51 protein-coding genes (1 of these 51 only partly in view) are annotated in these 57,336 nt (G+C 61.0%); 23 read left to right on the top strand and 28 right to left on the bottom strand.

Going from position 1 to position 57,336, the window contains the following annotated elements:
* Nucleotides 1-83: 83 nt before the first annotated feature.
* The 6 genes from HU743_RS13880 to HU743_RS13905 all read right to left on the bottom strand — a co-directional run bounded on the left by HU743_RS13880 (nt 84) and on the right by HU743_RS13905 (nt 5,588).
* Nucleotides 84-347 (bottom strand): hypothetical protein, encoded by a 264-nt coding sequence (locus HU743_RS13880; RefSeq protein WP_186649201.1) that lies wholly within the window; start codon nt 345-347, stop codon nt 84-86.
* 387 nt (nt 348-734) lie between these two features.
* On the bottom strand, nt 735-1,898 hold the full coding sequence (locus HU743_RS13885; protein ID WP_186649202.1) for a gamma-butyrobetaine dioxygenase: 1,164 nt from the start codon (nt 1,896-1,898) through the stop codon (nt 735-737).
* Nucleotides 1,899-1,923: 25 nt separating this feature from the next.
* Nucleotides 1,924-2,400: a thioesterase family protein gene (locus HU743_RS13890; protein ID WP_186649204.1), complete on the bottom strand. Its 477-nt coding sequence runs from the start codon at nt 2,398-2,400 to the stop codon at nt 1,924-1,926.
* 177 nt (nt 2,401-2,577) lie between these two features.
* Nucleotides 2,578-3,543, bottom strand: a complete 966-nt coding sequence (locus HU743_RS13895) for an L-carnitine dehydrogenase (RefSeq protein WP_186649206.1) — start codon at nt 3,541-3,543, stop codon at nt 2,578-2,580.
* A gap of 138 nt (nt 3,544-3,681) precedes the next feature.
* A complete protein-coding gene (locus HU743_RS13900) occupies nt 3,682-4,569 on the bottom strand; it encodes a 3-keto-5-aminohexanoate cleavage protein (protein WP_186649208.1) in 888 nt (295 codons plus the stop codon).
* 74 nt (nt 4,570-4,643) lie between these two features.
* Nucleotides 4,644-5,588: a choline ABC transporter substrate-binding protein gene (locus HU743_RS13905; protein WP_186649210.1), complete on the bottom strand. Its 945-nt coding sequence runs from the start codon at nt 5,586-5,588 to the stop codon at nt 4,644-4,646.
* 190 nt (nt 5,589-5,778) lie between these two features.
* Here HU743_RS13905 and HU743_RS13910 point away from each other — a divergent pair, with 190 nt between their 5' ends.
* Nucleotides 5,779-6,723, top strand: coding sequence for a GlxA family transcriptional regulator (locus tag HU743_RS13910; RefSeq protein ID WP_186549250.1), 945 nt, complete (start codon nt 5,779-5,781; stop codon nt 6,721-6,723).
* 143 nt (nt 6,724-6,866) lie between these two features.
* Here HU743_RS13910 and HU743_RS13915 read toward each other — a convergent pair whose 3' ends face one another.
* From HU743_RS13915 to HU743_RS13930, 4 genes are all read right to left on the bottom strand, one after another.
* Nucleotides 6,867-7,283 carry a DUF3010 family protein gene (locus HU743_RS13915; protein WP_016772815.1) on the bottom strand — a complete coding sequence of 139 codons (417 nt, stop codon included), beginning with the start codon at nt 7,281-7,283 and terminating at the stop codon, nt 6,867-6,869.
* Nucleotides 7,284-7,311: 28 nt separating this feature from the next.
* Nucleotides 7,312-7,635 (bottom strand): helix-turn-helix transcriptional regulator, encoded by a 324-nt coding sequence (locus HU743_RS13920; protein ID WP_186649212.1) that lies wholly within the window; start codon nt 7,633-7,635, stop codon nt 7,312-7,314.
* Complete coding sequence (locus tag HU743_RS13925) at nt 7,619-7,873, bottom strand: type II toxin-antitoxin system RelE/ParE family toxin (protein ID WP_186649214.1); 255 nt, start codon at nt 7,871-7,873, stop codon at nt 7,619-7,621. Before HU743_RS13925 ends, HU743_RS13920 begins: the two co-directional genes overlap by 17 nt.
* Before the next feature lie 162 nt (nt 7,874-8,035).
* Nucleotides 8,036-8,437 (bottom strand): lysozyme inhibitor LprI family protein, encoded by a 402-nt coding sequence (locus tag HU743_RS13930; protein ID WP_186549246.1) that lies wholly within the window; start codon nt 8,435-8,437, stop codon nt 8,036-8,038.
* A gap of 231 nt (nt 8,438-8,668) precedes the next feature.
* Between HU743_RS13930 and HU743_RS13935 the strand changes: the two genes are divergently transcribed.
* From HU743_RS13935 to HU743_RS13960, 6 genes are all read left to right on the top strand, one after another.
* Nucleotides 8,669-9,646 carry a dipeptidase gene (locus HU743_RS13935; RefSeq protein ID WP_027610650.1) on the top strand — a complete coding sequence of 326 codons (978 nt, stop codon included), beginning with the start codon at nt 8,669-8,671 and terminating at the stop codon, nt 9,644-9,646.
* Nucleotides 9,647-9,724: 78 nt separating this feature from the next.
* On the top strand, nt 9,725-10,255 hold the full coding sequence (locus HU743_RS13940; protein WP_186549244.1) for a 4-vinyl reductase: 531 nt from the start codon (nt 9,725-9,727) through the stop codon (nt 10,253-10,255).
* A 15-nt stretch (nt 10,256-10,270) separates the two neighbouring features.
* The gene (gene dgcA, locus HU743_RS13945; protein ID WP_186649216.1) at nt 10,271-12,331 is read left to right on the top strand and encodes a dimethylglycine demethylation protein DgcA; all 2,061 of its coding nucleotides are present in this window, start codon (nt 10,271-10,273) and stop codon (nt 12,329-12,331) included.
* Between the two features lie 113 nt (nt 12,332-12,444).
* Nucleotides 12,445-14,394: a dimethylglycine demethylation protein DgcB gene (dgcB, locus tag HU743_RS13950; protein WP_186649219.1), complete on the top strand. Its 1,950-nt coding sequence runs from the start codon at nt 12,445-12,447 to the stop codon at nt 14,392-14,394.
* A complete protein-coding gene (locus HU743_RS13955) occupies nt 14,394-15,614 on the top strand; it encodes an electron transfer flavoprotein subunit alpha/FixB family protein (RefSeq protein ID WP_186649221.1) in 1,221 nt (406 codons plus the stop codon). The genes dgcB and HU743_RS13955 overlap by 1 nt, the downstream gene beginning before the upstream one ends.
* 9 nt (nt 15,615-15,623) lie before the next feature.
* Nucleotides 15,624-16,394 carry an electron transfer flavoprotein subunit beta gene (locus tag HU743_RS13960; protein WP_186649223.1) on the top strand — a complete coding sequence of 257 codons (771 nt, stop codon included), beginning with the start codon at nt 15,624-15,626 and terminating at the stop codon, nt 16,392-16,394.
* Nucleotides 16,395-17,273: 879 nt separating this feature from the next.
* Here HU743_RS13960 and gbcA read toward each other — a convergent pair.
* The gene (gbcA, locus tag HU743_RS13965) at nt 17,274-18,569 is read right to left on the bottom strand and encodes a glycine-betaine demethylase subunit GbcA (RefSeq protein ID WP_016772823.1); all 1,296 of its coding nucleotides are present in this window, start codon (nt 18,567-18,569) and stop codon (nt 17,274-17,276) included.
* 296 nt (nt 18,570-18,865) lie between these two features.
* Here gbcA and gbcB point away from each other — a divergent pair, with 296 nt between their 5' ends.
* Nucleotides 18,866-19,966: a glycine-betaine demethylase subunit GbcB gene (gene gbcB, locus HU743_RS13970; RefSeq protein WP_186549232.1), complete on the top strand. Its 1,101-nt coding sequence runs from the start codon at nt 18,866-18,868 to the stop codon at nt 19,964-19,966.
* A 79-nt stretch (nt 19,967-20,045) separates the two neighbouring features.
* On the opposite strand, the gene HU743_RS13975 is transcribed toward gbcB, so the two are convergent.
* The gene (locus tag HU743_RS13975) at nt 20,046-20,579 is read right to left on the bottom strand and encodes a transposase (protein WP_186649225.1); all 534 of its coding nucleotides are present in this window, start codon (nt 20,577-20,579) and stop codon (nt 20,046-20,048) included.
* A 324-nt stretch (nt 20,580-20,903) separates the two neighbouring features.
* Entirely contained in the window at nt 20,904-21,944 is a 1,041-nt protein-coding gene (locus HU743_RS13980; RefSeq protein WP_016772826.1) for a low specificity L-threonine aldolase, read from the bottom strand.
* Nucleotides 21,945-22,071: 127 nt separating this feature from the next.
* Here HU743_RS13980 and HU743_RS13985 point away from each other — a divergent pair, with 127 nt between their 5' ends.
* From HU743_RS13985 to fdhA, 8 genes are all read left to right on the top strand, one after another.
* A complete protein-coding gene (locus HU743_RS13985; protein ID WP_186649227.1) occupies nt 22,072-22,782 on the top strand; it encodes a TraX family protein in 711 nt (236 codons plus the stop codon).
* 314 nt (nt 22,783-23,096) lie between these two features.
* Nucleotides 23,097-24,350, top strand: coding sequence for a serine hydroxymethyltransferase (locus HU743_RS13990; RefSeq protein WP_186622726.1), 1,254 nt, complete (start codon nt 23,097-23,099; stop codon nt 24,348-24,350).
* A gap of 20 nt (nt 24,351-24,370) precedes the next feature.
* A complete protein-coding gene (locus tag HU743_RS13995) occupies nt 24,371-25,621 on the top strand; it encodes a sarcosine oxidase subunit beta (protein WP_016772829.1) in 1,251 nt (416 codons plus the stop codon).
* A 14-nt stretch (nt 25,622-25,635) separates the two neighbouring features.
* Complete coding sequence (locus tag HU743_RS14000) at nt 25,636-25,965, top strand: sarcosine oxidase subunit delta (protein WP_186549224.1); 330 nt, start codon at nt 25,636-25,638, stop codon at nt 25,963-25,965.
* Entirely contained in the window at nt 25,962-28,979 is a 3,018-nt protein-coding gene (locus HU743_RS14005) for a sarcosine oxidase subunit alpha (protein WP_186649229.1), read from the top strand. Before HU743_RS14000 ends, HU743_RS14005 begins: the two co-directional genes overlap by 4 nt.
* 129 nt (nt 28,980-29,108) lie before the next feature.
* Nucleotides 29,109-29,741 (top strand): sarcosine oxidase subunit gamma family protein, encoded by a 633-nt coding sequence (gene soxG, locus HU743_RS14010; RefSeq protein WP_186622723.1) that lies wholly within the window; start codon nt 29,109-29,111, stop codon nt 29,739-29,741.
* Nucleotides 29,742-29,951: 210 nt separating this feature from the next.
* Nucleotides 29,952-30,809: a formyltetrahydrofolate deformylase gene (purU, locus tag HU743_RS14015; RefSeq protein ID WP_007959808.1), complete on the top strand. Its 858-nt coding sequence runs from the start codon at nt 29,952-29,954 to the stop codon at nt 30,807-30,809.
* A 200-nt stretch (nt 30,810-31,009) separates the two neighbouring features.
* Nucleotides 31,010-32,209: a formaldehyde dehydrogenase, glutathione-independent gene (gene fdhA, locus HU743_RS14020; RefSeq protein WP_186549217.1), complete on the top strand. Its 1,200-nt coding sequence runs from the start codon at nt 31,010-31,012 to the stop codon at nt 32,207-32,209.
* A 58-nt stretch (nt 32,210-32,267) separates the two neighbouring features.
* Here the strand turns inward: fdhA and HU743_RS14025 are convergent, their stop codons facing one another.
* A complete protein-coding gene (locus tag HU743_RS14025; RefSeq protein ID WP_071173848.1) occupies nt 32,268-32,648 on the bottom strand; it encodes a hypothetical protein in 381 nt (126 codons plus the stop codon).
* 235 nt (nt 32,649-32,883) lie between these two features.
* Between HU743_RS14025 and HU743_RS14030 the strand changes: the two genes are divergently transcribed.
* Nucleotides 32,884-33,441, top strand: a complete 558-nt coding sequence (locus HU743_RS14030) for a DUF2780 domain-containing protein (protein ID WP_186649231.1) — start codon at nt 32,884-32,886, stop codon at nt 33,439-33,441.
* 1 nt (nt 33,442) lies between these two features.
* Here HU743_RS14030 and HU743_RS14035 read toward each other — a convergent pair whose 3' ends face one another.
* Complete coding sequence (locus HU743_RS14035) at nt 33,443-34,330, bottom strand: acyltransferase (protein ID WP_186649377.1); 888 nt, start codon at nt 34,328-34,330, stop codon at nt 33,443-33,445.
* Between the two features lie 333 nt (nt 34,331-34,663).
* Between HU743_RS14035 and HU743_RS14040 the strand changes: the two genes are divergently transcribed.
* The 4 genes from HU743_RS14040 (at nt 34,664) to creD (ending at nt 38,947) form a co-directional block, all read left to right on the top strand.
* Nucleotides 34,664-35,170 (top strand): ATP-dependent zinc protease, encoded by a 507-nt coding sequence (locus HU743_RS14040; RefSeq protein ID WP_186549203.1) that lies wholly within the window; start codon nt 34,664-34,666, stop codon nt 35,168-35,170.
* A gap of 69 nt (nt 35,171-35,239) precedes the next feature.
* Nucleotides 35,240-35,920, top strand: coding sequence for a two-component system response regulator CreB (gene creB / locus HU743_RS14045; RefSeq protein ID WP_186649233.1), 681 nt, complete (start codon nt 35,240-35,242; stop codon nt 35,918-35,920).
* Nucleotides 35,920-37,338, top strand: coding sequence for a two-component system sensor histidine kinase CreC (creC, locus tag HU743_RS14050; RefSeq protein WP_186649236.1), 1,419 nt, complete (start codon nt 35,920-35,922; stop codon nt 37,336-37,338). Before creB ends, creC begins: the two co-directional genes overlap by 1 nt.
* Before the next feature lie 238 nt (nt 37,339-37,576).
* The gene (gene creD, locus HU743_RS14055; protein ID WP_186649239.1) at nt 37,577-38,947 is read left to right on the top strand and encodes a cell envelope integrity protein CreD; all 1,371 of its coding nucleotides are present in this window, start codon (nt 37,577-37,579) and stop codon (nt 38,945-38,947) included.
* Nucleotides 38,948-39,146: 199 nt separating this feature from the next.
* Here creD and HU743_RS14060 read toward each other — a convergent pair whose 3' ends face one another.
* The 8 genes from HU743_RS14060 to HU743_RS14095 all read right to left on the bottom strand — a co-directional run bounded on the left by HU743_RS14060 (nt 39,147) and on the right by HU743_RS14095 (nt 48,294).
* Entirely contained in the window at nt 39,147-39,776 is a 630-nt protein-coding gene (locus tag HU743_RS14060; RefSeq protein WP_186649242.1) for a glutathione S-transferase, read from the bottom strand.
* Between the two features lie 152 nt (nt 39,777-39,928).
* Entirely contained in the window at nt 39,929-40,108 is a 180-nt protein-coding gene (locus HU743_RS14065) for a hypothetical protein (protein WP_186631511.1), read from the bottom strand.
* The gene (locus tag HU743_RS14070; RefSeq protein ID WP_186649245.1) at nt 40,105-41,235 is read right to left on the bottom strand and encodes a PepSY domain-containing protein; all 1,131 of its coding nucleotides are present in this window, start codon (nt 41,233-41,235) and stop codon (nt 40,105-40,107) included. Before HU743_RS14070 ends, HU743_RS14065 begins: the two co-directional genes overlap by 4 nt.
* Nucleotides 41,236-41,309: 74 nt before the next feature.
* Nucleotides 41,310-43,736: a TonB-dependent siderophore receptor gene (locus tag HU743_RS14075; protein WP_186649248.1), complete on the bottom strand. Its 2,427-nt coding sequence runs from the start codon at nt 43,734-43,736 to the stop codon at nt 41,310-41,312.
* A 264-nt stretch (nt 43,737-44,000) separates the two neighbouring features.
* Nucleotides 44,001-44,972 carry a FecR family protein gene (locus tag HU743_RS14080; RefSeq protein WP_186649251.1) on the bottom strand — a complete coding sequence of 324 codons (972 nt, stop codon included), beginning with the start codon at nt 44,970-44,972 and terminating at the stop codon, nt 44,001-44,003.
* The gene (locus HU743_RS14085) at nt 44,969-45,445 is read right to left on the bottom strand and encodes an RNA polymerase sigma factor (RefSeq protein WP_189684247.1); all 477 of its coding nucleotides are present in this window, start codon (nt 45,443-45,445) and stop codon (nt 44,969-44,971) included. The genes HU743_RS14080 and HU743_RS14085 overlap by 4 nt, the downstream gene beginning before the upstream one ends.
* Before the next feature lie 204 nt (nt 45,446-45,649).
* Nucleotides 45,650-46,357: a 3'-5' exonuclease gene (locus HU743_RS14090; RefSeq protein ID WP_186649254.1), complete on the bottom strand. Its 708-nt coding sequence runs from the start codon at nt 46,355-46,357 to the stop codon at nt 45,650-45,652.
* Complete coding sequence (locus HU743_RS14095) at nt 46,354-48,294, bottom strand: DUF294 nucleotidyltransferase-like domain-containing protein (protein ID WP_186621063.1); 1,941 nt, start codon at nt 48,292-48,294, stop codon at nt 46,354-46,356. Before HU743_RS14095 ends, HU743_RS14090 begins: the two co-directional genes overlap by 4 nt.
* 251 nt (nt 48,295-48,545) lie before the next feature.
* Between HU743_RS14095 and HU743_RS14100 the strand changes: the two genes are divergently transcribed.
* The gene (locus HU743_RS14100; RefSeq protein WP_186549179.1) at nt 48,546-48,992 is read left to right on the top strand and encodes a response regulator; all 447 of its coding nucleotides are present in this window, start codon (nt 48,546-48,548) and stop codon (nt 48,990-48,992) included.
* A 255-nt stretch (nt 48,993-49,247) separates the two neighbouring features.
* Here the strand turns inward: HU743_RS14100 and HU743_RS14105 are convergent, their stop codons facing one another.
* Nucleotides 49,248-51,425: a malate synthase G gene (locus HU743_RS14105; RefSeq protein WP_186649256.1), complete on the bottom strand. Its 2,178-nt coding sequence runs from the start codon at nt 51,423-51,425 to the stop codon at nt 49,248-49,250.
* A 666-nt stretch (nt 51,426-52,091) separates the two neighbouring features.
* Here HU743_RS14105 and HU743_RS14110 point away from each other — a divergent pair.
* Nucleotides 52,092-52,610 carry a glycine cleavage system protein R gene (locus HU743_RS14110; protein WP_186649259.1) on the top strand — a complete coding sequence of 173 codons (519 nt, stop codon included), beginning with the start codon at nt 52,092-52,094 and terminating at the stop codon, nt 52,608-52,610.
* A 223-nt stretch (nt 52,611-52,833) separates the two neighbouring features.
* Here the strand turns inward: HU743_RS14110 and rarD are convergent, their stop codons facing one another.
* The 4 genes from rarD to HU743_RS14130 all read right to left on the bottom strand — a co-directional run.
* A complete protein-coding gene (rarD, locus tag HU743_RS14115) occupies nt 52,834-53,721 on the bottom strand; it encodes an EamA family transporter RarD (protein WP_186549172.1) in 888 nt (295 codons plus the stop codon).
* Nucleotides 53,722-53,926: 205 nt separating this feature from the next.
* Nucleotides 53,927-54,901, bottom strand: coding sequence for a serine/threonine protein kinase (locus HU743_RS14120; RefSeq protein ID WP_186649271.1), 975 nt, complete (start codon nt 54,899-54,901; stop codon nt 53,927-53,929).
* 166 nt (nt 54,902-55,067) lie between these two features.
* Nucleotides 55,068-56,969: a PhoX family phosphatase gene (locus HU743_RS14125; RefSeq protein WP_186649273.1), complete on the bottom strand. Its 1,902-nt coding sequence runs from the start codon at nt 56,967-56,969 to the stop codon at nt 55,068-55,070.
* A 70-nt stretch (nt 56,970-57,039) separates the two neighbouring features.
* On the bottom strand, nt 57,040-57,336 hold the 3' portion of the coding sequence (locus HU743_RS14130) for a TOBE domain-containing protein (RefSeq protein WP_186649276.1). It continues 468 nt past the right edge of the window; only the last 297 of its 765 coding nucleotides appear in the window; its start codon lies beyond the right edge, outside the window; it ends in the stop codon at nt 57,040-57,042.

Here is a 57,336-nt window from a genome sequence, read left to right on the forward strand (position 1 = left end):
CATTGTTCCAGATAAAATCGCATTCGCAGGTTTCACGAGCGCCTCGCGCTCGAGCGGGAGCAAGCTCCCTCGCCACAGTTGCGTCAGGTGCGGTGGGACTGTTGGTAATCCGCCAGGGCCGGCAGCAATTGCTTGTCGATCGCCTGGCGCACCGCCGGCTGGATACTGGCGCCGCTGGTGTACATGTCCTTGACCATCTTGCGCAGTTCAAACGCGCGAACATTATCCAGACCACGCACAGCGCACTCACAGGCCTGATCGGCCGTGGTGCCGCTCGGCACCTGAATGCCCAAGGCCTTGAGCTGGCCCAGCAGATCTTCCTGGTCAATCAAATCGGCGTACATCATCACGCAAATCCTTCTGTGGCAACGGAGGTCTTGGATCGATTCTGGTAGCCACGGCCGGGCGCGGCAAGGGCGATTTGTCGCAGTGACTATGACGACTATGAACAGGTCGTTTTCGGCTAACTGAGCCGCTTGGCGAGTGGGCACACTGACTCCAGCTCGCTTCACGAAGGTTTGGTCACCCTCGCCTGGGCAGCTCCTCGACAGTACCCTCCTCAGCTCCGATCCTGTCACGGCTTGATCGGGGTTTTTTTTGCCTGTGAATCAGCCAGAGATTTGTTGTTCCCGCTGACGCTTTCGCGAGCAGGCTCGCTCCCACTTTGGAATGCGTTCCCCTGTGGGAGCGAGCCTGACTCCGGGCGGCGTTCCGACGAAGAACGCTGACGCGGTCTAACGTTGCAACACCAGAATCCGCGACAACAACTCATCCCGGTCGACATAGCAGCCCTGAAAATGCCGCGCGCCGGTCGCCGGATCGAACGCATTGCGCGCATGCAACGTGCGGCGATTGTCAAAGCACCACAGCTCGCCCGGATTGAGCCGCTGCATCAGACGAAACCGCGGCTCGCGCGTCATCGCCATAAACCGCCGATAGGCTCTATAGAGCAACGGCATCTGCTCCACCGAGGTATTGAACGCGCCGCGCAGAAAGTTCGCCATGCGAATCTCCGCGACCCGGCCCAGCGCATCCAGCGCAATGATCGGCGCCAGACAGCGGTAGTCGCTGTGCCGATCCTTGTTGCGAAATTCCACGGGGATTTCACAGAGCGCCTGAAACGAGGCTGGGTCTTCACTGCGCAACGCATCGGCAATCGCAAAACCGTCGACGAAAATACTTTCGCCACCTTCGGCATCGTTCATCAGGCAATGCAGAAATTGCAGCCCCGGTTGCAACTCGCGAGTCGGCAAATCCGTGTGCAAGGGCAGGTTGAAAGCGGTATAGGCATTGCTGTCGGCATCGGCTTTGGATTGCACGTTGAACAGCACGCCGAAATTGCTTTCGCGGATGAACGAGATGCGTTGGGCGATGAGTTTCAGCGAGCCGGGTGCGGTGGGCACGCCGCGCACCTGGGTCAGGCCGATGTCACGCACGGCAATCAGCCATTGCAGCAAAGCCGCCGGGTCTTCCATCAACGCCGTGTACTCGAACACCGGCAACTGCAAATCGCTGCGCCATAAATGGCTTTGCGGTTGGCCGGCCAGGCGTTCGGCGCGCGATTGATCGTCATAGGCATGCGCCCGCAGCCAGCCTGGGTCGAAACGGCTACGGTGCCCATCGTGCCAGTCGAGGCACAGGCAGCCCTCGGCATCGATGTGCGCGGCAGTCGGTTGCAGATCGTCGGGCGCATCGACAATTTCGAAGACCTGCTCGCGGGTGACGCTGTAGACGCACTGTTGGCACGGGCAGTTGTCCCGTAGCCAGACATGGTGAAACGGGCTGATGCGCCCGTCCGCCCATTCGACGGCAACGTGATCGGCCAGGGTCTGCACGCTACCGAGCGCGCTGATCAACGGATAAGTACGAAAATCGGCAACAACGGCGGCGGTGTTCATGGCGGCTCCTTGGCGATGGGCGGATTTACCGGGCGGGTGGCAGGGCGATGACGCGACCGAGGTAAGCGGGGGCGGGCAGGTCGGTTTGATCAGCGACGATAGCTTGCAGGCGGTGCAGCGTGTCTGGGCTGAACGGCGCCGAGCGCGGTCCGGCGAGGTCGACATGCAGAAGCATTTGCTCGTTGCCAGCCAGTTCCTGCTCGTCCCCGACCTTGTACAGGCTGTGATAGAGATGCAGGCGTTTGCTGTCGTGACCGATGATCTGCGTACGCACTTCGACCTCGGTGTCGAGCTTCACTTCATGCAGGTAGTTGAGGTGCAGTTCGAGGGTGAACAGCGAATGGCCGCTGGCTTCGCGGTTGTTGCTGTCCATGCCGAGGCGATCCATCAAGGCGTCGGTGGCGTAGCTGAAAATCAGCAGGTAGAAGGCGTCGCGCAGGTGGCCGTTGTAGTCGACCCAGTCGGGGATGATTCTGGTCTGGTAGGTGGTGAGGTGAGGCATGGCTGAACTCCATAAATCGCTGGCGGAACACACTTGTGGCGAGGGAGCTTGCTCCCGCTGGGCTGCGTAGCAGTCCCAAATCCTCTGAGCGCATGCGTCCGTCAGACTGCGTTCGCTGGTTTTACGACCGCTTCGCGGCCGAGCGGGAGCAAGCTCCCTCGCCACAGGGAGCTGCATTTATTCGCTGAAACTCATCCCATGCTTTTCCTTGGTGGTCTTCACCGCCTCAAGCACCGCCAGCAGGCAATCATCACGATAGCGTTCCAGCGCCGAAATGCTGTGCCGACCGAGCTGATCAGTGGTGCCATCGACCACATCATCGATCAGCTTGTCGGTCAGCTCCGGTGCCGGCAGATACGTCCACGGCAACTGCAACGCCGGGCCGAACTGCGACATGAAGTGGCGCATGCCGGCATCGCCGCCCGCCAGGGTGTAAGTCAGGAATGTGCCCATGAACGACCAGCGCAAACCGGCGCCAAAGCGGATCGCATCGTCGATCTCGCCAGTGGTCGCCACGCCGTCATTGACCAAGTGCAGCGCCTCGCGCCACAGCGCTTCAAGCAAGCGGTCGGCAATAAATCCGGGCACTTCCTTGCGCACATGCAGCGGGCGCATGCCGAGGGATTCATAGACTTGCATGGCCGCCTGGATCGCCTCGGGCGCGGTGTGCTTGCCGCCGACCACTTCCACCAGCGGCAACAGGTAGACCGGGTTGAACGGGTGCCCGACCACGCAGCGGTCCGGGTGTGTCGAACTCTCGTAGAACTCGCTGGGCAGCAGGCCCGAGGTGCTCGATCCGATCAGCGCGTCAGGTTTGGCCGCTGCGCTGATTTTGCTGTGCAGGTCCAGTTTCAGCTCCAGCCGCTCCGGGGCGCTTTCCTGAATGAAATCGGCATCACGCACGCATTCCTCGATGGTCGCGACAAAGCGTAGGCGATCCAGTGAGGCGCCCGGCGCCAGACCGTTTTTCTCCAGCGCACCCCAGGCATTCGCGACGCGTTTGCGCAGCGCCGCTTCGGCTCCCGGCGCCGGGTCCCAGGCGACCACATCCAGGCCACGGGCGAGGGCACGAGCGACCCAGCCGCTGCCGATGACACCGCTGCCGAGGGCGGCGAAGGTTTTGATTTCAGTGATAAAGCGCATGATGGATTTCCTGAAATTGGCTCGAAATCTGTAGGAGTGAGCCTGCTCGCGATAGCGGTTGTTCATCCGCTGGAGATGCTTCGGATGTACTGACGCCATCGCGAGCAGGCTCACTCCTACAAGGGAAATGGGTGTTCATTAGCCGCGCTGGGTCAGGCCCATTTTCTGGCGACCTTCTGCGGGCGTGAGTACGCGGGCACCCAGTCGGCTGAGGATTTGCGCGGCGCGTTCAACCAACTGCCCATTGGTCGCCAGTACGCCTTTGTCCAGCCACAGGTTGTCTTCAAGGCCGACCCGCACGTTGCCGCCCAGCAGCACCGCTTGCGCGGCCATCGGCATCTGCATGCGACCGATGCCGAAACCGGCCCAGACCGCGTCGGCCGGCAGGTTGTCGACCATGGCTTTCATGGTGGTGGTGTCGGCCGGCGCACCCCACGGGATGCCCAGGCATAGCTGGAACAGCGGGTTGTCGAGCAAGCCCTCCTTGATCAGCTGCTTGGCGAACCACAGGTGACCGGTGTCGAAAATTTCCAGTTCGGCCTTCACGCCCAACTCGGTGATGCGTTTGGCCCCAGCGCGCAGTTGCGCTGGCGTGGAGACGTAAATGGTGTCGCCGTCGCCAAAGTTCAGCGTGCCGCAATCGAGGGTGCAGATTTCCGGCAGCAGTTCTTCCACGTGGGCCAGACGAGTCAGCGGGCCGACCAGATCGGTGTTTGGGCCGAACTCCATCGGGTTCTCCCCGGCGCCGATTTCCAGGTCGCCGCCCATGCCGGCGGTGAGGTTGACGATGATGTCGACGTCGGCTTCGCGGATGCGCTCCATCACTTCGCGGTACAACGCCACGTCACGGCTGAACTTGCCGGTCTGCGGGTCGCGCACATGGCAGTGCACAACGGTGGCGCCGGCCCTGGCCGCTTCCACGGCGGCCGCGGCGATCTGTTTCGGGGTGACCGGCACGTGTGGACTTTTGGCGGTCGTGTCGCCAGCACCGGTAAGTGCGCAGGTGATGATGACGTCGTGGTTCATGGTGCGTTTCCTTCAGGCGTGATGGGTCTGTTCGCAGCCCGTGGCGGGGCTGCGAAGCGTCGATTTCTCGTGAGTTACTTGCTGGTCAGTTGCAGATTTTCAGCGGCCGGTTTGCCATCGAAAGTCGTTACACCTTCGAGCCAGCGCTGCTTGTCTTCGGGGTGATCCTTGAGCCACTGCTTCGCCGACTCGAAGGCATCCTTGTGATCAAGCAACGGCTGCATCATTCGGCTCTCGGATTCGGCGGTGAAGGTCAGGTTGCTCAGCAGGCGACCGATGTTCGGGCATTGCTCGGCGTACTTCGGTGCAGTGACCGTCCACACCGTGGCCATGCCTTCGTTCGGGCCAAGCGCATCTTCGCTGCCGGTCAGATAGGTCATCTGCACGTTGACGTTCATCGGGTGCGGCGCCCAGCCGAAGAACACCACGGCTTCCTTGCGGCGCACCGCGCGATCGACGGCGGCGAGCATGCCGGCCTCGCTCGACTCGACGAGCTGAAATTTGCCCAGACCGAACTGGTTCTTGGCGATCATCGCCTTGATCTGCGTGTTGGCGCCCGAGCCAGGCTCGATGCCGTAGATCTTGCCGCCCAGTTCCTTCTCGAATTTGGCGATGTCGGCGAAAGTTTTCAGGCCCTTGTCGGCCAGATAGGTCGGCACGGCGAGGGTGGCGCGAGCATCCTTGAGGTTTGGTGCATCGAGTACCTTGACTTGATTGGCCTCGACGAACGGAGTGATGGTCTGCGTCATCAGCGGGTTCCAGTAACCGAGGAACAGGTCCAGGCGCTGATCGCGAATCCCGGCGAAGATGATCTGCTGGGAGGCGCTGGTCTGTTTGGTGCTGTAGCCGAGGCCGTCGAGCAGGACCTGGGTCATGGCACTGGTGGCGATCACGTCAGTCCAGTTGACCACGCCCATGCGTACGTTCTTGCACGATGCAGGTTCGGCGGCCATGACGCCGGCGCTGAAGAAAGTGGTACCGCTGAGTGCCAGAACGCAGCTGCTGATCAGTCGTTTCATGTCGGGTTCCTCGGCAGTTCGATTATTGTGGTTTCCGGCATCTGCGCACCGGTGATGCCAAGTTACGCAGCTACGGGCCGGTGAAAGCGCACTGCGGCGACGGGCATTTGCACTGTAGCGACCTGCACGCTTGAACGGCGCCGACAATCGGCGTATCAACGAGCCACGCGTCCGCCAACCGAGTGCGTCCATGTCCCAGGATTTCTACTTTTTGCTGATGCCGGGGTTCTCCGCCATCGGCTTCATCTCCGCGATCGAACCGCTGCGCGTGGCCAACCGCTTTCGCGGCGAGCTGTATCGTTGGCATGTACTCAGCGCCGATGGCGGCGCGGTGCTGGCGAGCAACGGCATGTCGGTCAACGCCGACGCGGCGCTGGAGCCGCTGAAGAAAGGCGCGACGTTGCTGGTGGTGGCCGGGTTCGAACCGCTGAAATTCATGACGCCGGCGCTGGAGCAGTGGTTGCGCCGGCTGGATAAGGAAGGCGTGACCCTCGGCGCCATCGACACCGGCAGCTTCGTCCTCGCCGAAGCGGGCTTGCTCGATGGGCATCGCCTGACCCTGCACTGGGAAGCGATTGACGCGTTCAAGGAATCTTATCCACAGCTCAGCGTGACCCAGGAGCTGTTCGAGATCGACCGGCGGCGGATCACCTCGGCCGGTGGCACGGCGTCGATTGATTTGATGCTCGACCTGATCGCCCAGGCCCACGGCCCGCAACTGGCGATTCAGGTCAGCGAGCAATTTGTGCTGGGGCGCATTCGCCCGCGCAAAGACCACCAGCGCATGGAAGTCGCCACGCGCTACGGCATCAACAACAAGAAGCTGGTGCAGGTGATTGGCGAAATGGAACAACACAGCGAGCCGCCGCTGACCACCCTGCAACTGGCGGAATCGATCAAGGTTACGCGGCGGCAATTGGAGCGCTTGTTTCGGCTGCACCTGAACGATACGCCGAGCAACTTCTATCTACGGTTGAGGCTTGAGAAAGCCCGGCAGCTGCTGCGCCAGACCGACATGAGCGTGCTCGAAGTCAGCATCGCCTGCGGCTTTGAATCACCATCGTATTTCACCCGCAGCTATCGTGCCCGCTTTGCCCGCTGCCCCCGGGAAGACCGGCGTACCGCCCAAGCCTGAATGGTTTCAGCAACACCCTAGAACCCTGTGGGAGCGGGCTTGCCCGCGATGAGGCCAGCACATCCAACATTGTTATTGCCGGACACACCGCCATCGCGGGCAAGCCCGCTCCCACAGGTTCCAAGGTGATTTCGGGAATCGGGTTACTTCTTCACCAACGCCGAACACGCCGCCTTGTAAGCCTCATGCTGATACTTGTTCAACGTTCCCGGCAGCTCGAAATTATGCTTCTTGGCCTGCGCATTGATCGTCTGCGGCGACAACAGCGTCACTTCACAGCCATCAAGCAACTGAAACACACCCTCAATCTTGAACGTCGTCGGCCCACCGGCAAATTCACCCTTCTTGCTGCGTTTCTTGATTGCAATCCGGTCCACCGAATTCTCCCGCACAAACGACGCCACCTGCGCCGCGAACCGCCGCACATTCGCCGCCTCGTCATCGTCATCCAGGGCAATTTTCTTGGTGGCGAGAGGGACGTGACTCAACGTCGAACCGTCGAGCGCAGCCACAGCGATGATCGCTTCGCTGCCTTTGATTTCAATGCCGCAGATGTTCATGGGAGTTCCTTTGAATAAAGATGGCAGCCTACAGCTCGAGCTGACTGGCTGTGATGCCGAACGCGGCGGCGATTTTCTCGCGGGTGGCCTTGCGGGGCTTGGCGACTGTTTCCTGCTGGGCAAACGCCGGTTGCGAGATGCCCATGCGCTTGGCGACTTCTTCCTGAGTCAGGTTGAGATGTTCGCGCCAGGCACGGATCGGTGTCGCGCCGTCAACGATTCGACTGACCACCTCATGGGGAATCAGATCGGGCTGCATTTTCTGCGCGACATATTGAGCGTAGGGGATAACCACGAACGCAGGGTTACCCTCGGCGTCATTGATTATTTGAACGTCAGTAGGTGCGTTCATCACGTTTTTTGACCTCTTGAATACTGACCACTTTGATTGCGCCATCCCAGTCGAACATGACTTGATAATTGCCGACACGCAGCCGGTAAGCGTAGTCATGCCCGACCAATGCTTTCACGTTGCCAACATCGGGCATGTCGGCAAGCGCCGTGATGACGTCGCGAACCTGCCCTTGGTGCACGGAATGCAACTTCAAAAGCTGCTTAACAGCTTTGCGAGTCCAGTGGATGCTGTTCATAGAAGAATATAAGTCTTTTATAAGATTCGCGAATCTTTGCTTATATTTTTCCAGTGACCAATAAACAAGCGATGTCAGCATGTTGCGTGGACACTTCCCTGATGGCTATTCAAGCAAGGCGTGCCGGCTCGATCGCAATGCGGTGGTTGAGGATGAAGTCAATCACTCCTGCCCAATCGACTCCAAAAACTCCGACCGTTCATCACTCATCCGCGCCACGCAGTCATTCTGCGCAATGGTGAACGCCTTACTTCCCGCCGTTGCCGGGAACGCTTCCACCGCGCAATCCGCATCGCGGGTTTTCAGCCATTGCTGCTGTGCCGTCTTCAATTTGGCAGTTATATCCGCCAACTGGGTCGGGTTCTTGCCGTACGCGGTCTGCAGGCGTTCGTTGAGGCTGGCGTAGTTGTCTTTGAGCAGGTCTTCGGCAGTGGTGCGGCTGTAGGCCGAGCATTCCAGGGTCTGGATGTCGTTTTCCACCGCGTCGCACGGGTTGTTCTCGGATTCTTCAGCGGCGTGGACGCCGGTCGCAATCAGTGCCAGGGCGAGGAAGATCGATTTCATTGAGGTCGCTCTAATCCAGTGGTGTGTGCAGGATGCGGCAGATTCTGGCGCAAGCGCGCAGGCTTGAACAGGTCACCGAGCGCAGCGGCTGACGACCCTTTGTCGCGGATTGACGCTTTCGGCAATTCCCCTGTCGTTTTTGCACCCGGTCGCCCCGGCACCGAGGCATATGCTGGCCCCAAAGCGCCGGCAGACGATTCGGCGCATGAATCGCCAATAAGGGGACGCCTGATGAGCCCAGCCGAATTACACGCCGACAGCATCGTTATCGACGGTCTGATCATTGCCAAATGGAACCGCGAGCTGTTCGAAGACATGCGCAAGGGCGGTCTGACGGCAGCCAATTGCACCGTGTCGGTGTGGGAAGGCTTTCAGGCGACCGTGAACAACATTGCTGCCAGCCAGAAGCTGATCCGCGAGAACAGCGACCTGGTGATGCCGGTGCGCACCACCGCCGACATCCGTCGCGCCAAGGAGCAGGGCAAGACCGGCATCCTCTTCGGCTTCCAGAATGCTCACGCCTTTGAAGACCAGATCGGCTATGTCGAAGTGTTCAAGCAGCTCGGCGTCGGCATCGTGCAAATGTGCTACAACACCCAGAACCTGGTCGGCACCGGCTGTTACGAGCGTGACGGCGGCCTGTCGGGTTTCGGTCGCGAGATCGTCGCCGAGATGAACCGCGTCGGCGTCATGTGCGACCTGTCCCACGTCGGTTCCAAGACCTCCGAAGAAGTCATCCTCGAATCGAAAAAACCGGTGTGCTACTCGCACTGCCTGCCGTCGGGTCTCAAAGAGCACCCGCGCAACAAGTCCGATGAAGAACTGAAGTTCATTGCCGACCACGGCGGTTTCGTCGGCGTGACCATGTTCGCGCCGTTCCTCGCCAAGGGCATCGATTCGACCATCGACGATTACGCCGAAGCCATCGAATACACCATGAACATCGTCGGCGAAGACGCCATCGGCATCGGTACCGATTTCACTCAGGGCCACGGCCAGGACTTTTTCGAATACCTGACCCACGACAAGGGTTACGCCCGCCGTCTGACCAGCTTCGGCAAGATCATCAACCCGCTGGGCATCCGCACTGTCGGCGAATTCCCCAACCTCACCGAAACCCTGCTCAAGCGCGGTCACTCCGAACGCGTGGTGCGCAAGATCATGGGCGAGAACTGGGTCAATGTCTTGAAGGATGTCTGGGGCGAATAAGCCGCCGCACTTCTGAATCCTTTCCCCCGGCCATCCGCGCCGGGGGCAACAAACCAAATTTTCTGGAGTTAAGTTTCCATGGCCAAGATCGCCCCGCAATTGCCTATCGAAGTCGACAGCGAGACCGGTGTCTGGACCTCCGACGCCCTGCCGATGCTCTACGTGCCACGTCACTTCTTCGTCAACAACCACATGGGCATCGAGGAAGTGCTGGGCGCTGACGCCTACGCCGAAATCCTCTACAAGGCCGGCTACAAATCCGCCTGGCACTGGTGCGAAAAAGAAGCCGAATGCCATGGCCTGGAAGGTGTTGCGGTGTTCGAGCACTACATGAAGCGCCTGTCGCAGCGCGGCTGGGGCCTGTTCAAGATTCAGGACATCGACCTCGACAAAGGCACCGCCAGCGTCAAGCTTGAGCACTCGGCGTTTGTCTACGTCTACGGCAAGGTCGGGCGCAAGGTCGATTACATGTTCACTGGCTGGTTTGCCGGCGCCATGGATCAAATCCTTGAAGCCCGTGGCAGCAAGATCCGCACTGTGGCCGAACAAGTCTACGGAGGCTCCGAAGAGGGCCACGATGACGGCTTGTTTATCGTCAAGCCGTTGTAAGCCGAGGACCGTGCCATGGCTTTCGAAGCAATGTTCCAGCCGATCCAGATCGGCAAACTGACCATCCGCAACCGCGTGCTCAGCACTGCGCACGCCGAGGTCTACGCGACTGACGGCGGCATGACCACCGAGCGCTACGTCAAATATTACGAAGAGAAAGCCAAGGGCGGCATCGGCCTGGCGATCTGCGGCGGCTCCTCGGTGGTCGCCATCGACAGCCCGCAGCAGTGGTGGAGTTCGGTGAACCTGTCGACCGACCGGATCATTCCGCACTTCCAGAATCTGGCCGACGCCATGCACAAGCATGGCGCCAAGATCATGATCCAGATTACCCACATGGGCCGCCGCTCGCGCTGGGACGGTTTCCACTGGCCGACGCTGATGTCGCCGTCGGGCATCCGCGAACCGGTGCACCGCGCCACTTGCAAGACCATCGAGCCGGAAGAAATCTGGCGGGTGATCGGCAACTACGCCCAGGCCGCTCGCCGGGCCAAGGCCGGTGGCCTTGACGGTGTTGAACTGTCGGCCGTGCACCAGCACATGATCGACCAGTTCTGGAGCCCGCGCGTCAACAAGCGCACCGACGAATGGGGCGGCAGCTTCGAAGGCCGAATGAAGTTTGGTCTGGAAGTGCTCAAAGCCGTGCGCGCCGAGGTCGGTGACGACTTCTGCGTAGGCATGCGCATCTGCGGTGATGAGTTTCACCCGGACGGCCTGTCCCACGAAGACATGAAGCAGATCGCCAAGTATTACGACGACACCGGCATGCTCGATTTCATCGGCGTGGTCGGCTCGGGTTGCGACACCCACAACACCCTGGCCAACGTCATTCCGAACATGAGTTATCCACCGGAGCCGTTCCTGCACCTGGCTGCCGGGATCAAGGAAGTGGTCAAGGTGCCGGTGCTGCACGCGCAGAACATCAAGGACCCGAACCAGGCCACGCGCATTCTCGAGGGCGGTTACGTCGACATGGTCGGCATGACCCGCGCGCACATCGCCGACCCGCACCTGATCGCCAAGATCAAGATGGGCCAGATCGACCAGATCAAGCAGTGTGTCGGCGCCAACTATTGCATCGACCGCCAGTATCAGGGGCTGGACGTGCTGTGCATCCAGAACGCCGCCACTTCCCGTGAATACATGGGCGTGCCGCACATCATCGAGAAATCCACCGGGCCGAAACGCAAGGTGGTGGTCGTCGGTGCCGGCCCGGCCGGGATGGAAGCCGCACGCGTCGCCGCCGAGCGTGGCCACGACGTGACGCTGTTCGAGAAAAAAGACTTCATCGGCGGGCAGATCACCACCGCATCGAAAGCGCCGCAGCGCGACCAGATCGCCGGTATCACCCGCTGGTTCCAGCTGGAGCTGGCGCGGCTGAAAGTCGATCTGCGCCTGGGCACGGCGGCCGATGCCGACACCATCATGGACCTGCGTCCGGATGTGGTGGTGCTGGCGGTCGGTGGTCATCCTTACCTTGAGCAGAACGAACACTGGGGCGCTGCCGAAGGACTGGTGGTGAGCAGCTGGGATGTGCTCGACGGCAAAGTCGCGCCGGGCAAGAACGTGCTGGTCTACGACACTATTTGCGAGTTCACCGGGATGTCGGTTGCCGACTTCCTCGCTGACAAGGGCAGCCAGGTCGAGATCGTCACCGACGACATCAAACCGGGCGTGGCCATCGGCGGCACCTCGTTCCCGACCTACTACCGCAGCATGTATCCCAAAGAAGTGATCATGACCGGCGACATGATGCTGGAGAAGGTCTATCGCGAGGGCGACAAACTGGTTGCGGTGCTGGAGAACGAATACACCGGTGCGAAAGAGGAGCGGGTGGTCGATCAGGTGGTCGTCGAAAACGGCGTACGCCCGGACGAGGAAATCTACTACGCCCTCAAGGACGGCTCGCGCAACAAGGGCCAGATCGACGTCGAAGCGCTGTTCGCGATCCAGCCGCAGCCTTCGCTGAGCGAGGCGGGCGACGGCTACTTGCTGTTCCGCATCGGCGACTGCGTGGCGCAGCGAAATACCCACGCCGCGATCTATGACGCACTTCGGCTCTGTAAGGATTTTTGACGGCTCAGTTGCAAGCCACAAGCTGCAAGCTGCAAGTAAAAGCACAGCCGATCCATGCTGCTCTTTCTTGCCGCTTGTAGCTTGCAGCTTGCCGCTCGCCAGAGGTGACTCTGATGTTGAACACCCTTCTTCCAATCCTGTTGTTCGCAGCCCTGGGCCTTGCTGTCCTCGGCGCGTTGCGGCGGATGAACATGTGGCGCCGGGGGCGGGCGGCGAAGGTCGATCTGCTCGGCGGTCTGCTGGCCATGCCCAAGCGCTACATGGTCGATCTGCACCACGTCGTGGCGCGGGACAAATACATTGCCAACACCCACGTCGCCACGGCGGGCGGCGCGGTGGCGTCGATTGTGCTGGCGATTCTGGTGCACGGTTTCGGCCTGCATAACCGCATCCTCGGCTATGCCTTGCTGCTGATGTCGACGGTAATGTTCGTCGGCGCGATCTTCATGTACCTGCGCCGACGCAACCCGCCGGCACGCCTGTCGAAAGGCCCGTGGATGCGCCTGCCGAAAAGCCTGCTGGCATTCTCCGCGTCGTTTTTCCTGGTGACCCTGCCGGTGGCCGGGATTCTGCCGGAGAATTTCGGTGGCTGGGTGCTGGCGGCGATTCTTGGTGTGGGCGTGTTGTGGGGCGTGACCGAATTGTTCTTCGGCATGACCTGGGGCGGGCCGATGAAACACGCCTTTGCCGGTGCCTTGCACCTGGCCTGGCACCGTCGCCCTGACCGCTTTGGTGGCGGTCGCTCGACCGGTTTGAAACCGCTCGACCTGAACAACCCCGATGCGCCGCTGGGCGTGGAAAAACCCAAGGATTTCACCTGGAACCAGTTGCTCGGTTTCGACGCCTGCGTGCAGTGCGGCAAGTGCGAAGCGGCGTGCCCGGCGTTCGCCGCCGGCCAACCGCTGAACCCGAAAAAACTGATTCAGGACATGGTGGTCGGACTCGCGGGCGGCACCGATGCCAAATTCGCCGGTAGCCCGTATCCAGGCAAGCCTGTGGGCGAGCACGGCGGCAATCCGCATCAACCGATCGTCAACGGTCTGGTCGACGCCGAAACCCTGTGGTCGTGCACCACTTGCCGCGCCTGCGTCGAGGAGTGCCCGATGATGATCGAGCACGTCGACGCCATCGTCGACATGCGTCGGCATCTGACCCTGGAAAAAGGCGCGACGCCGAACAAGGGCGCCGAAGTCCTCGAAAACCTGATCGCCACCGACAACCCTGGCGGTTTCGCTCCGGGCGGGCGAATGAACTGGGCGGCGGACTTGAACCTGAACCTGCTCAGCGAGAAGAAATCCACCGACGTGCTGTTCTGGGTCGGCGACGGCGCCTTCGACATGCGCAACCAGCGCACGTTGCGCGCGTTCGTCAAAGTGCTGAAAGCGGCGAAAATCGACTTCGCCGTGCTTGGCCTCGAAGAACGCGACAGCGGCGACGTGGCCCGGCGCCTCGGCGACGAAGCGACGTTCCAGACGCTAGCGAAACGCAATATCCAGACCCTGGCCAAATACAGCTTCAACCGCATCGTCACTTGTGATCCGCACAGTTTCCACGTGCTGAAAAACGAGTACGGCGCCTTCGACGGCAACTATCTGGTGCAGCACCACAGCACCTACATGAACGAGATCATTCAGGCTGGCGCGCTCAATCTTGGGCAGCACAAAGGCAACAGCGTGACGTATCACGATCCGTGCTACCTGGGCCGCTACAACGGCGAATACGAAGCGCCGCGTGAAGTGCTGCGTGCGCTCGGCATCGAAGTCAAAGAGATGCAACGTTCCGGTTTCCGCTCGCGCTGCTGCGGCGGCGGTGGCGGCGCGCCGATCACTGACATTCCGGGCAAGCAGCGGATTCCCGACATGCGCATGGAAGACATCCGCGAGACCGGCGCCGAACTGGTGGCCGTGGGTTGTCCACAGTGCACGGCGATGCTTGAAGGCGTGGTCGAACCTCGTCCGCTGATCAAGGACATCGCCGAACTGGTGGCCGACGCCTTGCTCGAAGACGCGGCGCCGAGCAAACCTGCCACGCCGGCCAAACGTGAACCTGCGGAGGTGCATTGATGAGCGACATTATCCGCCGCGACCCGCGCGCCGAATGGATTGCGCGTAACCGTCTGCATCCGCTGCACGCAGCGATGCAACCGGCGCAGCACAGCTGGATGGGGCCTAACGGCGTGATCCGCAAGAACCCGCACGGCATGGGATTTATCGGCCCCAACGGCATCAAGCGGATCGACCGCAGCGGCGCGCAGCAGGGCGGGGCAGTCAAACGCTCGGCCACGGTGGAAGTGCAATTGCCGCTGCATCAGGTACCGGCGCCGGCGTTTTACGTCTGCGTGGTACCGGATATGGTCGGCGGCCGCTTGAGCAGCCACGACCGCGACCTGCTCGGCCTCGCTCATCAACTCGCAGGCACCGACGGTGCAGTGTTGGCGGTGGTCTTTGGCGAGCACAAGGAAAGCGCTTTTGAAACCGCTGGCGTCGATCGCTTGCTGGTACTCGAAGGCGAAGCCTTCAGCGGTTATGCACCGGAGCAACGGGTGCTGGGCTTGCGCGCTGTGGATAACCAGTTCAACCCGCGCCATTGGTTGCTGCCCGACAGCCGCAGCGGTGGTGGCGAACTCGGTCGTCGCTTTGGCGCTGCTTTGGGCGAGCGTCCGGCGACACGGGTCTGGCAGGTCAAGGATCAAGAGTGCATCGGCCGCGCCGGTGCGGGGCTGCAGGACTTGGCGCGTCCGGTTGCGCGGTTGATTCTCGCCGCTGCCGAATGCGCCGAACCGGTCAGCGAAACCCGTCACGAAGCGTTGCCAGTGGAGTTATCCACAAGCGTGGCGCGCAGCCTGTCGCGGATCGAAGATCTCGGCGCGGTGGCGGTGGACCCAGCGGCGATTCCGATGGCCGAGGCCGAGTTCATCTTCTCCGGCGGTAACGGCGTGAAGGATTGGGCGTTGTTTCACCAGACCGCCGCTGCACTGGGCGCCACCGAAGGCGCATCGCGCGTTGCGGTGGACGATGGCTTTATGGCGCGGGATCGTCAGGTTGGCGCCTCTGGCACATGGGTCACCGCGCGGGTGTACGTCGCGGTGGGTATTTCCGGGGCGATCCAGCACCTGCAAGGCATCGGTGCCTGCGACAAGGTGGTGGCGATCAACCTTGATCCGGGCTGCGACATGATCAAACGCGCCGACCTCTCGGTGATCGGCGAAAGCGCAGAGATTCTGCGCGCACTGATCGCGGCAGTTGAGGCCTATCGCAACGACGCCAAGCGCGACGCGGCTTAAGGAAACCCTATGAACAGTAAAGTGATCAGTCTGGTCTCGATCGGCGCCCACCCGACCTCCGGCCGGCCTCGTCGCGCCGACCAGGATGCGCGCGCGGTGGAACTGGGCCTGCAACTGGCTGGGGATAACCTGCAAGTGCTGCACGCCGGCGACGTCGCCGAACCGGCACTGCGCGCCTATCTGGGCATGGGCCTGGAACAGCTGCATGTCTTGGAGCAGCCGGCCGGCGCCGATGCATTGCCGGCGCTGACCGCGTATCTGCGCGATGCCGGGGCGCAAGTGGTGCTGACCGGCAGTCAGGCGGAAACCGGTGAAGGCTCGGGGATGTTGCCGTTCCTCCTGGCTGAAGGGCTGGGCTGGCCGTTGGTGGTGGGCCTGGCGCAGGTCGAGTCGATCAATGACGGTTCGGCGCTGGTCCTGCAAGCGTTGCCGCGCGGGCAGCGACGGCGGCTGAAGGTGAAACTGCCGTTTCTGGCGACTGTGGATAACGCCGCGCCGAAACCTCGGCAGAGTGCGTATGGCCCGGCGCGACGGGGCGAATTGGCCGCCGATGACGTTGACGTGGTGGAAGACGAGTTGTTGGCCGTCGCCACGCTGCAACCCGCCAAGCCACGACCCAAGCGCTTGAAGGTGATCAAGGCCAAGAGCGGCGCGGATCGCATGAAGGCTGCGACGGCCAAGGCCAGTGGTGGCGGCGGGCAGGTGCTCAAGGGTGTCACCGCGCAGGCTGGGGCTGAAGCAATTCTGAAGCTGCTGATCGAAGAGGGCGTCGTTCGCTAGTTACCCTCTTCCAGGCACTGAACAACCCCCCGTGCGAGCGAGCCTGCTCGCGAATGCGATGGGTCAGTCGATACATGTATCAACTGACAGTCCGCTTTCGCGAGCAGGCTCGCTCCCACATTCACATTCATTCATAGTCAGTTTGTGTCGTTTACCCACAATCCCTGTTGGCGAAGCTGTGGATAACGTGTTCGCCCTTGCGCGCATCCCACGCCGTTCAAGCCTCTCAGCCATAAGATCAAAAAACAACCAGCGTAAATTGCGGATTTTTCTGACTTTTCCTCCGGGATAACTCAGGAACTTGCCCCCAATCTCTGTTGGCGCTTCTGTGGATAAGATGTTCGCTATCAGCTGTAGGCTATATGAATAAAGGCTTACACAGGTTTGATCAATTATCGACCAAATGCAGTGTTCCAGCGTTACAAGCTGGCTGAGCAAGCGCTTTTCCCCAGTTGAGCACGCTTTTCCACAAGCAAGCCAAAGTTACCCCCGATCTCTGTTGGCGCTTCTGTGGATAACATGTTCGCTCCCCGCTAGAAGCCTTTATAACCATGGCTTACAGGGCTTTGATCAAAAAACACTCAATGATTCTCGGAAACCATGCTTCTGAATAAGTCACGGTTTTTCTTTGAAAATCAGCAAGATATTTCTCGTCTCATCCACAGTTACCCCCATTTGCTGTGGGTGAGGATGTGGATAACTTGTTCGCGGAAGGCTGGAGGGCTTGGTGGGTATGGGTCGCGGGGTGATTGATCAGAAATTGTGCAATCGGGTTTGAGAAACGTGTCGTCTGTCAGGAAGCCTTCGCGAGGAAGCCCGCTCCCACAGTTGAAATGCATTCCACCTGTGGGAGCGGGCTTGCTCGCGAAGCTTTTGCTTTTAGCCTTGAACCGGAACACCTTTGAGATACGGAGCAGGTTCTGCCCCGAGGTTGTTCAACATCCGCTCGCTGTACCAATCGACGAAGTTGACCACGCCAAACTCATAAGTCTTGGAGTACGGCCCAGGCTGGTAAGCAGTGGAGTTGATCCCGCGCTGGTTTTCCTCAGCCAGACGGCGGTCCTGGTCGTTGGTCGCGTCCCACACCTGGCGCATGCGTTCGACGTCGTAATCGACACCCTCGACCGCGTCCTTGTGCACCAGCCATTTGGTGGTGACCATGGTTTCCTGCGCGCTGATGGGCCACACAGTGAAGACGATGATGTGATCGCCCATGCAGTGGTTCCACGAATGCGGCAGGTGCAGGATGCGCATCGAACCCAGATCCGGGTTCTTGATCCGGCCCATCAGTTTCGCGCAGCCCTGTTTGCCGTCGAGGGTCATCGACACAGTGCCCTTGAGCAGCGGCATGCGCACGATGCGGTTGCGCAGACCGAAACTGGCATGGGCGTAAGGGATCTTCTCGGCTTCCCAGGCGGCGGCTGAGGCGGCGACGTGGTCCTTGAACGCCTGGTCGGCGCGCGGGTCGGTGACGTCGTCCCACTCCAGCAGGGTTTTCAGCAGTTCCGGGTGCGAGGCGTTGCAGTGGTAGCACTCGCGGTTGTTTTCCAGCACCAGTTTCCAGTTGGCCTTTTCCATCAAGGTGGTGGTGATCGCCACCTTGGTGTTCTCCATGTCGTACGGTTCCATGTAATGGTTGAGCGTCGACAGGAAGTCATCGATGGCCGGCGGGTTTTCCGCCAGGCTGATGAAAATGTAGCCACCCGCGGTTTTCACGTTTACCGGTTTCAGGCCGTACTGCTTCATGTCGAAGTCGGCGCCCATCTCGGTGCCGGCGAACAACAGGCGACCATCCAGCTCGTAGGTCCACTGGTGATAATGGCAGACGAGTTTGGCGACTTTGCCTTTTTCACTGGTGCACAGGCGCGAGCCACGGTGGCGGCAGACGTTGTGAAACGCATGCACCACACCTTCGGCGCCACGAATGACGATGATCGGGTTCTTGCCGACCTGCAGGGTCAGGTAATTGCCCTTGGCCGGGATCTCGCAGGTCATGCCGGCGATCAACCACTCTTTCTGGAAGATCTCCTGCATGTCGATATCGAACAGCCGCTCGTCGCTGTAGAACGGCTGTGGCAGGGAGAAGGTGCGCTCGCGCTCCTGAAGCATTTGCGCGGTGGCCTTGCGTGCGGGTTCCAGCGGATCGCCCAGGCTGATTTTTGCGGTGACGTCCATCGATGTAATCCTCATGGCCCTCTGCGTGGCCGGCGAAAGTGGCTGATCAGGTGTGCTGCAAAACGGTTGCTACGCAAGGTGTAAAGAAGTCGTCTTGTGTTGAGGCGAGTGTGGGGCCGGCGCGGCCCGCAACCTTATCCATGGGCGACATGGCGCAATCTGTTCCCGACGCGCAACCCCCGGTGGTTGGGGGCTGGTCGCGATAAGTATGTCAATGTCGCGAATAGGTAAACGCACGCTCGGCGCTATACGCAGAATCGCCGACATGAGGCCGACAGTCGGCCGTGGAGAACAGCATGTCCAACAGCTTCCTGAATCCGGTCACCACCCAGACCTGGGCCAATGGCCGACACATTGTCCGTTGCGTCAAAGTCATCCAGGAAACCTGGGACGTGCGCACCTTCTGCTTCATGGCCGATCAGCCGATCCTGTTCTTCTTCAAGCCCGGGCAGTTCGTCACCCTTGAGCTGGAAATCGAAGGCCAGCCGATCATGCGCTCCTACACGATTTCCAGCTCGCCGTCGGTGCCGTACAGCTTTTCGGTAACGATCAAGCGCGTGCCGGGCGGCAAGGTGTCGAACTGGTTGCACGACACCCTGCATGAGGGGCAAGAGCTGGCGGTGCACGGGCCGGTCGGTCTGTTCAACGCCATGGACTTCCCGAGCCCGAAAGTCCTGTATCTGAGCGGCGGGGTCGGCATCACGCCGTGCATGTCGATGGCGCGCTGGTTCTACGACACCAACGCCAACGTCGACATGACCTTCGTGCACAGCGCGCGCTCGCCGAAAGACATCATTTACCACCGCGAGCTGGAACACATGGCTTCGCGCATCGACAACTTCAGCCTGCACCTGATCTGTGAAAAGCACGGCCTCGGCGAGCCTTGGGCCGGGTATCGCGGCTATCTGAATCACAAGATGCTCGAATTGATGGTCCCGGACTTCCTTGAGCGCGAAGTGTTCTGCTGCGGCCCGACGCCGTACATGAACGCGGTCAAACGCCTGCTGGAAGTGGCCGGTTACGACATGTCGCGTTATCACGAGGAGTCCTTCGGCGCCACGCCACCCGAGGCTCGCGCCGATGCAGTGGAACAAGCCGAACAAGCCGCCGATGCGCCGGAAATCGACGCAGCGGATCTTCATCAGGTCGAATTCACTGCCTCCGGCAAAAGCATCCGCGTGGCACCGGGCGAAACCGTGCACGCGGCGGCAGCCAAGCTTGGCCTGATGATCCCGAAAGCCTGCGGCATGGGCATTTGCGGAACGTGCAAGGTAATGAAACTGGGCGGCGAAGTGGAGATGGAGCACAACGGCGGGATTACCGAGGATGATGAGGCCGAAGGGTTTATCTTGTCGTGCTGCAGCGTGCCGAAGGGGGATGTGCGGATTGAGTTTTAATAACTGGCTCACACGAACCTGAGCCGACCGTTCCCACGCGCAGCAAAGGAATGCAGCCCGGGACGCTCCGCGTCCCATTTCAATACCAGCGCTGAACCTCAATCATTCCCTCAATTCCCGCGTAGTTCCGGGCACTCGAATAACGCCAGTGCTCCGGTAAATCCACATACCCGCGTTTCACCGGGTTGTTGTGAATGTAATCAAGCTTCTGACGCATCACTGATTCGCTGTAGACCATCTCCGCGTGCGCACCTTCCTGCCACAGCTGATACACCCGGTCCTGTTTGTGCGCACGCTTGCTGAGGCGCAGACGCTGCAAGGCTTTGTCGGCGCCTTTGGTTTGCAAGTCGTTGATGATCTGTCGCGCAGTGAAGGACTTGAACTGGCTGAGGCATTTGCCTAGGTCAGGCGCTTGGGCAACAAAGTGAAGATGGTTTTCCAGAATCACGTAACCGTACAGTTTCAACTCGTGATGAGCCTGTTGATATCGCCAGCAATTGAGCAGGTGGTCGACGATGTATGGGCGAATGAATAACGGCAACCACTCCATGACCGTGCAGGTGAGGAAGTGTGGCTTGTCGGCTTCGGTAATCGTATAACGGCTGCGGCCCATGGGATTCTTCCTTGAATCTTGCGGTGCGACGAAGATGGAACGCGGAGCGTCCCGAGATGCATTATCACGCGGAGCGTGGGAACGATCAGGGTGGGGCGGACGGGATGTTGGCGATAGAGGGGACGTCTGGTATTGCGGTGGGAAAAGTCATTCCCGTCTAAAGATCGTTCCCACGCTCTGCGTGGGAATGCAGCCACTGACGCTCTGCGTCATAGCGGTGTTCAGCTGTCGCCAATGGTGAAGCTGGAACGCGGAGCGTCCCGAGAGGCATTCCCACGCAGAGCGTGGGAACGATCGTGACGGCCTCTTCGCGCAGGGAGGGAACTAGGCCGACATCACTTCGCGAATGTCGCGCGCCAGTTCGCGCACGCGTTCTTCTTCGGTGTCCCAGGAGCACATGAAGCGCGCGCCGCCCTTGCCGATGAAGGTGTAGAAGCGCCAGTTCTTCGCGGTCAGGGCGGCGATGGCCGGCTCGGACAGTTGCAGGAACACGCCGTTGGCCTGCACCGGGAACATCAGCTCGACGCCGGGGATGTCGCTGACCAACTCCGCCAGCAGTTGCGCGCAGTGGTTGGCGTGGCGGGCGTATTTGAGCCAGGCGTCGTTTTCCAGAATGCCGACCCACGGTGCTGACAAAAAGCGCATCTTCGACGCCAGTTGCCCGGCCTGTTTGCAGCGGTAGTCGAAGTCTTCAGCGAGTTTGTGGTTGAAGAACAGAATCGCTTCACCCACCGCCATGCCGTTCTTGGTGCCGCCGAAGCACAGCACGTCGACGCCGGCCTTCCAGGTCAGGTCGGCGGGGGAACAGCCGAGGAATGCGCAGGCGTTGGAGAAACGTGCGCCGTCCATGTGCAGGTGCAGGCCGAGTTCCTTGCAGGTGGCGCTGATGGCGCGGACTTCTTCCGGGGTGTAGACGCTGCCGACTTCGGTGGCCTGGGTCAGGGTGACCACGCGCGGTTTCGGGTAATGGATGTCCTGGCGCTTGAGCGCGACTTCGCGGATCGATTGCGGGGTGATCTTGCCGTTTTCGGTGCCGGCGATCAGCAGTTTCGAACCGTTGGAGAAAAATTCCGGGGCGCCGCATTCGTCGGTTTCGACGTGGGCGGTTTCCGAGCAGATCACGCTGTGGTAACTCTGGCACAGCGACGACAGGGCCAGCGAGTTGGCGGCGGTGCCGTTGAAGGCGAAGAACACTTCGCAGTCGGTTTCGAACAGTTTGCGGAAATGATCGGCCGCGCGGGCGGTCCATTCATCGTCGCCGTAAGCGCGCTGGTGGCCGTGGTTGGCCTGTTCCATGGCCGCCCAGGCTTCGGGGCAGATACCGGAATAGTTGTCGCTGGCGAATTGTTGGCTCTTGTCGGTCATGGCCGGCTTCCGTGATCGAAGCGCTTTTGACGCTTCGTTGGTCAATGAGGGTGCGCACTTTACCGAAGATCATCCGGGGAGCACACGGGATGTCGCTGGCAGAACTTTACAAGGACACGGGCCGATTATGCACCTGAGAAAACGCGACGGCGCCCTCGATCTGCTCAAGTGGCTGGCGCTGCTGAGCATGTTGCTCGATCACCTGCGATATGTCGGGTTCTCCGCCGATTGGCTCTACGTGCCGGGGCGGCTGGCGTTTCCGTGGTTTTGCCTGGCGATGGCGGCGAATCTGGCCCGTGACGGCAGGCGGAAAACAGAATGGCGTTATCTGGGCTGGCTGGTGCTGTTCAGCGCTGTCAGTGAAATTCCGTATCGCTTGTACATACCCGAACCTGACACCTTGAACGTAATGCCGACCCTGGCGCTGGGCCTGCTGGTCGCGCGGGGCTGGCAGGATTCAGCGCCAGTGTCGCGATTGCTCGCGTTGGCCGCGCTGGTGGCCGCGGCGGTTTTTTCAGAGCGACTGATGTTCGGCTTTTTCGGAGTGCTGCTGCCGTTGGCGATGCTGCTGGTATTTCACCGGCCATGGTCTCTCAGTGTGTTGCCGGGGCTGATTTGTCTCGCCGCGAATCAATGGCAGGTGCTGCTCGAATCGGCGCGGTTCGGCAACAGCGTGGCGATTCTCGGCCTGGCGACTTGCCTGTTGGCGCCGATGCTGGGGATGTTCTTGTTGCGACATGAGCGACATCTCCAGCCACCGCCGATGCGGCGCTGGGCTTATGCGCTTTATCCCGCGCATTTCCTCGTGCTGCTGACTCTTCGCACTGTATTGACATAGCGACTTTGTGGCGAGGGAGCTTGCTCCCGCTGGGCTGCGCAGCAGACCCACTTCCAGAGCATACGGTCTTTGAAGGCATACCTGATGCTGAGGATTTACGACGGCTGCGCCGCCGAGCGGGAGCAAGCTCCCTCGCCACAGGAGGCAATGCTTACCCGCGCTTTCTTCGCCATGTCGTAAACGCACCTTTGCGTGGCGCGCGCAGGCATTTGAGCTGTCTGTGCCGGTCATACCATCGCATCAAAGGGCACCGCTGCGATTGCCGGTGCCTCACCGAGACGAAATGGCGCACAGATGCCGCTGGGAGAGACGCGATGTTCAGCAAGCAAGACCAGATCCAGGGTTACGACGATGCACTGCTGGCGGCGATGAATGCCGAGGAGCAACGTCAGGAAGATCACATCGAGCTGATCGCGTCGGAGAACTACACCAGCAAGCGCGTCATGCAGGCACAAGGCAGCGGCCTGACCAACAAATACGCCGAAGGCTATCCGGGCAAGCGCTACTACGGCGGCTGCGAGCATGTGGATAAAGTCGAAGCGCTGGCCATCGAACGCGCCAAGCAACTGTTCGGCGCCGATTACGCCAACGTCCAGCCGCACTCGGGATCTTCCGCCAACAGTGCCGTGTACCTGGCGCTGATCAAACCGGGCGACACCATTCTGGGCATGAGCCTGGCCCACGGCGGTCACCTGACCCACGGCGCGAAAGTGTCGTCCTCGGGCAAGCTTTACAACGCCGTGCAGTACGGCATCAACACCGACACCGGGCTGATCGACTACGACGAAGTCGAGCGTCTGGCCGTCGAATGCCAACCGAAAATGATCGTTGCCGGTTTCTCCGCGTATTCGAAGACTCTGGACTTCCCGCGTTTCCGTCAGATCGCTGACAAGGTCGGTGCGCTGCTGTTCGTCGACATGGCCCACGTTGCCGGCCTCGTCGCCGCTGGCCTCTACCCGAACCCGCTGCCGTACGCCGACGTGGTCACTACCACTACCCACAAGACTCTGCGCGGTCCGCGTGGCGGGCTGATCCTGGCCAAGTCCAACGAAGAGATCGAGAAAAAGCTCAACGCCGCGGTATTCCCAGGCGCCCAGGGCGGCCCGCTGATGCACGTCATCGCCGGTAAAGCGGTGTGCTTCAAGGAAGCGCTGGAGCCTGGCTTCAAGGCTTATCAGCAGCAAGTGATCGACAACGCCCAGGCGATGGCCAGCGTGTTTATCAAGCGGGGCTACGATGTTGTGTCCGGCGGCACCGACAACCACCTGTTCCTGGTCAGCCTGATCCGTCAGGGCCTGACCGGTAAAGATGCCGATGCCGCGCTGGGCCGTGCGCACATCACCGTCAACAAGAATGCCGTGCCGAACGACCCGCAGTCGCCGTTCGTGACCTCGGGCCTGCGCATCGGCACCCCGGCGGTGACCACCCGAGGCTTCAAGGTCAGCCAGTGCGAAACCCTCGCCGGCTGGATCTGCGACATCCTCGACAACCTCGGCGATGCCGACGTCGAGGCCAATGTCGCCCAGCAGGTTTCGGCCCTGTGCGCTGACTTCCCGGTTTATCGCTGAGCGTTTTGGAGTAACTGACTATGCAACGCTATTCCGGCTTCGGCCTGTTCAAACACTCGCTCAGCCACCACGAAAACTGGCAGCGCATGTGGCGCACGCCCACCCCGAAAAAAGTCTACGACGTGGTCATCGTCGGCGGCGGCGGGCATGGCCTGGCGACGGCCTACTACCTGGCCAAGGAACACGGCATCACCAATGTCGCCGTGGTCGAGAAAGGCTGGCTGGGCGGCGGTAACACCGCGCGCAACACCACCATCGTCCGTTCCAACTACCTGTGGGACGAGTCGGCGCACCTCTACGAACACGCGATGAAATTGTGGGAAGGCCTGTCGCAGGATCTCAACTACAACGTGATGTTCTCCCAGCGCGGCGTCTACAACCTGTGCCACACCCTGCAGGACATTCGTGATTCCGAGCGTCGGGTCAGCGCCAACCGCCTTAATGGCGTCGATGGCGAGCTGCTCGACGCCAAGCAGGTTGCGGACGAAATTCCGTACCTGGACTGCTCAAAGAACACCCGCTACCCGATCATGGGCGCCACCGTCCAGCGTCGCGGCGGCGTCGCCCGTCACGATGCCGTGGCCTGGGGCTTTGCCCGTGCCGCCGATGCCTTGGGCGTGGACTTGATCCAGCAGACCGAAGTGATCGGTTTCCGCAAGGAAAACGGCGTGTGCATCGGTGTCGAAACCAACAAGGGTTTCATCGGCGCCAAGCGCGTTGGTGTGGTGACTGCCGGTAATTCCGGGCACATGGCCAAGCTTGCCGGTTTCCGCCTGCCGATCGAATCCCACCCGTTGCAAGCGCTGGTGTCCGAGCCGATCAAACCGATTATCGACAGCGTGATCATGTCCAACGCCGTGCACGGTTACATCAGCCAGTCCGACAAGGGCGACCTGGTGATCGGCGCCGGTATCGATGGCTACAACGGCTACGGCCAGCGCGGTTCGTATCCGGTGATCGAGCACACCATTCAGGCCATCGTCGAAATGTTCCCGGTGCTCTCGCGGGTACGCATGAACCGTCAGTGGGGCGGCATCGTCGACACCACCCCGGACGCCTGCCCGATCATCTCGAAAACGCCGGTACCGAACATGTTCTTCAACTGCGGTTGGGGCACCGGCGGCTTCAAGGCAACGCCTGGCTCGGGCAACGTGTTTGCCGCAAGCCTCGCGAAGGGTGAAATGCACCCCTTGGCCGCACCGTTTTCCATCGACCGTTTCCACAACGGTGCGCTCATCGACGAACACGGCGCTGCTGCCGTCGCCCACTAACAGGAGAAATCCCTATGTTGCATATCTTCTGTCCTCACTGCGGCGAACTGCGCTCCGAAGAGGAATTCCATGCGTCCGGCCAGGCGCACATCCCGCGTCCGCTGGATCCGAACGCCTGCACCGATGAAGAGTGGGGCGATTACATGTTCTTTCGCGATAACCCGCGCGGTCTGCATCACGAGTTGTGGGACCACGTTGCCGGTTGCCGCCAGTATTTCAACGTCACCCGCGACACTGTGACCTACGAGATTCTCGAGAGCTACAAGATCGGCGAGAAGCCGCAATTCACTGACAAGGCTGACACTCAGAAAGCGGCCGCCACGGCTCTGGGAGAGAAGGTATGAGCCAGATCAATCGCCTGTCCAACGGTGGACGGATCGACCGCAACAAAGTGCTGAGCTTTACCTTCAACGGCCAGACCTACAAAGGCTTTGAAGGCGACTCGCTGGCCGCCGCCCTGATCGCCAACGGCGTCGACATCATTGGCCGCAGTTTCAAGTATTCGCGTCCTCGCGGGATCTTCGCTGCCGGTGCCGAAGAGCCGAACGCTGTGCTGCAGATTGGCGCTACTGAAGCCACGCAGATTCCCAACGTGCGCGCCACGCAACAGGCGTTGTATCAAGGCTTGGTCGCCACTAGCACCAACGGCTGGCCGAGCGTCAACAACGACATGATGGGCATTCTCGGCAAGGTCGGCGGCAAGCTGATGCCGCCGGGCTTCTACTACAAAACCTTCATGTACCCGCAATCGTTCTGGATGACTTACGAGAAGTACATCCGCAAGGCCGCAGGTTTAGGCCGCTCGCCGACCGAGAACGATCCGGACACTTACGACTACATGAACCAGCACTGCGACGTGCTGATCGTCGGTGCTGGCCCGGCCGGTCTGGCCGCTGCCCTGGCGGCGGCGCGCAGTGGTGCGCGGGTAATTCTGGCTGATGAGCAGGAAGAGTTTGGCGGCAGCCTGCTCGACTCGCGCGAAAGCCTCGACGGCAAGCCGGCGATGGAGTGGGTCGCCAGTGTCATCGCGGAACTGGCGAACACCCCGGACGTGCTGCTGTTGCCGCGCGCCACGGTCAACGGTTATCACGACCACAACTTCCTGACCATTCACGAACGTCTGACCGATCACCTCGGCGATCGCGCGCCAATCGGCCAGGTGCGTCAGCGCATCCACCGCGTGCGCGCCAAGCGTGTGGTGCTGGCGACCGGCACCCATGAGCGTCCGCTGGTCTACGGCAACAACGATGTGCCGGGCAACATGCTCGCCGGTGCTGTCTCGACTTACGTGCGCCGCTACGGCGTCGCACCGGGCAAGAAGCTTGTCTTGTCGACCAACAACGATCACGCCTACCGCGTCGCTCTCGATTGGCTCGACGCCAGCCTGCAAGTGGTCGCCATCGCCGACGCCCGCAGCAATCCGCGCGGTGCATTGGTGGAAGAGGCACGCGCCAAGGGCATTCGTATCCTCACCGGCAGCGCCGTGATCGAAGCCCGTGGCAGCAAGCGCGTCACCGCTGCCCGGGTCGCCGCGATTGACGTCAAGGCACACGCCGTGACCAGCCCGGGCGAATGGCTCGACTGCGATGTGGTCGCCAGCTCCGGCGGTTACAGTCCGGTGGTGCACTTGGCCTCGCACCTGGGCGGCAAGCCGGTCTGGCGCGAAGACATTCTCGGTTTCGTACCGGGCGAAGCGCCGCAGAAACGCGTGTGCGTCGGTGGCATCAACGGCGTCTACGGTCTCGGCGATGCCTTGGCCGACGGTTTCGAAGGCGGCGCGCGCGCGGCCGTCGAAGCCGGTTTCCAGACCGTCGAAGGCGTGTTGCCGAAAGCGCTGAGCCGTCTCGAAGAGCCGACGCTGGCGCTGTTCCAGGTGCCCCACGAGAAGAACTCGGCGCGTGCGCCGAAGCAATTTGTCGACTTCCAGAACGACGTCACCGCCGGCGGTATCGAACTGGCGACCCGCGAAGGTTTCGAGTCGGTCGAGCACGTTAAACGCTACACCGCGCTGGGCTTCGGCACCGATCAGGGCAAGCTCGGCAACGTCAACGGTCTGGCCATCGCCGCCCGTTCGCTGAACGTGACCATCCCACAGATGGGCACCACCATGTTTCGCCCGAACTACACGCCGGTGACTTTCGGCGCCGTGGCCGGTCGGCACTGTGGGCACATCTTCGAACCGGTGCGCTACACCGCACTGCATGCCTGGCATGTGAAGAATGGTGCCGAGTTTGAAGACGTCGGTCAGTGGAAGCGTCCATGGTACTTCCCGAAAAACGGTGAAGACCTGCACGCCGCGGTGAAGCGCGAATGCAAAGCCGTGCGCGACAGCGTCGGCCTGCTGGACGCCTCGACCCTCGGCAAGATCGACATTCAAGGCCCGGATGCCCGCGAGTTCCTTAACCGCGTGTACACCAACGCCTGGACCAAACTCGACGTGGGCAAGGCCCGCTACGGTTTGATGTGCAAGGAAGACGGCATGGTCTTCGACGACGGTGTGACGGCGTGTCTGGCCGACAACCATTTCGTCATGACCACCACCACCGGCGGCGCCGCACGCGTACTGCAGTGGCTGGAGCTGTACCACCAGACCGAATGGCCGGACCTGAAGGTTTACTTCACCTCCGTCACCGACCACTGGGCGACCATGACCTTGTCCGGGCCGAACAGCCGCAAGCTGCTCAGCGCCGTGGCCGACATTGATTTGAGTAATGAAGCGTTCCCGTTCATGACCTGGAAAGAAGGTCTGGTGGGCGATGTGCCGGCGCGGGTGTTCCGCATCTCGTTCACCGGTGAGCTGTCGTACGAAGTCAACGTGCAGGCCGACTATGCGATGGGCGTGCTGGAGAAAATCGTCGAGGCCGGCAAGCAGTACAACCTGACGCCGTACGGCACCGAAACCATGCACGTGCTGCGTGCCGAGAAGGGTTTCATCATCGTCGGCCAGGACACCGACGGCTCGATGACCCCGGACGACCTGAACATGGGCTGGTGTGTCGGTCGCACCAAACCGTTCTCATGGATCGGCCAGCGCGGCATGAACCGTGAAGACTGCGTGCGCGATCAGCGTAAACAGTTGGTCGGTCTCAAGCCGATCGATCCGACCAAGTGGCTGCCGGAAGGTGCGCAGCTGGTGTTCAACACCAAGCAGGCGATCCCGATGACCATGGTCGGCCACGTCACCTCGAGCTACGCGCACAACTCCCTCGGTTATTCGTTTGCCATGGGCGTGGTCAAGGGCGGTCTCAAGCGTCTGGGTGAGCGGGTGTTTGCACCGCTGGCCGATGGCAGCGTGATCGAGGCGGAAATCGTTTCTTCGGTGTTCTTCGATCCGAAGGGTGAGCGGCAGAACATCTGACACTGATCGTTCCCACCCTCCGCGTGGGAATGCATCCCGGGACGCTCCGCGTCCCAAGAGCGGACGCAGAGCGTCCATGGCGGCATTCCCACGCAGAGCGTGGGAACGATCAATACAAGAAGGTGCTTTATGACCACAGCCAATGTTTACCAACAACGCCCGACCACCGGGGCCCGTGCCGAGTCGTCGTTGCACCATGCCGACCTCGCCAGCCTGGTCGGCAAGGGCCGCAAGAACGCCGGCGTGATCGTGCGTGAAAAGAAACTCCTCGGCCATTTGACCATTCGTGGCGATGGCCACGACGCAGCGTTCGCCGCCGGTGTGCACAAGGCCCTCGGCATTGAATTGCCCGGCGCCCTCAGCGTCATCGTCAAAGGCGAAACCAGTCTGCAATGGATGGGCCCGGACGAATGGCTGCTGATCGTGCCAAGCGGTGAAGAATTTGCCGCCGAACAGAAGCTGCGCGACGCGCTGGGCGATCTGCACATCGCAATCGTCAACGTCAGCGGCGGCCAGCAGATTCTCGAACTGAGCGGGCCGAACGTGCGTCAGGTGCTGATGAAGTCCACCAGCTATGACGTGCACCCGAACAACTTCCCGGTCGGCAAGGCTGTAGGCACGGTGTTCGCCAAGTCACAACTGATGATTCGTCACACGGCTGAAGACACTTGGGAATTGCTGATTCGCCGTAGCTTTTCCGATTACTGGTGGTTGTGGTTGCAGGATGCTTCGGCTGAGTACGGCCTTAGCGTTCAGGCTTGAAGCTGAATGGCCGTGGTAGCTGCTTCTGTGGCGAGGGAGCTTGCTCCCGCTCGACTGCGAAGCAGTCATGAAAACTGAGTTCGCGTTACTTCCGGGCAAACGCGGCCGCTGATTTGGGGTCGCTGCGCAACCCAGCGGGAGCAAGCTCCCTCGCCACAGAGTTTAACGATCGTCGTCACTCAGAGCGTGGGAACGATCAGAGGAAAAAATATGAGCCGCGCCCCAGACACATGGATTCTGACCGCCGACTGCCCCAGCGTCCTCGGCACCGTGGACGCGGTCACGCGTTTTCTGTTCGAGCAGGGCTGTTACGTCACCGAGCACCACTCGTTCGATGATCGCCTCTCCGGGCGCTTCTTCATTCGTGTGGAATTCCGTCAGCCCGACGGCTTCGACGAACAGTCTTTCCGTGCAGGCTTGGCCGAGCGCGGCCAGGCCTTTGGCATGATCTTCGAGCTGACCGCGCCGAACTACCGGCCGAAAGTGGTGATCATGGTGTCCAAGGCCGATCACTGCCTCAACGACTTGCTCTACCGCCAGCGCATCGGCCAGTTGTCGATGGACGTGGCGGCGGTGGTGTCCAACCATCCGGATCTCAAGCCGCTGGCCGACTGGCACCAGATTCCCTACTACCATTTCCCTCTCGACCCCAACGACAAACCGGCGCAGGAGCGTCAGGTCTGGCAGGTGATCGAAGAGGCCGGTGCCGAACTGGTCATTCTCGCCCGCTACATGCAGGTGTTGTCACCGGAGCTGTGCCGCAAGCTCGACGGCAAGGCGATCAATATTCACCACTCGCTGCTGCCGGGTTTCAAGGGCGCCAAGCCGTATCACCAGGCCTACAACAAGGGCGTGAAACTGGTCGGCGCCACCGCGCACTACATCAACAACGATCTGGACGAAGGACCGATCATTGCCCAGGGCGTCGAGGCGGTGGACCATAGTCATTACCCCGAGGATTTGATTGCCAAGGGGCGGGATATCGAAGGCCTGACGCTGGCGCGGGCCGTCGGGTATCACATCGAAAGAAGGGTGTTTTTGAACGCGAACAGAACCGTCGTTCTTTAGGCCGCCATCGCTGGCAAGCCAGCTCCCACAGGGATTTGTGTTGTACACAATATTTGAGGTCCACCCGAAACCTGTGGGAGCTGGCTTGCCAGCGATGAGGCCCTGACAGGCAACACATAAGCAGCATCTGTACCCGAGCACTCAACGCGCTGCCCAACCGGGGCAACGCAGTTCCATAAAAACAACAGCGAGGTGAAAGCATGTCTGGCAATCGTGGTGTGGTGTATCTCGGCGCTGGCAAGGTCGAAGTACAGAAAATCGACTACCCGAAAATGCAGGACCCGCGCGGTCGCAAGATCGAGCACGGAGTCATTCTCAAAGTGGTCTCCACCAATATTTGCGGCTCCGACCAGCACATGGTGCGCGGCCGGACTACGGCGCAGACCGGTCTGGTGCTGGGCCATGAAATCACCGGTGAGGTGATCGAAAAAGGCTCCGACGTCGAAAACCTGAAGATCGGCGATCTGGTCTCCGTGCCGTTCAACGTCGCTTGCGGGCGCTGCCGTTCCTGCAAAGAGCAACACACTGGCGTCTGCCTGACCGTTAACCCGGCCCGAGCCGGCGGCGCTTACGGCTATGTCGACATGGGCGACTGGACCGGTGGCCAGGCCGAGTACGTGCTGGTGCCGTACGCCGACTTCAACCTGCTGAAACTGCCGGACCGCGACAAGGCCATGGAGAAAATCCGTGACCTGACCTGCCTCTCCGACATCCTCCCGACCGGTTACCACGGCGCCGTCACTGCCGGCGTTGGCCCGGGCAGCACCGTCTACATCGCAGGCGCCGGCCCGGTCGGTCTTGCCGCTGCCGCCTCCGCACGTCTGCTGGGCGCGGCGGTGGTGATCATCGGCGACGTCAACACCATCCGCCTGGCCCACGCCAAGGCCCAGGGTTTTGAAATCGTCGACCTGTCCACCGACACCCCGCTGCACGAACAGATCGCCGCTCTGCTGGGCGAGCCGGAAGTCGACTGCGCGGTGGACTGCGTCGGCTTCGAAGCACGCGGCCACGGCCACGACGGCGTCAAGGCCGAAGCCCCGGCCACGGTGCTCAACTCACTGATGGGCGTGGTGCGGGTGGCCGGCAAGATCGGCATCCCGGGCCTGTACGTCACCGAAGATCCGGGCGCCGTCGACGCCGCCGCAAAAATGGGCAGCCTGAGCATCCGCTTCGGTCTGGGCTGGGCCAAATCCCACAGCTTCCACACCGGCCAGACCCCGGTGATGAAATACAACCGCCAACTGATGCAGGCAATCATGTGGGACCGCATCAACATCGCCGAAGTGGTCGGTGTGCAAGTCATCAGCCTCGATCAGGCGCCGGAAGGTTACGGCGAGTTCGATGCGGGTGTGCCGAAGAAGTTTGTGATTGATCCGCATAAGTTGTTTAGTGCGGCGTAACGGAACAAGGTGACAAAAAGGGCGGCCGAAATGCCGCCTTTTTCATTTCCGCTAATCGTTATTCATTCGTGCTAAAGGAGCACTGAGTTAACGAAGCAGTGCATTGACCGGTTTTCGTCCAATCGCTGGATGTTGATTCGAAGTGAGCGACATCTGCTACCAAGGCAATGTTTCCATAACGACAACTTATTTGATTGACCAGGATTGGACCGGTTTCGTCTTCGTCTTCGGTAATGTGCGTAACGCTTTCAAACTCAGTGCCCCTGTTGATTTTTAGCTCGTTCGGATTCGCCACCTTCCAGATTCTACCGAAGTTGTCCTTGAGCTCAGAACCATCCCTGGCCTCTTGCATGCCTGAAAGCACGGGGCAGGTGTCTGCCTGTGCGAGGCCTGCAGTAACAGCTAAACAGAGCGGCGTGAATAGTCTTGCGATACGCATGATTTCATTTCCTTGGCGAGTTGAAGGTCAACCATGCCCCGGAAGCATTGCGACGGCTACTGTCATATATGACAGTTTATGAGAACCATTAGGAATGAATCGGGTGGGTTTTTATCGCGAGCAGTGGTCGGCCGGACTAATATCATTTCCCGGTTCTGGAACAGCTCATTGAGTCTCAGGTCAAAAGGCGCAGCTCCGCCTGTTGATGGAGCCCAAGAAATAAGAGGATGTCTGAATGAAGATTTCACGCGGTTTTGCCCTGGCATCGCTCCTGACGCTGGCCGCCGGGCCGGTGTTTGCCGGTTTCAGTCTGAATGACGTGGCCGGTGCGGTATCGGGCATGCAGGGTGGTGACAAGGCGGCGGCCGCCGCGCCGACTTCGGAGACCGCCGGTTTGCTCAGCGCACTGAGTGCACTGGATGTCACGCCGGAGCAAGCCGTCGGCGGCACCAGTGCGATGCTCGGGCTGGCAAAGAATCAGTTGAGCAGCACCGATTACTCGCAACTGGCCAAGGAAGTGCCGGGCATCGACAAGTTGTCCGGTGGCGGCGGCAATCTGGCGGCCCTGGGCGCGTTGCTCGGTTCGTCCGGCAAATCCGCAGGCCTTGAGAATGCGCTGGGCAACGTCAAGGACACCAATGACCTGAACGATGCCTTCAGCGCGTTGGGCATGGACAGCGGCATGATCGGCCAGTTTGCCCCGGTGCTGCTCCAGTACCTCGGTCAGCAGGGCGTCGGCGGTTCGCTGTTGAGTAGCCTGGGCAGCATCTGGGGCACGGGTACCGGCAGTTGATTCAACGGCGCTCGTCGCGCAGTTCGGCGATGCGCTGGTCCTTCTCGTTCCAGAGCTGGTTGACCCAGTTCTGGACGCGCTCGCGAAACAGCGGATCTTTTTCGTAATCGCCCTGCCACAGCGCCGGGTCGAGTTCGCGGGTTTTGATGTCGATAATCACGCGTGGCACGTTGCCGCTGATCAGGTCCCAGAAGCCCGGAATTTTTTCCTGCGGATAAACCACGGTGACGTCGAGCATGGCGTCGAGTTGTTCACCCAGCGCCGCCAGCACAAACGCCACGCCGCCGGCCTTGGGCTTGAGCAGGTGGTTGAACGGGGAAGTCTGCTGTGTGCTTTTCGCTGCGGTGTAGCGGGTGCCTTCCAGATAATTCACCACCGTCACCGGCTGGCGCTTGAACAGCTCGCAGGCCTGTTTGGTGATTTCCAGATCCTTGCCGGCCAGTTCCGGGTTTTTCGCCAGAAACGCCTTGGTGTAGCGCTTCATGAAGGGGTAATCCAGCGCCCACCACGCCAGGCCCAAAAACGGCACCCAGATCAGCTCTTTCTTCAGGAAGAATTTGAAGAACGGCGTACGCCGGTTGAGCGTCTGGATCAGCGCCGGAATATCGACCCAGGACTGATGATTGCTGACCACCAGATACGAGGTGTCGCGACGCAGATCGTCGCCACCGCGAATGTCCCACTGCGTCGGAATGCAGAGCTTGAAGATCAGCTTGTCGATTTCGGCCCAGGTTTCGGCAATCCACATCACCGCCCATGATGCGTAGTCACGCCAGCGCCCGGGTGCGACCAGTTTGAGCAGGGCAAACACCATCAACGGCCCGATCAGGATCAGGGTGTTGAGCAACAGCAGCAGGGTGACGAAACAGCCGGTGAGCAGGCGGCGCATAAGCAACTCTTTGAAGTCCGGTTGGCGGGCCATGATAAGCAGCTTCACGCAGCAGGCCAAATCGGCGCTGACGAATGTTTCACTTTTCAAGCGTTACTCTTTAGTACTTGCGCAAAACCTGTGGCGAGGGAGCTTGCTCCCGCCGGGCTGCGAAGCGGCCCCGGGTCCATGCGCCGCGGTGTGTGCGCTGAGTCGCTAATAAAAGCTTACGACGACTGCGTCGCCGAGCGGGAGCAAGCTCCCTCGCCACAATGCTTGCTGCTGCTTCAACTTCCGCACTTTTCTGCGGTCTAGAATTTGGCGCTGAGCCCACTCTTTCAGGAAACCCCCTACGTGAAATCCCTCCTTGCTCTGTTTGCCCTTGTCGCCCTGCCGGTCATGGCCGCCGAGCCGACCCTGTACGGACGTTACGAATACATCGCGCTGCCGGAGATCGGCGGCGAAGTGCTCAAGGCCAAGATGGACACCGGCGCGCTGACCGCCTCGCTGTCGGCCAAGGACATCGAGACCTTCACCCGCGACGGCGAAGACTGGGTGCGTTTTCGCCTCGCCACCAAGGACGCCAGCAACAAGGTCTTCGAACACAAGGTGGCGCGCATCAGCAAGATCAAAAGCCGCTCCGACGAGGACGATGAAGAGCGCGACGCCAGCGATGCCGCCAAGCGCCCGGTGGTCGATCTGGAATTGTGCCTGGGCAACGTCAAGCGCACCGTCGAGGTCAACCTGACCGATCGCAGCCACTTCAATTACCCGCTGCTGATCGGTGCCAAGGCCTTGCGCGAGTTCGGCGCGGCAGTCAATCCGGCACGGCGCTACACCGCCGACAAGCCTGACTGCTAAGTGGTCTGATTGACGTAACGCCGGGCTTGGGGCACCGTTCGCGCATTACCTGCCACGGGCTCGGACGCCATGCCGCACATTCTGATTGTCGAAGACGAAGCGGCGATTGCCGACACGCTGATATTTGCCTTGCAGGGCGAGGGGTTCAGCACCACGTGGCTGAGCCTCGGCGCGGCGGCGCTGGAGCATCAGCGGCAGACCCCGGCCGACCTGATCATTCTCGACATCGGCCTGCCGGATATCAGTGGCTTCGAGACCTGCAAGCAACTGCGGCGCTTCACCGAAGTGCCGGTGCTGTTCCTCAGCGCACGGGATGCCGAGATCGACCGCGTGGTGGGGCTGGAGATCGGCGCTGACGATTACGTGGTCAAGCCGTTCAGCCCGCGCGAAGTGGCGGCGCGGGTCAAAGCCATCCTCAAGCGCATCGCGCCGCGCCCCACCGTGGAAACCGGTTCCACGCTGTTTCGCATCGATCCCGAACGCGTACAAATCAGCTATCGCGGCCAGCCACTGAGCCTGACCCGTCATGAGTTCCGTCTGCTGCAATGCCTGCTCGAACAACCCGAGCGGGTTTTCAGCCGCGAGCAATTACTCGACGCGCTGGGCGTTGCCGCTGATGCCGGTTACGAACGCAGCATCGACAGCCACATCAAAAGCGTACGTGCCAAGCTGCGCCTGGTGCGCGCCGACGCCGAGCCGATCCAGACCCATCGCGGCCTCGGCTACAGCTACAGTCCGGGGCACAGCTGATGTCGTTGGGTCTGCGCATTTTTCTGGTGTACGTGCTGTTTGTCGGCCTGACCGGTTATTTCGTACTGAACACGGTGATGGAGGAAATCCGCCCCGGCGTGCGCCAGTCCACCGAAGAGACACTGGTCGATACCGCCAACCTGATGGCGGAAATCCTGCGCGACGATTTCAAGGCCGGCACCCTCAGCGAGAACCGCTGGCCGCAATTGCTGCGTGCCTATGGCGAGCGCCAGCCGCAGGCGACGATTTGGGGCCTGCCGAAGAATCAGGTCAACCACCGCATCTATGTCACCGACGCCAAAGGCATCGTCGTGCTCGATTCCAGTGGCGTGGCGGTCGGTCAGGATTACTCGCGCTGGAATGACGTCTACCTGACCCTGCGCGGCGAGTACGGCGCGCGCTCCAGCCGCAGCGACGCCGATGATCCGGGTTCGTCGGTCATGCACGTTGGCGCGCCGATCCGTGACAACGGCAAGATCATCGGCGTGGTCACCGTGGCCAAGCCCAACAGTTCGCTGCAGCCATATGTCGATCGCACTGAACGGCGCCTGCTGATTTACGGTGCCGGCCTGATCGGTCTCGGTCTGTTGTTCGGCGCCTTGCTGTCGTGGTGGCTGAGCCGCGCGCTGCATCGCCTGACCGGTTATGCACAAGCCGTGAGCGAGGGGCGGCGGGTGGAAGTGCCGCACTATCGCGGCGGTGAACTTGCGCAACTCGCCACGGCGGTCGAGCAGATGCGCACGCAACTGGAAGGCAAGGCCTACGTCGAGCGCTATGTACACACGCTGACCCACGAACTGAAAAGCCCGCTGGCGGCGATTCGCGGTGCGGCGGAGTTGCTGCTGGCGGAGATGCCAACGGTTCAGCGCCTGCGCTTTGTCGGCAATATCGACAGCGAAAGTGCGCGCATGCAACAGTTGATCGAACGCTTGCTCAACCTGGCGCAGGTCGAACAACGCCAAGGCCTGGAAGAGCGAGTGGCGGTGCCGCTTTCGGTGTTGGTCGAGCAACTATTGAGCGCCCAAGCGGCGCGGATCGAGGGGAAACAACTGCGTGTCGAGCAAGCGATCGGCAACGATCTGTTGCTGATTGGCGAGCCGTTTCTGCTGCGCCAGGCCTTGGGCAACCTGCTGGAAAACGCGCTGGATTTCACCCCGGTGCAAGGCGTGTTGCACTTCAGTGCCGAGCGGGTCGGCGAGCGGATCGAATGTCGTCTGTTCAACCAGACCGCGCCGATCCCCGATTACGCCTTGCCGCGTTTGACCGAGCGGTTCTACTCGTTGCCGCGCCCGGACACCGGGCGCAAAAGTACCGGGCTGGGGCTGAATTTTGTCGAGGAAGTGGTCAAGTTGCATGGCGGGGGGATGCGCATTCGTAACGTCGAAAAGGGTGTTGAGGTGACGTTGCGCCTGCCTTGAGCTGATCCCTGTGGCGAGGGAGCTTGCTCCCGCTGGGCTGCGAAGCGGCCCCGATTCCAGATATCCCGCTGTATTCAGTTGAACCACCAATCGAGGCTTACGACGACTGCGTCGCCGAGCGGGAGCAAGCTCCCTCGCCACAGGGGCCGGTGCATTTTCCACATAATCTCCATATTTCCCCCACATTCCCACCACACCGCATCGCCAGACTCCCCCCCATCCAAACAGGGAGAGTCCCATGAACAAGAATCTGACCATCAAGCTCGGCGCCATTGCCCTGCTGATCCTGCTGTTGCTGATCCCGTTGCTGATGATCGACGGCGTCATCGACGAGCGTCAGCAACTGCGCGACGGCGTGCTCGAAGACATCGCCCGCAGTTCCAGTTATAGCCAGCAACTGAGCGGGCCGGTGATGGTGGTGCCGTATCGCAAAGTGATCCATAACTGGAAGACCCACGATAAAACCAACAAGCGCTATGACGAACCGACTGAGGAGCGCGGTCGTCTGTATTTCCTGCCGGAGCGCTTCGAACTCGACGGCCAGGTGCAGACCGAACTGCGCGCCCGGGGCATTTATGAAGCGCGGCTGTTTCACGCCGACAACCGCATCAACGGCCATTTCTCCTTGCCGGCGCAGTTGGGGATTAAAGAAGACTTCAGCGATTACCGTTTTGACGCGCCGTTCCTCGCGGTCGGTATCAGCGACATCCGCGGGATCGAAAACGCACTGCAACTGGAACTCGACGGCCAGCGCCTGGACTTCGTTCCGGGTACTCAAGTCGGCTGGCTCGGTGAAGGCGTTCGCGTGACGCTGCCGCTGCTGGACACCGGCAAAACCACCGAGCTGAGCTTTGGTTTCGACCTGCGCCTGCAAGGCACCGGTTCATTGCAGGTGTTGCCGGTGGGCAAGACCAGCAGCGTCAGCCTGACTGCCAACTGGCCGCACCCCAGTTTTGTCGGCAACTTCCTGCCGGGCAAACGGGAAATCACTGACGCCGGTTTCAGTGCTGACTGGCAGACCACATTCTTCTCTACCAACCTGCAAGACGCCATGAGCCGTTGCGTCAATAGCAACGAGTGCGAGGCGTTTACCGGCCGCAGCTTCGGCGTGAGTTTTATCGACCCGGTGGATCAGTACCTGAAAAGCGATCGGGCGATCAAATACGCGCTGCTGTTCATCGTCCTGACGTTCGCCGGTTTCTTCCTCTTCGAAGTGCTCAAGAGCCTGGCGGTGCACCCGGTGCAATACGCCTTGGTCGGCGTGGCGCTGGCGTTCTTTTACCTGTTACTGCTGTCGTTGTCGGAACACATCGGTTTTGCCCTGGCGTACGTGCTGTCGGCCAGTGGCTGCGTGCTACTGATCGGTTTCTATGTCAGTCATGTGCTGCGCAGCGCGTGGCATGGCTTGAGTTTTTCGGCCGGGCTGGCGGCGTTGTACGGCCTGCTTTATGGCTTGCTGAGCGCCGAGGATTACGCGCTGTTGATGGGCTCGCTGCTGCTGTTCGGCTTGCTCGGAGTGTTCATGGTGCTGACGCGCAAACTGGACTGGTATGGGATTGGGTTGAAACCGGCCAAACCGCTTGAGTTTGATGTGGAGGCGATGGGATGAGTGGGTTAAGAGATGAGCGAAGGGAAGTCGCGGTTTTGCTGACGCTGATTGTTGCAGCGCTACCGCCGGAGCCGAGTTGGTGCCATCGCTGGCAAGCCAGCTCCCACAGGATAGATGCCGACACACAGGTCAGCGGACTGTCCCGATTCAATGTGGGAGCTGGCTTGCCAGCGATGGGGTCAGATCAAGCGCCGCAGATTCAAGCCTTGGGCATTGTCGCAACCATGGACGGTCGCTGACTCACCTCAAAATACCAGTTGGCCAGTTGCGGATTGGCCGCGCGCCAGTCCAGGTCGGGGAAGCGCAGGTCGAGATAACCCAGCGCACACGCCACGCTGATCGCCGCGACATCGAAATGGCTGGTCAGCTCGGCAATCGCATCCTTTTCCAGCACGGCCAGGGCGCGACGAATCTTGTCGCGCTGGGCGTCGAGCCATTCGTCCCAGTGCTTCTCTACCGGACGCAAAACGGTTTCGTATCGCACCATCACCGAGGCATCCATGATCCCGTCGGCCATTGACGCCAAGGTCAGCCGGCGCCAGCGCGCCGCGCCTTCACGGGGGATCAGCGGGTTGCCGACGTGCTGCTGGTCGAGGTATTCGAGAATCACCCGGCTGTCATGGATGACATTGCCATCGGCCAGGCGCAGGGCGGGGATCTTGCTCAGCGGGTTGTCGGCGATCAGCGCCGGGTCCGGGCTGACCGGGCTGAGCACACAGTCCTGCAGCGCGACACGATCCTGCTGACCGGTTTCGTGCAGCAGCACCATGACTTTGCGCACGAACGGGGACAGGGTGTTGTGGTACAGGGTCATGCTGGGGGCGGACATGGGCAAGGTCTCGATCAGGACAATGATCGGGCAGCATAGCCTGTTACCGATCCCTTGTAGGAGTGAGCCTGCTCGCGATGACGTTGGGTCAGTCAACATCGATGTTGAACATTAGTCCGCTATCGCGAGCAGGCTCACTCCTACACGGGATTTCAGCTTCGCCGCATTAATCCCTTTATGGCCAAGACCGCCGGCACGCCAAGCCCGACCCAGCTCAACGCATCCCAGAGTCCGTCCCCGAGCAACGCCGCAAACAACCCCCCGGCACTGAGCAACGCAATCACAATCGGCGTGCTGAAGACTTTCCAGAAACTCGACTGACGCGGTTTCATGCCGAAGCCTCCGTGGTTTCCAGCACCGGTCTGGCCGCTTTGCGCCGCACCACCCACAGATACACGCCGCTGGCCAGCACGATGATGGTCAGCACATCCAGCGTCGCCCAAAGGATTTTCATCGGCATGCCGCCGTAATCACCGAAGTGCAGCGGCTGCGACATGCCCATGGCGTCCATGTACCACGGGCGTTCGGCCACGGCGGTGACTTGCAGGGTCGTGGCATCGATCAGCACCGGCGTCAGCAGGTGCGAGGTCAGGTGCGTGCCGCCCTTCATGAACACCGAGTAATGGTGTTCGCTGGAAAATCGTGTGCCGGGGAAAGCGATGAAGTCGGGTTTCATGCCCGGTGCCACTTCAGCGGCGATATCGAGCAGGCGCGTGGCCGGTGCCAGTCTGGTTAGCGGCGGTGCATCGCGATACGGCGCGATCAGCGTGGTCAGCGCGTCGTTGCGCCACGCGGCGATCAGCAGGTCGGCGCAGGCGCTGATCACCCCGGTCACCCCCACCACCAGGCACCACGTCAGCGTCACGATGCCAATCAGGTTATGCAGGTCGAGCCAGCGCAGGCGCGCGGATTTGTCCTGGCGCACGGTGCCGAACTTCAAGCGGCGCATGAACGGCAGGTACAGCACCGTTCCGGAGACAATCGCCACGACAAACAGCAGACCCATGAACGCCAGCAGCAGCTTGCCGGGCAATCCGGCAAACATGTCGACGTGCAGGCGCAGGATGAACAGCATCAAACCGCCGTTGGCCGAAGGCGTTTCCAGCGCTTCACCGGTGCGTGCATCGAGCATGAACGTGTGGGAAGCGTTCGGCTCGGTGCCGGCGGTTTTTGCCATGATGGTCAGCACGGCGTTCGGCTCATCGTCGTCGAAACCGAAGTACTGCACGACATCATCGGGGCGATGTTTTTCGGCCGCTGCGACCAACTGCGCCAGATTCAGCCGCGGTGTGTCGGCCGGCATCTCGCGCACTTCAGGCGCATCGCCGAGCAGGTGCTCGATCTCGTGATGGAAAATCAGCGGCAGACCGGTCAATGCCAGCATCAGCAAAAACACGGTGCAGATCAGGCTGGTCCAGGTGTGGATGAACGACCAGCGACGAATTGTTTTACTTTTCATTTCATGACCTTCAAAAGCACCAAAGCCGTCCACGGAGGACGGCCTGGTAACAGGGCCTGTTTCAGCTCACTGGCTTACCACTTGTAAGTCGCGCTGGCGACCACGCTGCGCTGGTCGCCGTAATAGCAATAGAAGCCGTCGCAGGTGGAAATGTAGTCTTTATCGAACAGGTTGGTCGCGTTGACTGCCAGCGACGCGCCTTTGAGGCTGTTGTCCAGGCGGCCGAGGTCGTAATGCACCGAAGCGTCGAACACGGTGTAGGCGTCAGCCTTGCCCAGCCAGCTGTTGGCCTTGTCGCCGTAGGTGTTGCCGGTGTAACGCACGCCGGCGCCCACGCCGAAACCGTCGAGCACGCCGGTGTGCCAGGTGTAGTCGGTCCACAGCGAGGCTTGCTGGTTCGGCATCAATTGCAGGCGGTTGCCCTTGTCGACGCCGTTCTGCACTTCGGACTTGGCCAGGGTGTAGGCGGCGATGACTTTCAGGTTGTCGGTCACGTCGGAGACCGCTTCCAGTTCCAGGCCCTTGACCTTCACTTCGCCGGCCTGGCTGGTGATCGAGACATTGTTGACGAAGGTGTTGACCGACACGTTCTTCTGGGTGAGGTCATACACGGCGGCGGTCAGCAGGGTCTTGCTGCCCGGTGGCTGGTATTTGATACCCAGTTCCCACTGCTTGCCTTCGGTTGGCTTGAGCGAACCGGTCGAGGTGGCGTCGGCACCCGTGGTCGGCTGGAAGGATTCGGCATACGACAGGTACGGTACAAATCCGTTGTCGAACACGTAGCTGAGCGCGGCGTTGCCGCTGAACTGTTTGTCGCGCTGGGTATTTGTCGCATCGCCCTTGTTGAAGAACTCAGTGCTGGTGTGCACCCAGTCTTCACGGCCGCCGAGGGTCAGGCGCCATTGGTCGAGGGCCATCTGGTCCTGGACGTAGAGACCGGTCTGGAAGGTTTTCTGGTTGTAGTCGTAAAACGCTGTGGAGCGCGCCGGGCGTACGATTGGCTGGCCGTAGATCGGCGTGATCACGTTGGTGGTCAGGCCATCGCCGAAGATTGAGGTGTAGTTGGTGTTGCTGCGCTGGTGGTCCAGGCCCAGCAGCAGGGTGTGGCGGATATCACCGGTAGAGAAGTCGGCCTGGAAGTTGTTGTCGACGGCGAACTGGCTGATGTCCTCGTCGACGCTCGTGCTGGTGCGGCCGACGTTGCCCTGCTCATCCACGGTCGTGAACGGGTAGGAACCAGGCGTCAGCGACTGGAACGACAAATCCGACTTGGTATAACGCAGGTTCTGCTTGAACTGCCAGACATCGTTCAACCGATGCTCAAAGGCGTAACCCAGCGCGTAGTAAGTGCGGTCGTAATATTCCCAGTCCGGATCGCCGAGATTTTTATGGTGAGAAATATCACCGAACGGCGATTTGATTTTGGTGCCCTGGATCGGCAAAAACTGGCTGGTGATGCCGGTATCGTCGCGGGTGAACTGGCTCAGCAGGGTGAATTTGGTGTCGTCATCGATATTCCAGGTCAGGCTCGGCGCGATGTTGTAGCGCTTGTTGTCGACATGATCGACCTGCGTGCCGCTGTCGCGCACCACGCCGCTGATGCCGTAGAGAAACTGCCCGGCGTCATCGATCTTGCCGGTGCTGGCAAAGTTGATCTGGCGATGATTGTCGCTGCCGTATTGCAGCTGGATTTCGCTGCTGGTTTCGGCGCTGGGACGCCGGCTGACCATGTCGAGCAGGCCGCCCGGCGGGGTCTGGCCGTACACCGACGAGGCCGGGCCGCGCAGCAGGGCGAGGCGGTCAAGGTTCCAGGTTTCCTGTTTCGGGTTGGCGTACACGCCTTTGGGCAGCGGCAGGCCATCGAGGAACTGGGTCGGTTCGAAACCGCGTACACGCAGCCAGTCGGTGCGTGTGTCGCTGCCATAGCTGCTGGCGGTGATACCCGGCATGTAGCGCACGGCGTCATCAAGGCTGTGCACGCTGCGGTCGTCCATTTGCTGACGGGTGGCAACGGAAATCGAACGCGGTGCTTCGACCAGTGCAGTGTCAGTCTTGGTACCGGCGGCGGTGCGGGTCGCGGTATAGCCCTCGACCGGGCCCCAGGCATTTTCCAGGTTTTCCACGCCGATGATCGCGGTTTCCGGCAGGGCCATCGTGCCGTCGGGCACGGCCACCAGGGTGAAGGTGCCGGCGCTGCTTTGTTCCAGTTGCAGACCGGTGCCGCGCAGCGCTGCACGCAGGGCGCCGGCAGGGTCATATTGACCGTTGACCGGCGCCGAGGTCTTGCCGGCCGCCAGCGACGGGTTCAGCGACAGCGCGAGGCCGCCCTGGCTGGCGATCTGGTTCAGCGTGGTCGACAGCGGCGCCGCCGGCAGGTTGTAGGCGCGCACGCTGGACGCTTGTTCAGCAGCGAGCAGCGGGCCGCTGATCAGCGGCGTGCCGCAAGCGATGGCAATGGCAAGCAGACTGGGACGCAACAAGGTGTCTAGCGAACGGGACATACGGCGGCTCCTGAATGGAAATATTTCTCAATTGCCTGTGTGCCGGACGAGATTCGAAAAGTGATAGGGCTGGGTGGAAATTATTTTGTTTCGCTGCAAAGCAGCGATTTTCTAGCGGATGCAAAGTCTTGTGGCGAGGGAGCTTGCTCCCGCTTGAGCGCGTAGCGGTCCCCGGCATTTTTTCCGCGCGATTGCATTGGCGGTTTAGCGACGGCTTCGCCGCCGAGCGGGAGCAAGCTCCCTCGCCACAGGCTCAACTCAAACTCAGGGTTTGGTCTCAGCCTTCGCCACAGTCACCCAATACTGTGTATGCCGCTCGATCTGCACTGGCAGGGTCGGCAGCAATGCACTCAGCGCTTTATCGGTGTCATGCAACGGGAAGCTGCCGGTGATGCGCAGGTCCGCCACGTCCGGCGCCACGCCCAGATGGCCGCGCCGATAGCGTCCCAGCTCCTGCACCAGATCCCCTAGCCGCGCGTTATCCACCACCAGCATGCCGCGCGTCCACGCATCGGCGCCGGGGTTGAGCGCGACAATTGAGCCCAGCCCGTCGCTGCGCAGCAGCACTTGCTGGCCTTCGCGCAGAATCTGTTCTGCCGGGTTGCCTTGCGCCTGTGCGGCGACCGCCGACTGCAACACGCTCAGGCGCGTGCCTTGCTCTTCGCGCTTGACCAGAAACCGTGTACCCAGAGCGCGCATGCTGCCTTCGCGGGTTTCGACGATGAACGGCCGCGCATCGCCATGGCCAGTCTCGACGAGGATTTCGCCTTCCTGCAGCACGACCAAACGGCGCTGCTCATCGAAGCGCACATCCACCGCGCTGTGGGTGTTGAGATTGAGCAGGGTGCCGTCGGGCAAGCGCAGGGTGCGCTGTTCGCCGGTAGCGGTGCGCTGATCGGCGAGCCAGTAGTCCAGCGGCAGATAATGCTCACTGACAAATAACCCCAGACCGATGATCACGACGACGCTGGCCAGCCCGCTGCCGAGTTTGCGCACGCGCCGACGGATGCCTTCGCGCGATTGCAGCAACGCACTGCGCGCCGGGCCCTTGGCGACGCTGAAACGCTGATCGAGCATGCCCAACTGGCGCCAGGCGCGGGCATGCTCTTCATGGGCCGCGTGCCATTTGGCGAATTCCTCACGTTCCAGCACGGTGCTCGAATCGAGGGTCAACTGCCAGGCAATCGCCGCGTCCAGCACATGGGCCGGTACCGGTCTGGAACTGGCCGGGCTCATGTCGGCTCACCGTACAGCGCCACGTAACACTGGCGCAGGCCTTGCGCCAGATACTGCCGCACGCGCGGCACCGAGACGCCCAGCTTGTCGGCGATTTCGGCATGGCTGAGGCCATCGAGGCGGTTATAAAGGAAGGCGGCGCGAGCCTTGGTCGACAGCTTGCCGAGCAGGCGGTCGATGGCCTTGAGGTCGTCGAGGATCATCTGCTGTTCTTCCACCGACGGTTGTTCGCCTGCGGGGATCAGCATCAACTCGGTGAGGTAGGCCTGTTCCAGCGCGGCGCGACGGAAATAATCGAACAGCAGGCCTTTGGCGATCGCCACCAGAAATGCCCGTGGCTCACGTGGTGTCAGCAGCTCGTCGCGGTTGAGCAGGCGCACAAAGGTGTCCTGGCTCAAATCTTCGGCACGCTGCGGGCAGGCGACATTGCGCCGCAACCACGCCAGCAGCCAAGCGCGATGATCGCGATACATCGCACCGACGAGCTCACTGCGGGGACTTGGGACTGATGACACCGGACATCACCGATTGGGAAATATTAACTAACGCGAATTGTTCGCGATTCTGGCAGAGGTGGGAATGGTTAGCAATTGGCCACTGGTCAGGTGATATGAGGCAACGCGCTGCCTTGTGGAAGCGAGCCTGCTCATGAAGGCGGCCGGACAGGCGCCGAAAAGCTAGAAGGACGGCGCCTGCTGCCGTCGCTTCCACTGACCCAGCCGCTGCTGCAAATTCAACGGACTATGAATCTGCTGCGCCCGCGCCCGGCTGAACAGAATCAACGCCAGTTCCGCCGTGGCCAGCGCATCGGCACTCGCGTTATGCCGCTCGAACACTTCAAGCCGGAACCACTCGATCCATTCATCCAGGCCGGCTTCGCGAATGTTCGCTTGTGGACACAACAGTGGCGCGATATCCGCCACGTCCAGAAACACATGCTGCAACTTATGCCCCAGATGTTCCTTCAACGCGCGCCCGAGCATGTGCTGATCGAACGGCGCATGAAACGCCAGCAACGGGCTGTCGCCGACAAATTCCATGAACTCCACGAGGGCCTCGGCCGGGTCACTGCCGGCGGCAATCGCATTTGGCCCCAACCCATGAATCAGCACGCTTGGGCTGACCTTCAACTCACTACATTGCAAGGTGCGCTCGAACTGCTGGCTGAAATCAACCGCGCCGTCCTCGATGGCCACCGCGCCAATCGACAGCACGCGGTCCTTGTTGATATTGAGGCCGGTGGTTTCCAGATCCAGCACCACCCAACGCTGCTCGCGCAGGCTGCATTCGCTCAGCCCGGTGATGACTGGCAACTTTGCCAGACGCTGTTGCAGCGCCGCCGGCACTACAGGACTGGCCGGGCGCAGCCAGGAAAACAGGCTCATAGCTGATACCGCAAGGTCAGGCTGCTTTGCAGACGCTGCGCCTGGCGCAGGGATTCACGCAGGATGCGCCGGTCCAGATGATTGAGGCTGTCGGGATCGACGCGGTTGGAGTACGGCAGATTCTCGCGGGTCTGTAATTGATGCTGTTGCATCCGCGTTTGCTGAATGAAGTGATAGGCCTCTTCGTATGCGGCGCCGTCCAGCGGCTCGATCACCTCTTTGTCCACCAGTTGGCGGAAGCGTTCGAGGGTGTTGTTGGCGTCGATGCCGTTGGCCAGCGCCAGCAAGCGGGCGCCATCCACGAACGGCGTCAGGCCCTGGATTTTCAGATCCAGCGTGGCTTTCTCGCCATTCTTGCGTGCCAGCACGAACTCACGGAATCGGCCCACCGGCGGGCGATTGCGCAGCGCGTTTTCAGCCAGCATGCGCTGGAACAAACGGTTGTCGCCGACCTGCTCGAGAATGCCTCGGCGCAATTGCTCGCAGCCTTGCTCATCGCCCCAGACCACGCGCAGGTCGAAATAAATGCTTGAGCCCAACAGGTTCTCTGGCGTCGCCTCTCGAATAAATGCCGCGAAGCGCCGCGCCCATTCGGCCCGCGACAGACACAGCTCGGGGTTGCCGGCCATGATGTTGCCCTTGCACAGGGTGAAGCCACACTGCGCCAGACTCTGGTTGATCTGCTGGGCAATCGGCAGCAACCTGCCGCGGATCTCCGCTGCGTGCACCGCATCGCGGGCGTCGAACAGGATGCCGTTGTCCTGATCGGTGTGCAGCGTTTGCTCGCGGCGACCTTCACTGCCGAAACACAACCAGCTGAACGGTACGCCGGGATCGCCTTTTTCGGCGAGGGTCAGCTCGATCACCCGGCATACGGTGTGATCGTTGAGCAAGGTGATGATGTGAGTGATCTGCGTTGAGGATGCGCCGTGGGCGAGCATGCGTTCGACCAGTTGGCCGATCTCACCGCGCAGGATCACCAGTTGCTCAACCCGCTGGGCACTGCGAATCGTTCGGGCCAGGTGGACCAGATCGACCCGTTGCAGACTGAACAGATCGCGCTCGGAGACCACGCCACACAGGCGCTGATCCTTGACCAGGCAAACGTGCGCAATGTGCCGCTCGGTCATGGCGATCGCTGCGTCGAATGCGCTGTGATCCGGTGACAGATAGAATGGCGCGCGGGTCATATGCTGTTCGATGGCATCGCTGAAATCGCCGGCACCTTCGGCCACCACATGGCGTAGATCGCGCAGAGTAAAAATCCCCAGCGGCGCCTTGTGCTCATCCACCGCGACGATGCTGCCGACCTGTTGCTCGTGCATCAGCTTTACCGCCTCGCGCAATGGCGTGTCCGCGCTGCACGTTACCGGATGCCGCATCGCCAGCTCACCCAGTCGGGTGTTCAGCGAATATTGCGTGCCGAGGGTTTCCACGGCTTTTTGCTGCACCTGCTGGTTGACCTGATCGAGCAGGCTGCTGACCCCGCGCAAAGCGAAATCACGGAAGGTGCTGGAGAGCGCGAACAGTTTGATGAACGCCAGTTTGTTCAGTTGCAGGCAAAAAGTATCTTCGCCCGCCAGATGTTCGGTGCGTGTGGCGCGCTCACCGAGCAGGGCCGCCAGCGGAAAGCATTCGCCGGTGGTGATTTCAAAGGTGGTTTCGGTGCCGGGTTTGGTGATGTGCTGGCGTTCGCCGACCACGCGACCCTGCTTGACGATATGGAAATGTTCGACCGGGCCGTCGGCGGGTTTGATGATGCTCTCGCCCTGGGCGAAAAAACGCAGCTGACATTGCTCCACCAGATAAGCGAGGTGGGCGTGTTCCATCTGATTGAAGGGCGGGAAGCGCTGGAGGAATTGCAGGGTGCCCTGAATATTCTGCAAAACCGCGGTTTTCCCTGCCTGGGTGAAGGCGTCCGCTTTACTCATAACCATTACCGCAGTCTTTTTCGAATTGTTGTTGTCGGATCGTGGCAACCATGGTCTTCCCCCACAGGCGGGGTGCCCATTGGACGTAAGTCTAGGTTTTGCCACCATTGGCAACATTTCGGAAATACCCTACGCAAAAGCCCGGAAAAGCGTGCCGTTGCCCCTTGGAAAAAAATCCGACGAAGTGCACATTGAAGCGCTGTCTGGCGATGTCTGACGACTTGCCAGATGATTGTTTGGAACACTTAGAGAACGCCATGTCCGACCACGATATTTTGAGCGATGCCGAGCGTGAAGCGCTCAGCGCAGTGATGCTCGAACCCGATCTGCCGCCGCAGCGTGTCTTGATCGTCGACGACGACAAGGATGCCCGGGAACTGTTGTCGGAAATTCTCGCGCTGGACGGGATTCGCTGCATGACCGCGGCCAGCGGTGAAACCGCGCTGAAAATGCTCGACGAAAAGCCTTCGATCGGGCTGGTGATTACCGATCTGCGCATGGGCAATGTCGATGGCCTGGAGCTGATCCGGCAGGTTCGTGAATCGGTGCGGGCAGCGATGCCGATCATCATTGTCTCCGGCGATGCCGACGTGAAAGACGCGATCGAGGCGATGCATCTGAGCGTGGTGGATTTTCTGCTCAAGCCGATTGATACAGTGAAGTTGCTCGGTCTGGTGAAACACGAATTGGGTATAGAACCCTAGACGAACTCCACTGCTCAGAAGATCTTTTGTGGCGAGGGAGCTTGCTCCCGCTGGGCCGCGAAGCGGCCCCAATCAAAGCAACCACAGCTATCCAGACACACTGCATTCAGTGAATTTACGACTGCTGCGCAGCCGAGCGGGAGCAAGCTCCCTCGCCACAGGTTCTGTCATTCGCCAAGAAACGATGGGGTATCAAAAACAGAAAGGCCCTGATCTCTCGATCAGGGCCTTTTTCATTTTCAGCATCAACGCACGTTACAGACCGTTGGCCTTCTTGAACTCACGACGACGACGGTGCAGCACCGGCTCGGTGTAGCCGTTCGGCTGTTGGGTGCCTTCGATCACCAGTTCGACCGCCGCCTGGAAGGCGATGTTGCTGTCGAAATCCGGAGCGAGCGGACGATACAGCGGGTCGTTGGCGTTCTGACGGTCGACCACTGGCGCCATGCGCTTGAGGCTTTCCATGACCTGGTCCTGGGTGACGATGCCGTGGCGCAACCAGTTGGCGATGTGCTGGCTGGAAATACGCAGCGTCGCACGGTCTTCCATCAGGCCGATGTCATTGATGTCCGGCACTTTCGAACAACCGACGCCCTGATCGATCCAGCGCACCACGTAGCCAAGAATGCCCTGGGCGTTATTGTCCAGTTCGTGCTTGATCTGCTCTGGCGTCCAGTTCGGGTTCACTGCCAGCGGGATGGTCAGGATGTCGTCCACCGAGGCGCGGGCGCGTTTGGCCAGTTCGGCCTGACGGGCGAACACGTCGACCTTGTGATAATGCAGCGCGTGCAGCGCTGCGGCGGTCGGCGATGGCACCCAGGCGGTGTTGGCGCCGGCCAGTGGGTGAGCGATTTTCTGTTCAAGCATCGCAGCCATCAGGTCCGGCATCGCCCACATGCCTTTACCGATTTGTGCGCGACCTTGCAGGCCGGTGCTCAAACCGATATCGACGTTCCAGTTCTCATAGGCGCCGATCCACTTCTCGGTCTTCATATCAGCCTTGCGCACCACTGGGCCGGCTTCCATGGAGGTGTGGATTTCGTCGCCGGTGCGGTCGAGGAAACCGGTGTTGATGAACACCACGCGCTCGCTCGCGGCCTGGATGCAGGCCTTGAGGTTGACCGTGGTGCGGCGTTCCTCGTCCATGATCCCGACTTTCAGAGTGTTGCGCGGCAAGCGCAGGACATCTTCGATGCGCCCGAACAGCTCGTTGGTGAACGCGGCTTCTTCCGGGCCATGCATTTTCGGTTTGACGATGTAGACCGAACCGGTGCGGGTGTTGCGCCGCGAAGTATTGCCGTTGAGGTTGTGCACCGCCGCCAGGCAAGTGACCAGGCCGTCGAGGATGCCTTCCGGCACTTCGTTGCCGTGCTTGTCGAGGATCGCGTCGATGGTCATCAGGTGACCGACGTTACGCACGAACAACAGCGAACGGCCGTGCAAGGTGACTTCACCGCCATCAGGCGCGGTGTAGGTGCGATCCGGGTTCATGGTGCGGGTGAAGGTCTGGCCGCCCTTGGCGACTTCTTCCGCCAGGTCGCCCTTCATCAGGCCAAGCCAGTTGCGGTAGATCACCACTTTGTCGTCGGCATCGACGGCGGCCACGGAGTCTTCGCAGTCCATGATGGTGGTCAGCGCCGCTTCCATCAGGATGTCTTTGACGCCGGCCGCGTCGGTCTGGCCGACCGGGGTGCTGGCATCGATCTGGATTTCGAAGTGCAGGCCGTTGTGCTTGAGCAGAATCGCGATCGGCGCGTTGGCGTCGCCCTGGAAACCGATCAGCTGAGCGTCATCGCGCAGGCCGCTGTTGCTGCCGCCCTTCAGCGTTACCACCAGTTTGCCGTCAGCGATTTTGTAGCCGGTCGAATCGACGTGGGAACCGGCAGCCAGCGGTGCCGCTTCGTCGAGGAAGGCCCGGGCGAAGGCGATGACTTTGTCGCCACGCACCTTGTTGTAGCCTTTGCCTTTTTCCGCGCCACCTTCTTCGCTGATCGCGTCGGTGCCGTAGAGGGCGTCATACAGTGAACCCCAGCGAGCGTTCGAGGCATTGAGTGCGAAGCGAGCATTCATCACCGGCACCACGAGTTGCGGGCCGGCGGTACGGGCGATTTCATCGTCGACGTTTTGCGTCGTGGCCTGGAAATCAGCCGCTTCTGGCAGCAGATACCCGATCTCTTGCAGGAAAGCCTTGTACGCCACGGTGTCGTGAGCCTGGCCGGCATGCTGCTGGTGCCAGGCATCGATGCGCGCCTGGAAGTCGTCGCGTTTGGCGAGTAGGGCTTTGTTCTTCGGCGCCAGGTCGTGAATGACCTTGTCGGCACCGTCCCAGAATTGTTCGGCGGTGAGGCCGGTACCGGGAATGGCTTCGTTGTTCACGAAGTCGAACAGGACTTTGGCGACCTGCAGGCCACCGACTTGAACGTGTTCAGTCATTGCTTGCCTCACTCTGCTCAGCTATTTCGCTTTTCAGCTCTTCAATTTGGCAATGAAGCCTCGGGCCATTTAAACCACAAACCTGCCGACCAGTACATGCCATTGCGGGCGGCTGGGCTGGGACCAATCAACGGCTTGGGGGCCTTGCTGACAGGGCTTTCAGGGTTGCGGACGGGCCTTGGGCAGACATCGATCCAGCGTTATGTAGTGCGCGCTGCGGCATACTACATGATGAGTTGCGCTTGTGAAAATCAGACTAATTACGTCGTTCTGCGACCTCATGTCGCATTGCGGTCACATCGCGGAACGGGATGTTCTCAAAAAACTGTTGGATTGTTCCAGCTAAATATCGAAAGTTGTACACATAAATGCTGTTTGGCTGCTATGGCGCAGTTTTTGGTGCGTCCGCGGTTGTGGCAAGGGTTGCTCCCGCCGTCCGCTGCTGTGGCCATGAAGCTTGCCCCGCCGTTCGCTATTGCGGCGAGGGAGCTTGCTCCCGCTCGGCTGCGCAGCAGTCGTCAAGGCGTTATGCAGAAAGGGCGTCCTGCGGCCACCAGCGGGAGCAAGCTCCCTCGCCACAGGGGTACCTGCCGCAATGCAGCCGAATCCATGCCCTTGCCTATACTTGCCCTTCGATAACAAAAGTCATGACAAGAGGGCTGCGCCATGGACCATCTCGTACTCACGGTTTTCGCCCCGGACAAGCCCGGGCAGGTCGAGCGCATCGCCCAGTGCATTGCCGAGCACGGCGGCAACTGGCTGGAAAGCCGCATGTCGCGGATGGCGGGGCAATTCGCGGGGATTCTGCGTGTGGGTGTGCCGGCGGAGGCTTACGACGAATTAGTCGATTCCTTACAGGCGCTGGCGGCGCACGGTATCCGCGTGCTGATCGCCGAGAGCGGTGTCGAGCAATCCTGCACCTGGAAACCGATCGCCATGGAACTGGTTGGCAATGATCGCCCCGGCATCGTGCGCGACATCACACGGTTGTTGAGCGAGCAGGGCGTGAATCTGGAAAGGCTGGTGACGGAGGTGCGTCCGGCCCCGATGAGCAGCGAATCGCTGTTTCACGCCGAAGCAACACTCGCGGTGCCGCTGACGTTATCGCTGGACGCCTTGCAAGCGCGGCTGGAAACCCTGGCCGATGACCTGATGGTCGAGTTGGTGTTACGCACAGACGTTTAACGGCCGTTGAGGTTATCCAGTTTTAACGTGCACCTGCCTGTGGATAACCTGTAGAGACAGCCCGCAACCCCATAGTGGCCGTGGCTTTGCCAAGGTTGATCAAAAAACCGCCAGTTATCAGTGAGTTGCACACAAACGGCGGGGATCACGCTGTGGATAACCTTGGGAAGGAACGGTGCAGGCCACGAGAACCGTGGCCTGTGGAGGTTTGTGCGTTTTTTGATCAGCTGCGCCGGCGCAGACTTATCCACGCATCGACGCTGTAAACGGCCAGACCGGCCCAGATAAACATGAACGCCACCAGCGTGCTGGACGACAAGTGCTCGCCGAACAGCAGCACAGCTTGCAGCAGTACAAGCGTCGGCGCGATGTATTGCAGGAAACCGATGGTGGTGTAGGGCAGATGGCGGGTGGCGGCGTTGAAACACACCAGCGGCACCAATGTCACCGGCCCGGCGGCCACCAGCCACCAGGCCTCGGAGGTAGTCCAGAATGCCGGTTGCACGCTGGTCGCGGTCTGGTTGAACAACAACCAGGCGATAGCGATCGGCACCAGCATCCAGGTTTCCACCACCAGCCCCGGCAATGCCTTGACCGGCGCCTGCTTGCGGATCAGCCCGTAGAAACCGAACGTCAGCGCCAGGGCCAGCGACACCCACGGCAAACTGCCGACCTGCCACACCTGCTGCGCCACGCCAACGGCCGCCAGGCCGACCGCCACCCACTGCATGCGCCGCAGACGCTCACCGAGAATCACCATGCCCAACAGCACATTGACCAGCGGATTGATGTAGTAACCCAGGCTGGCCTCAAGCATGCGGCCGTTATTCACCGACCAGACGTAGGTCAGCCAGTTGGCCGCGATCAGCGTGCCGCTCAAGGCGAGAATCGCCAGACGCTTGGGATTGTCGAGCAACTCGCGCAGCCAGCCGGGGTGCTTCCACACCATCAGCAACAGCGCGCCGAACAGCGCCGACCACAGCACTCGATGAATGATGATCTCGACGGCCGGCACTTCGGCGATGGCTTTGAAATAGATCGGGAACAGGCCCCAGATGATGTAGGCGCTCAGGCCCAGAATGTACCCGCGACGCGGGTTGGCGGCTTGCATGCAGAATCCTTGCTCAGGCAACTGACAAAGGAGGGATTGTAAGGAGATTTGTCTGCAAATGCCTGAACCGATTGGTCAGTAATGAATGAAAACAAACCCATGTGGGAGCGAGCTTGCTCGCGAAGGCGGACTAACATTCAACATCGATGTTGCCTGACATGACGTCTTCGCGAGCAAGCTCGCTCCCACAGGTTGCCCTGCGGTGTCAGAACAGTTTCAGCGGCTCTTCATTGAGCGCCGCCAGTTGCTCACGCAACGCCAACACCTGATCGCCCCAATACCGTTCCGTACCAAACCACGGAAAGCTGTGCGGAAACGCCGGGTCATCCCAGCGCCGCGCCAGCCAGGCGCTGTAGTGCATCAGGCGCAGGGCGCGCAGCGGTTCGATCAGCGCCAGTTCGCGCGGGTCAAAATCGTGGAATTCGTTGTAGCCGTCCATCAACTCCGACAACTGCCCCAGACATTCCTGACGATCGCCGGCGAGCATCATCCAGATGTCCTGCACCGCCGGACCCATGCGGCAGTCGTCGAGGTCGACGATGTGGAACATCTCGTCGCGGCACATCATGTTGCCGGGGTGGCAGTCGCCGTGCATGCGGATGTTCTGGTGCGGCGTGGCGGCATAGACGTCTTCGACGCGCTTGAGCAGGTCGCGGGCGACGGACTCATAGGCCGGCAGCAGGCTTTTCGGAATGAAGTTGCCTTCGAGCAGGGTCTTCAGCGAAGCATGACCGAAGTTCTGCACGGCGAGGGCTTCACGGTGTTCGAATGGCTTGGTGCCGCCCACCGCATGCATGCGCCCGAGCAACTGACCGAGACGGTACAGCTGATCGAGATTGCCCGGCTCCGGCGCGCGGCCACCACGGCGCGGGAACAGGGTGAAACGGAAGCCGGCATGTTCGTGCAGGGTTTCGCCGTTATGGATCAGCGGCGCGACCACCGGAATGTCGATGTCTGCCAGTTCGAAGGTGAACTGGTGTTCTTCGAGGATGGCTTCGTTGGCCCAGCGCTGCGGACGATAGAACTTGGCGATCAGCGGCTCGGAATCTTCGATGCCGACCTGGTAAACGCGATTCTCGTAGCTGTTGAGCGCCAGAATGCGTGCATCACTCAGAAACCCGATGCTTTCAACGGCATCAAGGACGAGGTCGGGTGTGAGGGTTTCAAACGGGTGGGCCATGCTGACTCCTGCGCGCAGCAGGCTGCTGCGTCCGGCCCGGCATGGTAGCGCAGATGGCAGGCATTGAGGGGGTTGGTGTCTGTGCCGACGCCATCGCGAGCAGGCTCACTCCTACATTTGCAACGCATTCCCCTGTAGGAGTGAGCCTGCTCGCGATGAGGGTGTATCAGGCGCCGACGATGCCACCGTCTTCACGGGTAATCGCCATCACCGACGAGCGCGGCTTGCCATTGGGCAGATGCTCGGGGAAGGTCGAGCCACCGTTTTCGCCCGGGTGCTGAATCCCGACAAACAGGGTTTTCTGATCCGGCGAGAAGCTGATGCCGGTGACTTCGCAACCTACCGGCCCGACCATGAAACGGCGAATCTCACCGGTCGCCGGATCCGCGCAAAGCATCTGGTTGTTGCCCATTCCGGCAAAGTCGCCGGCGTTGCTCGAATCACCGTCAGTGAGAATCCACAGGCGCCCCGCTTTGTCGAAACCGAGACCATCGGGGCTGTTGAACATGTTCTGCGCGGTGATGTTGGACGAGCCAGCCTTTGGCGTCCCGGCATGTACGCCCGGGTTGCCAGCGACCACAAACAGGTCCCAGGCAAAGGTCTTCGAGCCATGATCGTCGCGATCGGTGCGCCAGCGCAGGATCTGCCCGTAGACGTTTTTCGCGCGCGGGTTCGGTCCGCCCACCGGTTGCCCGTCTTCGCCGCGCTTGGCGTTGTTGGTCAGGGTGCAATAGACCTGCCCATCCTTGGGACTGACGACGATCCATTCCGGGCGGTCCATGCGCGTCGCGCCCACTACGCTGGCGGCGAGGCGTGCGTGAATCAACACTTCGGCCTGATCGGCAAAACCGCTGCTGGCGTCGATGCCATTCTTGCCGTGGGTCAGTTCGACCCACTGGCCCTGGCCTTTCGGGTGGTCAGGGTTGTTGTCGCCGGCATCGAATTTCGCCACGTACAAGGTGCCGTGATCGAGGATGTCGCGATTGGCCTTCTGGTTGCGGTGGTTGATGCGGTCGCGGCTGACGAACTTGTAGATGAACTCGCCACGCTCGTCGTCGCCCATGTACACCACGGCGCGCCCGTCGCTGGTCTCGGCCAGTGCGGCGTTTTCGTGTTTGAAGCGGCCCAGTGCGGTGCGCTTGACCGGGGTCGATTGTGGATCGAACGGATCGATCTCGACCACCCAGCCATGACGGTTGAGTTCGTTGGGGTTTTTGGCCATGTCGAAGCGCGGATCGTGCGGGTGCCAGTTGATGTCTTTGCTGGTGGCAACGACGCCGTAGCGCTTTTGCGCGGCATCGAATTGTTGTTGCGCGTTGCTGCTGCCGAAACAGTCGGTGAAGTTTTCTTCGCAGGTCAGGTAAGTGCCCCACGGCGTCTTGCCGTTGGCGCAGTTCTGGAAGGTGCCGAGGACTTTTTTGCCGTGCTTGTCGGCGGCGGTTTTCATCAAGTCGTGGCCGGCGGCCGGACCGCTGATGCGCAGCGGCGAATTGCCGTGAATGCGGCGGTTGTAGCGCGAGCCCTGAACGAACTGCCACTGGCCGTTCCTGCGCTGTACTTCGATCACCGACACGCCTTCGCAGGCCAGCGCCTTGCGCACATCTTCGGCCGATTGCGGCATGCCGCCATGGGGGTACAGATAACGGTAGTTGGTGTATTCGTTGTTGATTGCCATCAACGCGCGGTTTCGGTCGTCAGGGAAAGCGAACAGGCTCATACCGTCGTTGTTGTCGCCGAACTGTACTTCCTGCGCAGCGGCCGTGCCGTTGCCGCTCGGATCGAAGGCCGGACCGTTCTTGTGCAGCGGCTGGCCCCAACTGATCAGCACCGAGGATTTGTAGCCCTTCGGCAGGCTGATGGCGTCAGTGGTTGCCGCCGGGATGCTCTCGAAACCGAGCAAGCGGCTGGTGCCGGCACTGACGCTGGCGGCCAGCGCGCTGCGGCTCAGCAGGTTGCCGCCAAGAAACATCGCTGCGCCGCACAAGGCACCGGCGCCGATGAAGCCGCGACGGCTGAGGCCGACGATTTTTTCCAGATCGGTGGATTGGTTTTCTTCTAACAGGCTCATCTCAGGCTCCCTGCATGGTTGTGGCGAACACCTTAATGCGGGGCGATGACGTTTTTGTTGCAAGGCCGGATCAGAGCGGCGTGCCGATCAGTACGTTGGACGGTGAAAACTGCACCTGGGCAGGTTGCCCGACAGTCAGGCCGAGGCTGCGCAAATGCAGCGGTTCGGCCAAGGCGCAAAGAGTGTGGCCGTTGGGCAAAGAGATGCGAACCTCGCTGGGGCCATCCTCGGCATCAAGGACCGCTTCGATGATGCCGCGCAGGACATTGTGTCCGGGCGCTGCCGGTTGATCGTTGCCCAGCAATTCGAGCCAGCCGGCCTTGATCAGCGCCACCACTTCCGTGCCGTTTTGCAATTCCAGATGCAC

Origin of the sequence: Pseudomonas sp. SWRI99, assembly GCF_014270125.1 — a bacterium.
GTDB lineage: Bacteria > Pseudomonadota > Gammaproteobacteria > Pseudomonadales > Pseudomonadaceae > Aquipseudomonas > Aquipseudomonas hamedanensis.

Excerpts from the sequence above, each read along its gene's own strand:
- HU743_RS13960 (WP_186649223.1), top strand. The coding sequence starts at position 15,624 with ATGAACAGTAAAGTGATCAGTCTGGTCTCGATCGGCGCCCACCCGACC.
- dgcA (WP_186649216.1), top strand. The coding sequence starts at position 10,271 with ATGGCTTTCGAAGCAATGTTCCAGCCGATCCAGATCGGCAAACTGACC.
- HU743_RS14110 (WP_186649259.1), top strand. The coding sequence starts at position 52,092 with ATGGACCATCTCGTACTCACGGTTTTCGCCCCGGACAAGCCCGGGCAG.
- gbcA (WP_016772823.1), bottom strand. The coding sequence starts at position 18,569 with ATGGACGTCACCGCAAAAATCAGCCTGGGCGATCCGCTGGAACCCGCA.
- HU743_RS14060 (WP_186649242.1), bottom strand. The coding sequence starts at position 39,776 with ATGTCCGCCCCCAGCATGACCCTGTACCACAACACCCTGTCCCCGTTC.
- fdhA (WP_186549217.1), top strand. The coding sequence starts at position 31,010 with ATGTCTGGCAATCGTGGTGTGGTGTATCTCGGCGCTGGCAAGGTCGAA.
- HU743_RS13955 (WP_186649221.1), top strand. The coding sequence starts at position 14,394 with ATGAGCGACATTATCCGCCGCGACCCGCGCGCCGAATGGATTGCGCGT.
- dgcB (WP_186649219.1), top strand. The coding sequence starts at position 12,445 with ATGTTGAACACCCTTCTTCCAATCCTGTTGTTCGCAGCCCTGGGCCTT.
- HU743_RS14125 (WP_186649273.1), bottom strand. The coding sequence starts at position 56,969 with ATGAGCCTGTTAGAAGAAAACCAATCCACCGATCTGGAAAAAATCGTC.
- rarD (WP_186549172.1), bottom strand. The coding sequence starts at position 53,721 with ATGCAAGCCGCCAACCCGCGTCGCGGGTACATTCTGGGCCTGAGCGCC.
- HU743_RS14090 (WP_186649254.1), bottom strand. The coding sequence starts at position 46,357 with ATGAGCCTGTTTTCCTGGCTGCGCCCGGCCAGTCCTGTAGTGCCGGCG.
- purU (WP_007959808.1), top strand. The coding sequence starts at position 29,952 with ATGAGCCGCGCCCCAGACACATGGATTCTGACCGCCGACTGCCCCAGC.
- HU743_RS14000 (WP_186549224.1), top strand. The coding sequence starts at position 25,636 with ATGTTGCATATCTTCTGTCCTCACTGCGGCGAACTGCGCTCCGAAGAG.
- HU743_RS14100 (WP_186549179.1), top strand. The coding sequence starts at position 48,546 with ATGTCCGACCACGATATTTTGAGCGATGCCGAGCGTGAAGCGCTCAGC.
- gbcB (WP_186549232.1), top strand. The coding sequence starts at position 18,866 with ATGTCCAACAGCTTCCTGAATCCGGTCACCACCCAGACCTGGGCCAAT.
- HU743_RS13920 (WP_186649212.1), bottom strand. The coding sequence starts at position 7,635 with ATGAACGCACCTACTGACGTTCAAATAATCAATGACGCCGAGGGTAAC.
- HU743_RS13935 (WP_027610650.1), top strand. The coding sequence starts at position 8,669 with ATGAGCCCAGCCGAATTACACGCCGACAGCATCGTTATCGACGGTCTG.
- creC (WP_186649236.1), top strand. The coding sequence starts at position 35,920 with ATGTCGTTGGGTCTGCGCATTTTTCTGGTGTACGTGCTGTTTGTCGGC.
- HU743_RS13885 (WP_186649202.1), bottom strand. The coding sequence starts at position 1,898 with ATGAACACCGCCGCCGTTGTTGCCGATTTTCGTACTTATCCGTTGATC.
- HU743_RS13990 (WP_186622726.1), top strand. The coding sequence starts at position 23,097 with ATGTTCAGCAAGCAAGACCAGATCCAGGGTTACGACGATGCACTGCTG.
- HU743_RS14035 (WP_186649377.1), bottom strand. The coding sequence starts at position 34,330 with ATGCGCCGCCTGCTCACCGGCTGTTTCGTCACCCTGCTGCTGTTGCTC.
- HU743_RS14075 (WP_186649248.1), bottom strand. The coding sequence starts at position 43,736 with ATGTCCCGTTCGCTAGACACCTTGTTGCGTCCCAGTCTGCTTGCCATT.
- HU743_RS13980 (WP_016772826.1), bottom strand. The coding sequence starts at position 21,944 with ATGACCGACAAGAGCCAACAATTCGCCAGCGACAACTATTCCGGTATC.
- HU743_RS14080 (WP_186649251.1), bottom strand. The coding sequence starts at position 44,972 with ATGAGCCCGGCCAGTTCCAGACCGGTACCGGCCCATGTGCTGGACGCG.
- HU743_RS13995 (WP_016772829.1), top strand. The coding sequence starts at position 24,371 with ATGCAACGCTATTCCGGCTTCGGCCTGTTCAAACACTCGCTCAGCCAC.
- HU743_RS13880 (WP_186649201.1), bottom strand. The coding sequence starts at position 347 with ATGATGTACGCCGATTTGATTGACCAGGAAGATCTGCTGGGCCAGCTC.
- HU743_RS13910 (WP_186549250.1), top strand. The coding sequence starts at position 5,779 with ATGTCCCAGGATTTCTACTTTTTGCTGATGCCGGGGTTCTCCGCCATC.
- HU743_RS13905 (WP_186649210.1), bottom strand. The coding sequence starts at position 5,588 with ATGAAACGACTGATCAGCAGCTGCGTTCTGGCACTCAGCGGTACCACT.
- HU743_RS14105 (WP_186649256.1), bottom strand. The coding sequence starts at position 51,425 with ATGACTGAACACGTTCAAGTCGGTGGCCTGCAGGTCGCCAAAGTCCTG.
- HU743_RS14070 (WP_186649245.1), bottom strand. The coding sequence starts at position 41,235 with ATGAAAAGTAAAACAATTCGTCGCTGGTCGTTCATCCACACCTGGACC.
- HU743_RS13915 (WP_016772815.1), bottom strand. The coding sequence starts at position 7,283 with ATGAACATCTGCGGCATTGAAATCAAAGGCAGCGAAGCGATCATCGCT.
- HU743_RS14005 (WP_186649229.1), top strand. The coding sequence starts at position 25,962 with ATGAGCCAGATCAATCGCCTGTCCAACGGTGGACGGATCGACCGCAAC.
- HU743_RS13895 (WP_186649206.1), bottom strand. The coding sequence starts at position 3,543 with ATGCGCTTTATCACTGAAATCAAAACCTTCGCCGCCCTCGGCAGCGGT.
- soxG (WP_186622723.1), top strand. The coding sequence starts at position 29,109 with ATGACCACAGCCAATGTTTACCAACAACGCCCGACCACCGGGGCCCGT.
- HU743_RS13890 (WP_186649204.1), bottom strand. The coding sequence starts at position 2,400 with ATGCCTCACCTCACCACCTACCAGACCAGAATCATCCCCGACTGGGTC.
- HU743_RS13975 (WP_186649225.1), bottom strand. The coding sequence starts at position 20,579 with ATGGGCCGCAGCCGTTATACGATTACCGAAGCCGACAAGCCACACTTC.
- HU743_RS13925 (WP_186649214.1), bottom strand. The coding sequence starts at position 7,873 with ATGAACAGCATCCACTGGACTCGCAAAGCTGTTAAGCAGCTTTTGAAG.
- HU743_RS13985 (WP_186649227.1), top strand. The coding sequence starts at position 22,072 with ATGCACCTGAGAAAACGCGACGGCGCCCTCGATCTGCTCAAGTGGCTG.
- HU743_RS13930 (WP_186549246.1), bottom strand. The coding sequence starts at position 8,437 with ATGAAATCGATCTTCCTCGCCCTGGCACTGATTGCGACCGGCGTCCAC.
- HU743_RS13940 (WP_186549244.1), top strand. The coding sequence starts at position 9,725 with ATGGCCAAGATCGCCCCGCAATTGCCTATCGAAGTCGACAGCGAGACC.
- HU743_RS14030 (WP_186649231.1), top strand. The coding sequence starts at position 32,884 with ATGAAGATTTCACGCGGTTTTGCCCTGGCATCGCTCCTGACGCTGGCC.
- HU743_RS13900 (WP_186649208.1), bottom strand. The coding sequence starts at position 4,569 with ATGAACCACGACGTCATCATCACCTGCGCACTTACCGGTGCTGGCGAC.
- HU743_RS14120 (WP_186649271.1), bottom strand. The coding sequence starts at position 54,901 with ATGGCCCACCCGTTTGAAACCCTCACACCCGACCTCGTCCTTGATGCC.
- HU743_RS14065 (WP_186631511.1), bottom strand. The coding sequence starts at position 40,108 with ATGAAACCGCGTCAGTCGAGTTTCTGGAAAGTCTTCAGCACGCCGATT.
- creD (WP_186649239.1), top strand. The coding sequence starts at position 37,577 with ATGAACAAGAATCTGACCATCAAGCTCGGCGCCATTGCCCTGCTGATC.
- creB (WP_186649233.1), top strand. The coding sequence starts at position 35,240 with ATGCCGCACATTCTGATTGTCGAAGACGAAGCGGCGATTGCCGACACG.
- HU743_RS14095 (WP_186621063.1), bottom strand. The coding sequence starts at position 48,294 with ATGGTTATGAGTAAAGCGGACGCCTTCACCCAGGCAGGGAAAACCGCG.
- HU743_RS14085 (WP_189684247.1), bottom strand. The coding sequence starts at position 45,445 with ATGTATCGCGATCATCGCGCTTGGCTGCTGGCGTGGTTGCGGCGCAAT.
- HU743_RS14025 (WP_071173848.1), bottom strand. The coding sequence starts at position 32,648 with ATGCGTATCGCAAGACTATTCACGCCGCTCTGTTTAGCTGTTACTGCA.